The organism is Streptomyces sudanensis (genome assembly GCF_023614315.1).
In the GTDB taxonomy this organism is placed as follows: Bacteria; Actinomycetota; Actinomycetes; order Streptomycetales; family Streptomycetaceae; genus Streptomyces; species Streptomyces sudanensis.
Genome location: NZ_CP095474.1, coordinates 1199419 through 1256075, shown reverse-complemented (window position 1 = coordinate 1256075; position 56657 = coordinate 1199419). Strand labels below are relative to the sequence as shown.

Annotated in this window: 50 protein-coding genes and 3 pseudogenes (1 of these 53 running past the window's edge); 38 read left to right on the top strand and 15 right to left on the bottom strand. The window is 72.7% G+C overall.

Annotated features, from left to right (window positions below; genetic code table 11):
* The 4 genes in view from MW084_RS05730 to ccsB are tightly spaced (at most 7 nt apart) and all read left to right on the top strand, a layout consistent with a single transcriptional unit that may run on beyond the window.
* On the top strand, nt 1–104 hold the final stretch of the coding sequence (locus tag MW084_RS05730; RefSeq protein ID WP_010472695.1) for a TlpA family protein disulfide reductase. 511 nt of this gene lie to the left of the window's left edge; 104 of the gene's 615 nt are visible here — the last part of the coding sequence; its start codon lies off the left edge, out of view; it ends in the stop codon at nt 102–104.
* A gap of 3 nt (nt 105–107) precedes the next feature.
* Nucleotides 108–845 carry a cytochrome c biogenesis CcdA family protein gene (locus tag MW084_RS05725; RefSeq protein WP_010472697.1) on the top strand — a complete coding sequence of 246 codons (738 nt, stop codon included), beginning with the start codon at nt 108–110 and terminating at the stop codon, nt 843–845.
* 7 nt (nt 846–852) lie between these two features.
* Nucleotides 853–2622, top strand: coding sequence for a cytochrome c biogenesis protein ResB (resB, locus tag MW084_RS05720; RefSeq protein WP_010472699.1), 1770 nt, complete (start codon nt 853–855; stop codon nt 2620–2622).
* The gene (ccsB, locus tag MW084_RS05715) at nt 2619–3701 is read left to right on the top strand and encodes a c-type cytochrome biogenesis protein CcsB (protein ID WP_010472700.1); all 1083 of its coding nucleotides are present in this window, start codon (nt 2619–2621) and stop codon (nt 3699–3701) included. Before resB ends, ccsB begins: the two co-directional genes overlap by 4 nt.
* Nucleotides 3702–3786: 85 nt before the next feature.
* On the opposite strand, the gene MW084_RS24305 is transcribed toward ccsB, so the two are convergent.
* Nucleotides 3787–7494 carry an ABC transporter substrate-binding protein gene (locus MW084_RS24305; protein ID WP_338057683.1) on the bottom strand — a complete coding sequence of 1236 codons (3708 nt, stop codon included), beginning with the start codon at nt 7492–7494 and terminating at the stop codon, nt 3787–3789.
* Nucleotides 7495–7630: 136 nt separating this feature from the next.
* A complete protein-coding gene (locus MW084_RS05705; RefSeq protein ID WP_010472703.1) occupies nt 7631–8023 on the bottom strand; it encodes a PLDc N-terminal domain-containing protein in 393 nt (130 codons plus the stop codon).
* Between the two features lie 233 nt (nt 8024–8256).
* On the opposite strand from MW084_RS05705, the gene MW084_RS05700 reads away from it, so the two are divergent.
* From MW084_RS05700 to MW084_RS05685, 4 genes are all read left to right on the top strand, one after another.
* Complete coding sequence (locus MW084_RS05700) at nt 8257–9708, top strand: menaquinone biosynthesis decarboxylase (protein ID WP_275563498.1); 1452 nt, start codon at nt 8257–8259, stop codon at nt 9706–9708.
* Nucleotides 9705–10199, top strand: a complete 495-nt coding sequence (locus tag MW084_RS05695; protein WP_010470827.1) for a hypothetical protein — start codon at nt 9705–9707, stop codon at nt 10197–10199. Before MW084_RS05700 ends, MW084_RS05695 begins: the two co-directional genes overlap by 4 nt.
* Nucleotides 10196–11116, top strand: a complete 921-nt coding sequence (mqnP, locus tag MW084_RS05690) for a menaquinone biosynthesis prenyltransferase MqnP (protein WP_010470828.1) — start codon at nt 10196–10198, stop codon at nt 11114–11116. Before MW084_RS05695 ends, mqnP begins: the two co-directional genes overlap by 4 nt.
* An 83-nt stretch (nt 11117–11199) precedes the next feature.
* Nucleotides 11200–11880: a UbiX family flavin prenyltransferase gene (locus MW084_RS05685; RefSeq protein WP_010470830.1), complete on the top strand. Its 681-nt coding sequence runs from the start codon at nt 11200–11202 to the stop codon at nt 11878–11880.
* 28 nt (nt 11881–11908) lie between these two features.
* Here MW084_RS05685 and MW084_RS05680 read toward each other — a convergent pair whose 3' ends face one another.
* Complete coding sequence (locus MW084_RS05680; RefSeq protein WP_169331694.1) at nt 11909–12067, bottom strand: hypothetical protein; 159 nt, start codon at nt 12065–12067, stop codon at nt 11909–11911.
* Nucleotides 12068–12181: 114 nt separating this feature from the next.
* Between MW084_RS05680 and MW084_RS05675 the strand changes: the two genes are divergently transcribed.
* The 5 genes from MW084_RS05675 to MW084_RS05655 all read left to right on the top strand — a co-directional run bounded on the left by MW084_RS05675 (nt 12182) and on the right by MW084_RS05655 (nt 16591).
* Complete coding sequence (locus tag MW084_RS05675; RefSeq protein ID WP_010470832.1) at nt 12182–12637, top strand: Lrp/AsnC family transcriptional regulator; 456 nt, start codon at nt 12182–12184, stop codon at nt 12635–12637.
* Between the two features lie 106 nt (nt 12638–12743).
* Nucleotides 12744–13907, top strand: a complete 1164-nt coding sequence (gene mqnE, locus MW084_RS05670; RefSeq protein ID WP_010470834.1) for an aminofutalosine synthase MqnE — start codon at nt 12744–12746, stop codon at nt 13905–13907.
* A gap of 76 nt (nt 13908–13983) precedes the next feature.
* The gene (locus MW084_RS05665; protein ID WP_010470836.1) at nt 13984–14508 is read left to right on the top strand and encodes a GNAT family N-acetyltransferase; all 525 of its coding nucleotides are present in this window, start codon (nt 13984–13986) and stop codon (nt 14506–14508) included.
* A gap of 116 nt (nt 14509–14624) precedes the next feature.
* Nucleotides 14625–14873, top strand: a complete 249-nt coding sequence (locus MW084_RS05660) for a DUF4229 domain-containing protein (RefSeq protein ID WP_050986772.1) — start codon at nt 14625–14627, stop codon at nt 14871–14873.
* 374 nt (nt 14874–15247) lie between these two features.
* Entirely contained in the window at nt 15248–16591 is a 1344-nt protein-coding gene (locus tag MW084_RS05655) for a dicarboxylate/amino acid:cation symporter (RefSeq protein ID WP_010470839.1), read from the top strand.
* Nucleotides 16592–16688: 97 nt separating this feature from the next.
* On the opposite strand, the gene MW084_RS05650 is transcribed toward MW084_RS05655, so the two are convergent.
* The 3 genes from MW084_RS05650 to MW084_RS05640 form a co-directional block, all read right to left on the bottom strand.
* A complete protein-coding gene (locus MW084_RS05650) occupies nt 16689–17597 on the bottom strand; it encodes an aminoglycoside phosphotransferase family protein (protein ID WP_010470841.1) in 909 nt (302 codons plus the stop codon).
* 325 nt (nt 17598–17922) lie between these two features.
* A complete protein-coding gene (locus MW084_RS05645; RefSeq protein WP_010470842.1) occupies nt 17923–18330 on the bottom strand; it encodes a DnaJ family domain-containing protein in 408 nt (135 codons plus the stop codon).
* Between the two features lie 146 nt (nt 18331–18476).
* A complete protein-coding gene (locus MW084_RS05640) occupies nt 18477–18680 on the bottom strand; it encodes a cold-shock protein (RefSeq protein WP_003967102.1) in 204 nt (67 codons plus the stop codon).
* 284 nt (nt 18681–18964) lie between these two features.
* Between MW084_RS05640 and MW084_RS05635 the strand changes: the two genes are divergently transcribed.
* The 4 genes from MW084_RS05635 to MW084_RS05620 all read left to right on the top strand — a co-directional run bounded on the left by MW084_RS05635 (nt 18965) and on the right by MW084_RS05620 (nt 23973).
* On the top strand, nt 18965–19825 hold the full coding sequence (locus MW084_RS05635) for a menaquinone biosynthetic enzyme MqnA/MqnD family protein (RefSeq protein ID WP_010470854.1): 861 nt from the start codon (nt 18965–18967) through the stop codon (nt 19823–19825).
* Between the two features lie 1417 nt (nt 19826–21242).
* Entirely contained in the window at nt 21243–22442 is a 1200-nt protein-coding gene (gene mqnC / locus MW084_RS05630) for a cyclic dehypoxanthinyl futalosine synthase (RefSeq protein WP_010470856.1), read from the top strand.
* A gap of 10 nt (nt 22443–22452) precedes the next feature.
* Nucleotides 22453–23058 (top strand): imidazolonepropionase-like domain-containing protein, encoded by a 606-nt coding sequence (locus MW084_RS05625; protein ID WP_010470858.1) that lies wholly within the window; start codon nt 22453–22455, stop codon nt 23056–23058.
* Nucleotides 23059–23262: 204 nt separating this feature from the next.
* The gene (locus MW084_RS05620; RefSeq protein WP_029553520.1) at nt 23263–23973 is read left to right on the top strand and encodes a demethylmenaquinone methyltransferase; all 711 of its coding nucleotides are present in this window, start codon (nt 23263–23265) and stop codon (nt 23971–23973) included.
* A 172-nt stretch (nt 23974–24145) separates the two neighbouring features.
* Here MW084_RS05620 and MW084_RS05615 read toward each other — a convergent pair whose 3' ends face one another.
* On the bottom strand, nt 24146–24697 hold the full coding sequence (locus MW084_RS05615) for a GNAT family N-acetyltransferase (protein WP_010470862.1): 552 nt from the start codon (nt 24695–24697) through the stop codon (nt 24146–24148).
* A gap of 93 nt (nt 24698–24790) precedes the next feature.
* On the opposite strand from MW084_RS05615, the gene MW084_RS05610 reads away from it, so the two are divergent.
* Nucleotides 24791–26077 carry a geranylgeranyl reductase family protein gene (locus MW084_RS05610; RefSeq protein ID WP_010470864.1) on the top strand — a complete coding sequence of 429 codons (1287 nt, stop codon included), beginning with the start codon at nt 24791–24793 and terminating at the stop codon, nt 26075–26077.
* A gap of 303 nt (nt 26078–26380) precedes the next feature.
* Here MW084_RS05610 and MW084_RS05605 read toward each other — a convergent pair whose 3' ends face one another.
* Entirely contained in the window at nt 26381–26695 is a 315-nt protein-coding gene (locus MW084_RS05605; RefSeq protein ID WP_010470865.1) for a MazG-like family protein, read from the bottom strand.
* Nucleotides 26696–26940: 245 nt separating this feature from the next.
* On the opposite strand from MW084_RS05605, the gene MW084_RS05600 reads away from it, so the two are divergent.
* Both MW084_RS05600 and MW084_RS05595 read left to right on the top strand, forming a co-directional pair.
* Nucleotides 26941–27606: an MSMEG_1061 family FMN-dependent PPOX-type flavoprotein gene (locus tag MW084_RS05600; RefSeq protein ID WP_010470867.1), complete on the top strand. Its 666-nt coding sequence runs from the start codon at nt 26941–26943 to the stop codon at nt 27604–27606.
* 217 nt (nt 27607–27823) lie between these two features.
* Nucleotides 27824–27991, top strand: a complete 168-nt coding sequence (locus tag MW084_RS05595) for a hypothetical protein (protein WP_158684325.1) — start codon at nt 27824–27826, stop codon at nt 27989–27991.
* Between the two features lie 186 nt (nt 27992–28177).
* Here the strand turns inward: MW084_RS05595 and MW084_RS05590 are convergent, their stop codons facing one another.
* The 3 genes from MW084_RS05590 to MW084_RS05580 form a co-directional block, all read right to left on the bottom strand.
* On the bottom strand, nt 28178–29011 hold the full coding sequence (locus MW084_RS05590) for an NAD(P)H-binding protein (protein ID WP_010470868.1): 834 nt from the start codon (nt 29009–29011) through the stop codon (nt 28178–28180).
* A 443-nt stretch (nt 29012–29454) separates the two neighbouring features.
* A complete protein-coding gene (locus MW084_RS05585; RefSeq protein WP_010470872.1) occupies nt 29455–29649 on the bottom strand; it encodes a DUF397 domain-containing protein in 195 nt (64 codons plus the stop codon).
* 13 nt (nt 29650–29662) lie between these two features.
* Nucleotides 29663–30514, bottom strand: coding sequence for a Scr1 family TA system antitoxin-like transcriptional regulator (locus MW084_RS05580; RefSeq protein ID WP_010470874.1), 852 nt, complete (start codon nt 30512–30514; stop codon nt 29663–29665).
* Between the two features lie 245 nt (nt 30515–30759).
* On the opposite strand from MW084_RS05580, the gene MW084_RS05575 reads away from it, so the two are divergent.
* The gene (locus MW084_RS05575; protein WP_010470877.1) at nt 30760–31197 is read left to right on the top strand and encodes an ATP-binding protein; all 438 of its coding nucleotides are present in this window, start codon (nt 30760–30762) and stop codon (nt 31195–31197) included.
* 225 nt (nt 31198–31422) lie between these two features.
* Here MW084_RS05575 and MW084_RS05570 read toward each other — a convergent pair whose 3' ends face one another.
* Entirely contained in the window at nt 31423–32277 is an 855-nt protein-coding gene (locus MW084_RS05570) for a C40 family peptidase (protein ID WP_010470879.1), read from the bottom strand.
* 717 nt (nt 32278–32994) lie between these two features.
* On the opposite strand from MW084_RS05570, the gene MW084_RS05565 reads away from it, so the two are divergent.
* The 15 genes and pseudogenes from MW084_RS05565 (at nt 32995) to nuoN (ending at nt 49072) form a co-directional block, all read left to right on the top strand.
* On the top strand, nt 32995–33354 hold the full coding sequence (locus MW084_RS05565) for an NADH-quinone oxidoreductase subunit A (protein ID WP_010470881.1): 360 nt from the start codon (nt 32995–32997) through the stop codon (nt 33352–33354).
* A 19-nt stretch (nt 33355–33373) separates the two neighbouring features.
* Nucleotides 33374–33928 (top strand): NuoB/complex I 20 kDa subunit family protein, encoded by a 555-nt coding sequence (locus MW084_RS05560; RefSeq protein ID WP_010470882.1) that lies wholly within the window; start codon nt 33374–33376, stop codon nt 33926–33928.
* Nucleotides 33925–34662: an NADH-quinone oxidoreductase subunit C gene (locus tag MW084_RS05555; RefSeq protein WP_010470883.1), complete on the top strand. Its 738-nt coding sequence runs from the start codon at nt 33925–33927 to the stop codon at nt 34660–34662. Before MW084_RS05560 ends, MW084_RS05555 begins: the two co-directional genes overlap by 4 nt.
* Nucleotides 34659–35999: an NADH-quinone oxidoreductase subunit D gene (locus MW084_RS05550; RefSeq protein ID WP_010470884.1), complete on the top strand. Its 1341-nt coding sequence runs from the start codon at nt 34659–34661 to the stop codon at nt 35997–35999. Before MW084_RS05555 ends, MW084_RS05550 begins: the two co-directional genes overlap by 4 nt.
* Nucleotides 36000–36025: 26 nt before the next feature.
* The gene (nuoE, locus tag MW084_RS05545; protein ID WP_276552045.1) at nt 36026–36856 is read left to right on the top strand and encodes an NADH-quinone oxidoreductase subunit NuoE; all 831 of its coding nucleotides are present in this window, start codon (nt 36026–36028) and stop codon (nt 36854–36856) included.
* A complete protein-coding gene (gene nuoF, locus MW084_RS05540) occupies nt 36853–38202 on the top strand; it encodes an NADH-quinone oxidoreductase subunit NuoF (protein WP_010470886.1) in 1350 nt (449 codons plus the stop codon). The genes nuoE and nuoF overlap by 4 nt, the downstream gene beginning before the upstream one ends.
* Nucleotides 38199–39744: pseudogene (locus tag MW084_RS05535) on the top strand (NADH-quinone oxidoreductase subunit G); the annotation flags it as partial. The gene nuoF and the pseudogene MW084_RS05535, both read left to right, overlap by 4 nt.
* A gap of 1 nt (nt 39745) precedes the next feature.
* Nucleotides 39746–40728 (top strand): annotated as a pseudogene (locus tag MW084_RS05530) (molybdopterin-dependent oxidoreductase); the annotation flags it as partial.
* On the top strand, nt 40725–42092 hold the full coding sequence (nuoH, locus tag MW084_RS05525) for an NADH-quinone oxidoreductase subunit NuoH (protein WP_010470888.1): 1368 nt from the start codon (nt 40725–40727) through the stop codon (nt 42090–42092). The pseudogene MW084_RS05530 and the gene nuoH, both read left to right, overlap by 4 nt.
* Complete coding sequence (gene nuoI, locus MW084_RS05520) at nt 42082–42735, top strand: NADH-quinone oxidoreductase subunit NuoI (RefSeq protein WP_010470889.1); 654 nt, start codon at nt 42082–42084, stop codon at nt 42733–42735. Before nuoH ends, nuoI begins: the two co-directional genes overlap by 11 nt.
* Entirely contained in the window at nt 42732–43559 is an 828-nt protein-coding gene (locus MW084_RS05515; RefSeq protein ID WP_010470891.1) for an NADH-quinone oxidoreductase subunit J, read from the top strand. Before nuoI ends, MW084_RS05515 begins: the two co-directional genes overlap by 4 nt.
* Complete coding sequence (gene nuoK / locus MW084_RS05510; protein ID WP_010470892.1) at nt 43556–43855, top strand: NADH-quinone oxidoreductase subunit NuoK; 300 nt, start codon at nt 43556–43558, stop codon at nt 43853–43855. The genes MW084_RS05515 and nuoK overlap by 4 nt, the downstream gene beginning before the upstream one ends.
* Nucleotides 43856–43869: 14 nt before the next feature.
* Nucleotides 43870–45810 (top strand): NADH-quinone oxidoreductase subunit L, encoded by a 1941-nt coding sequence (gene nuoL / locus MW084_RS05505; RefSeq protein ID WP_010470893.1) that lies wholly within the window; start codon nt 43870–43872, stop codon nt 45808–45810.
* Between the two features lie 5 nt (nt 45811–45815).
* On the top strand, nt 45816–47426 hold the full coding sequence (locus MW084_RS05500) for an NADH-quinone oxidoreductase subunit M (RefSeq protein ID WP_010470894.1): 1611 nt from the start codon (nt 45816–45818) through the stop codon (nt 47424–47426).
* A complete protein-coding gene (gene nuoN, locus MW084_RS05495; RefSeq protein ID WP_010470895.1) occupies nt 47423–49072 on the top strand; it encodes an NADH-quinone oxidoreductase subunit NuoN in 1650 nt (549 codons plus the stop codon). Before MW084_RS05500 ends, nuoN begins: the two co-directional genes overlap by 4 nt.
* A gap of 419 nt (nt 49073–49491) precedes the next feature.
* Here the strand turns inward: nuoN and MW084_RS05490 are convergent, their stop codons facing one another.
* Entirely contained in the window at nt 49492–50043 is a 552-nt protein-coding gene (locus MW084_RS05490; protein WP_029553522.1) for a hypothetical protein, read from the bottom strand.
* 309 nt (nt 50044–50352) lie between these two features.
* Entirely contained in the window at nt 50353–51588 is a 1236-nt protein-coding gene (gene fahA / locus MW084_RS05485) for a fumarylacetoacetase (RefSeq protein WP_010476451.1), read from the bottom strand.
* Nucleotides 51589–52197: 609 nt separating this feature from the next.
* On the opposite strand from fahA, the gene MW084_RS05480 reads away from it, so the two are divergent.
* Both MW084_RS05480 and MW084_RS05475 read left to right on the top strand, forming a co-directional pair.
* Nucleotides 52198–53208: a polyprenyl synthetase family protein gene (locus tag MW084_RS05480; RefSeq protein ID WP_010476449.1), complete on the top strand. Its 1011-nt coding sequence runs from the start codon at nt 52198–52200 to the stop codon at nt 53206–53208.
* 302 nt (nt 53209–53510) lie between these two features.
* The gene (locus MW084_RS05475; protein WP_010476447.1) at nt 53511–54752 is read left to right on the top strand and encodes a LolA family protein; all 1242 of its coding nucleotides are present in this window, start codon (nt 53511–53513) and stop codon (nt 54750–54752) included.
* A 95-nt stretch (nt 54753–54847) separates the two neighbouring features.
* On the opposite strand, the pseudogene MW084_RS05470 reads toward MW084_RS05475, so the two are convergent.
* A pseudogene (locus MW084_RS05470) lies at nt 54848–56094 on the bottom strand (M28 family metallopeptidase); the annotation flags it as partial.
* Between the last annotated feature and the right edge of the window lie 563 nt (nt 56095–56657).

The window sequence follows — 56657 nt, the reverse complement described above, 5'->3', positions numbered from 1 at the left end:
ACCGCGACGGGCGGATCGCCGCGCGCTCCCTGAAGGCGCTCTCCGAGAAGGAACTGCGCTCGATGATCGACCCGGTGCTCGCCGAGAAGGCCGGCGGGCGGTAGCCCATGAACGAGACGGTCTTCAGCGGGGCCCTCCTGCTGGCCCTGCCCGTCGCCGTCCTCGGCGGCCTGGTGTCCTTCTTCTCGCCCTGCGTGCTGCCGCTCGTCCCCGGCTACCTCTCGTACGTGACCGGGGTCGCCGGCACCGACCTGGCCGAGGCGCGGCGCGGCCGGATGGTGCTCGGCGCCGGCCTGTTCGTCCTCGGCTTCTCCGCCGTCTTCGTCTCCGGCGGCGCCCTGTTCGGCTACTCGGGGCAGACGCTCCTGGAGTACCGCGAGGTGCTGGGCAAGGTCCTCGGCGTGGTCATGATCCTGATGGGCGCCTTCTTCATGGGGCTCATGCCGTGGCTCACCCAGCGCGAGTTCCGGTTCCACAGGCGGCCGGCGGCCGGCCTCGTCGGCGCGCCGGTCATCGGCGTACTCTTCGGGATCGGCTGGACGCCGTGCGTCGGCCCGACGCTCACCGCCGTCAACGCGCTCGCGCTCAGCGAGGCGAGCGCCGGGCGCGGCGCGCTGCTCACGTTCGCCTACTGCCTGGGCCTCGGCGTACCGTTCATCGTCGCCGCCGTGGCCTTCCGCCGGACGCTCGGCGCGTTCGGCCGGGTCAAGCGGCACTACGCCTGGGTGATGCGGATCGGCGGCGGCCTGATGATCGCGACCGGTCTGCTCCTGCTGACCGGCGTGTGGGACGCCTTGGTGCAGGAGACGCAGAGCTGGTCCAGCAGCTTCCAGGTGGGAATCTGAGGTCACCATGAGCAACACCGAACAGACCGGGCGCACCGGACCCGACACGGCCGGCGAGCAGCCCCTCGGCGCCGCCGCCGAGCGGCTGTCCACCGCCCCCGACCAGGACCCGGAGCCCGCCGGCCTGCCCGCCCTCGGCCCCGTCGGCTGGATCCGCTGGTTCTGGCGGCAGCTGACCTCCATGCGGGTCGCGCTGATCCTGCTGTTCCTGCTCTCCCTGGGCGCGATCCCCGGTTCCCTCATCCCGCAGAACGGCGTGGACGAGACGAAGGTCGAGGCGTTCAAGAAGGCCCACGGGACGCTCGCGCCGATCTACGAGAAGCTCCAGCTCTTCGACGTCTACAGCTCGGTGTGGTTCTCCGCGATCTACATCCTGCTGTTCGTCTCCCTCATCGGCTGCATCGTCCCGCGCAGCCTGCAGTTCGCCGGCCAGCTCCGCAGCCGCCCGCCGGGCGCGCCCAGGCGACTCACCCGCCTCCCCGCGTACACGACCTGGCGGACCGGGGCCACGCCCGAGGAGGCCCGCGGGGCGGCGCTGCGGCTGCTGCGGAAGAACCGCTTCCGCGCCCACGCCGCGGGGGACGCGGTCGCCGCGGAGAAGGGCTACCTCCGCGAGGCCGGCAACCTCGTCTTCCACGTCGCGCTGATCGTGATGCTCCTCGCCTTCGCCGCGGGGCAGCTCTTCCGGTCCGAGGGCGGCAAGCTGATCGTCGAGGGCGACGGCTTCGCCAACACGCTCAGCCAGTACGACGACTTCCGGTCCGGTCCGATGTTCTCCCTGGACGACCTGAGCCACTTCAGCTTCGAACTGAAGCGGTTCACCGGGACGTACGAGGCGACCGGCCCGCAGCGCGGCACCCCCCGCACCTTCGAGGCCGACGTCACCTACGCCGAGAACGGCGGCCCCGACAAGAAGGCCGTGATCCGGGTCAACGAGCCGCTGAAGGTCGGCGACACCAAGGTCTATCTGATCGAGCACGGGTACGCCCCCGTCGTCACCGTCCGCGACGGCAAGGGCGAGATCGTCAGCCGGGGCCCCGTGCCGCTGCTGCCGCTCGACGCCAACGTCACCTCGCAGGGCGTCGTCAAGGTCGCGGACGGCTACCGCGACCGGAACGGCAGGAGGGACCAGCTCGGCATCCCGATGTTCTTCGTGCCGACCTTCGCCGGCGAGGGCCAGGGCGAGATGTTCTCCGTGTTTCCCGCGCTGGTCGACCCGCGGCTGAGCGTCTCCGCCTACCACGGCGACCTGCGCGCCGACTCGGGCGTGCCGCAGAACGTGTACCAGCTGGACACCAGCAAGATGACCCCGTTCAAGGACGCGAACGGCGAGATCCTGAAGAAGCAGCTCAAGCCGGGGGAGACCTTCACCCTGCCGGACGGGGCCGGCTCGGTGACCTTCGAGCGCGAGGTCAAGGAGTGGGCCAGCTTCCAGATCAGCCAGCAGCCCGGCAACGGCTGGGCCCTGGCCGGTGCCGTCGCCGCGATCCTGGGCCTCGTCGGCTCGCTGTTCGTCCAGCGGCGCCGCGTCTGGGTCCGGGCCGTCGAAGGCCCGGACGGCGTGACCGTCATCGAGATGGCGGGGCTGGGGCGCGGCGAGTCCGCGAAGCTCCCCGAGGAGCTGGCCGAGCTGGCGGCCGGACTCCACTCCGTCGCGCCGACCGCGCCCGCCGCGGCGGACGGCGCCGAGAACCGTGACGCCGACGGCCGCGCCCCCGCGGCCGGCGGCGCCGAACCCGCCGAAGAGGCTGTTCCCGCCGAAGGGGCATCGCAGTGACCATCGCCGCCGCCAACCACGACCTGGCGCACATCAGCAACGTCCTCGTCTACTCGGCCATGGCCGTGTACACCCTGGCGTTCCTCGCGCACATCGCCGAGTGGGTGCTCGGCAGCCGCAGCAAGGTCGGCCGCACGGCCGCCGCCCTCACCGCGCCCGCGCCCGCCGCCGCGCCCGCCGTCCGGGTGCGCGGCAAGCAGGCCGGCGGCACCGCCGTGCTCGACCGGCCCGAGGTCGTCACGCGCGGCGCCGCCGGCGCGCGGGACGTCCCCGACGGCCCCGGCGCGGCAGCCGGCGACGCCAAGGGCGACCTGTACGGGCGCATCGCGGTGTCCCTCACCACGCTGGCGTTCCTGCTGGAGGCCGGCGGCGTCGTCTCCCGCGCCCTGTCCGTGCAGCGGGCGCCGTGGGGCAACATGTACGAGTTCTCGCTGACGTTCTCCACCGTCGCGGCCGGCGCGTACCTCGCCTTCCTCCTCGCCGGGAGGAACATCCGCTGGCTCGGACTGCCGCTGGTCACCACCGTCCTGCTCGACCTGGGCCTCGCCACCACCTGGCTCTACACCGAGAGCGACCAGCTCGTCCCCGCCCTCGACTCGTACTGGCTGTGGATCCACGTCTCCACCGCGATCTTCTGCGGCGCGGTCTTCTACATCGGCGCCGTGACCACGGTGCTGTACCTGCTGCGCGACGGGTACGAGGCCAAGGTGGCGCGCGGCGACAAGCCGGGCGCGTTCGCCCGCTCGGTCATGGAGCGGCTGCCCGCCGCCGCGACGTTCGACAAGTTCGCCTACCGCGTCAACGCCGCGGTCTTCCCGCTGTGGACGTTCACGATCATCGCGGGCGCCATCTGGGCCGGCGACGCCTGGGGCCGCTACTGGGGCTGGGACGCCAAGGAGGTCTGGTCCTTCATCACCTGGGTCGCCTACGCCGCGTACCTGCACGCCCGCGCGACGGTCGGCTGGAAGGGCCGCAAGGCGTCGTACATCGCCCTGGCCGCCTTCGCCTGCTGGCTGTTCAACTACTACGGCGTGAACCTCTTCGTGAACAGCCTGCACTCGTACGCGGGCGTCGAGTGACCCTCCCGCCGCGGTGACGGCGACCGCCCCCGCCGCGCGACGGCGGCGGGGGCGGGGTGTCCCTCCGGCCGGGACGCCCCTCCGGTCAGGGGCGCCGCGGCGGCATGCACTCCTTCGCGGGCGGCTTGCCCTCGGGCCAGGCCACGGCCACGAACCGGGGGACGCCCCGGGTCAGCTCCACCACCGGGACCGCCTTGTTGTGCGGGTTGCCGTAGTTGTCCAGGCAGATCCAGCCGCTCGCTCCGGAAACCTTCAGCGTGCCCTTCACCTGCGGCCACTGCCGGGCCACGTCCTTGAGACGCGGCCGGTGGGAGCCCTCCGGCGTGGCATCCCGCAGGGCCCGCACGAGCAGCGCCATCGCGTCGTACGCGATGATCGTCTGACCGTCCGCGAGGGCGGCCTTCCGGGCCTCGGAGCCGGCCTCGCCGGGCAGGCCGATCGGCCCCGGCCCCGTGGTGTTCACCGTGTCCAGCATCCGGGTGAACTCCTGGTACGCCGCCGCGGAGCCGCCCGTGGCCGGGGGACGGGTCGTCCAGGCGTCCGGGTGCGCCAGCGACGCGTAGCGGACGGTCAGCCCGTTGTCCAGCGCCTTCTTGTCCAGCTTCCCGTCCGACCCGAGGTACGAGCCCTCGTCGCCGGTCAGCACCGTGTAGGAGCGGTCCTGGCAACTCCGTGCGCCCAGCGCGTTGACGAACTGCCGCAACTGGACGTGCCGCCCGGCGAAGAACACCGTGTCCGCCTGTGTGGTGCACAGATGGATGGCGATCCGCTGGAACGTGTTGGGGGTGGTCCCCTCCTTGGTGATGTCCGGCTCGGAGGTGTAGAGCATCTGCTGGTAGGGGGAGCGGGCCAGCAGGTCGGAGAACGCGTCCTTCAACGTGGTGATGTAGTGGTCGTCGGTCCGGGTGTCCTGGACCAGCAGAGCCTTGCGGGCGTCCACCTCGGCGAAGTTCGCGAGGGCGCTCGCGATGTCGCCGTTGGTGGGGACGACCCGCGCCAGGCCGGGGAAGCGTTCGTCGTCGCTGCTGTTGGCGAGGTTGTCGGCGGTGATCGTGGTGCCCACCACCGGGATGCCCGCCGCGGTCAGTTCCCGTACGGCGCTCCGCACCGGGATGCTGCTCGTCGCGATGCCCGACACGCCGCGCAGGTGGTGGGGGGCTCCCGTCATGGTCTTCAGCTGGTCGACTGCCGTCTTCCAGTGGGCGTTGCCGTTGCCCGTGTTGGCGAGGACGAGGCGGATCCTCGGTGTCTGGCCGTTCTGTCCGAGGTTGGCCGCGTATTGCTGCGCGAACGCGCCCTGGAGTTCGCGCAGGACCTTCTCGGGGAATCCGCCGCTCGTGGACGTCAGCGGGAGCAGCAGGGCGACGGTCACGTACTCGTCGGCCGCCAGCTCGGCGTTCTGCCTGCCGATCGCCTCGACCACATTCTTCAGGTGCGCCTGGCCGAAGTGGTAGCCGTCCCCGGCGGTGGCGACGCCGACGCACTCGTCGGAGCCCGGCGGCCGGGCGACACCGGGAGTGCCGCACGACCGGTTCTCCGGCGTGGTGACCTGCCGTACCACCACGACCGTGCCCACGGCGAGCAGGGCGAGCACCACCACGCTGGTGACGATCTTCTGGCGGACGGTGTAGAAAACGCGGTACCGTAACGGATTTTCCATGGTCGTCAGGCTCCGTCCTCGTGGCCCGGCGACGACGGTGAACGCCAGGCGCGTATGTCCTTCGGCCATCGGGTGGCCGCCTCCCACAGCGGGAGGCTGCCGGTGAGGTGGCGGCCGGAGAGCTGGCGCAGCTCGTACGCCATCCGCTCGGCCACGTCGTCGTCGGGGAGCGCCAGCGGGTCGGTGAGCAGCCACACCGCGTGCAGCAGCCGCCGCACCGACTGGTGCAGGGCGGTCGTGGCGTCGTCGAGCCCGGCCAGTTCCCCGACCGCGCCCGGGTCCTGCCCGAGCGCCACCGCGCGGCGCGGGTCGGGGCCGGGGCGGTGCGGTTCGCACGGGTACGGCGCGGACGCGACGAACAGCAGCCGGTCCAGCCAGCCGCCCGTGTCCGGGTCCCCGAAGGCCTCCCGCAGCGCGGTCACCGCGCCGTCCGTGCGCCCCAGCGCCAGCTCCTGCCGCAGCCGGTAGGGGGTGGGGCGCGGCCCGTAGTGGGTGAGCAGCGTCTCGTGGACGGCCCGCCACGCGGCGTACGCGGGGGCGTCGCCGTCGTGGAAGCGGAGGCGGTGCAGGAGGAGGACGCGCAGCAGCGGATCGGCGACGAAGTACGGCGGCGCGCCGCCCCCCGCGTTCCCCGGCGCCCGCGTCGCCCCCGGTGGCGCGGGTCGCCCCCGTCGGCCAGCCGTCCGCCCGCAGGGCGTCCCGCAGCCGCAGTACCACGTCGCCCTCCACGGAGACCGCCCGCAGCCGGGTGCGGGCCAGGGCCCGCGCCGACTCCTCGTCGTGCGCCGCCGCCAGCACGGTCAGCGCGGCCACGTCCTCGGCGCGCATCCCCGGCAGCAGCTCCTCCAGCAGCGTCCCGGCGACCGGTACGGCGGGGGAGTCCTCCCGCACCTCGACCGTCAGGTCCAGCAGGGCGCCCGGTGTCAGCGCGTCCCGCGTCCCCGCCGGGGCCCCGCCCGCGGCCCGGGCCAGCAGCGCCACGCCCACCGGCCGCCCGCCGGTCAGCCGGTGGACGCCTCCGGGCAGCTCCGGGGGCGTGCGGCCCTGCGGGTCGTACCGGTCGAACAGGCTCCGCGTCTGCGCGGCGCCCAGCGGCGTCAGCTCCACGGCGAGGACGCCCGACGTGATGTCCGTGCCGCGCGGGCAGGGCGCCCGGTGCGCGACCTCCGGGAGCCTCAGCCGGGTCGCGTGGCGCAGTTCCCCGTGGCCGCGGTCGCGGGACGCCGCGATGACGACGACCTGGTCGCGGAGGCCGTCCGCGCGGTTCCGGAGGATCGGTTCGACGAGGCGGCGGCCCAGCGGCAGGTGGGCGTTGTCCAGCAGGACGACCGGGCGTCCGCGCCGCGTGCCGAGCCGGGTCAGGCCGGTGTACGCCCGGTGCAGGTCCTCGACGAGGGTGCCGACGAGGAAGCCCTCCGCGTCCGCGCGGCGGGCGCCGCCCTGCGAGATGTCCGCGGCGAGCCGGCGCAGGCCGAGCCTGCCGTTGCCCCCGGCGCCGCGGTAGGTGCCGTACCAGGCTTCCGAACGGCGCTGGGAGCGGCCGAACACCTCCTCCAGGAGAGTCTCCGCCGTCGCCTCCGCGAGGAGCCCGGCCAGCGGCGCGGCGCCGTCCGCGGCCGTCGCGGCGAGCTTCGCGAGGACCTTGCCGACCCAGGCGGCGGCGGTGCCGCGCGACTCGTCGACGGTCGACAGGACCGGTCCGAGCCGCTGGAGGTCGCGGCGGGCGCGCTCGTCGTCGTCCTGCGACCAGCCGATGCTGGCGGCGGCGGCGAGACCCAGCGCGAGGCGCGGGAACCGCACGGGCTTCGCCGACAGTACGCGCGGCGACAGCTGCACGGCCAGTTCGGCGAGGGCGCCGGTGACCGGGCTCCAGCCGGGGCCGTGTTCGGCGGGCTCCTCCACGTGGGCGCAGTCGAGGAGGGCGAGGGGGGTGCCGCGGCGGTAGGCGTTGCGGATCTGCTTGAGCAGCGCGGTCTTGCCCATGCCGCGGCCGCCGGTGAGGACGGTGACGGGCGGGTCGTCGCCGTGCTCGCAGCGGACGGCGGCGAAGTCGTACGGGGTGAGGCCGGTCAGCCGCGCGGCGAGGCCGGACGGGGCCAGGACCGCCTCGCGACCGTATAACTCCCTGTCCACCCGCCACCCCCCGGGGCGTCAGCCCACAAGACACGTCCTGCCACGGCTTCACGCGCAGGATAGCCCTCGGCGGCCGGGGTTTCGCCGGGTGTTTCCGAACCGATGCCCCACCGCCGTGGGGCGGTGACCCGGGGTCTCAGGGCCGGCCCGGGTCCTCGTCGCCCCTGCCGGTGCCGCCGTCGTTCTGCTCGCGGCGCCTCAGCTCCTCCTCGCGGCGGCGGAGGTCGGCCTCCCAGTCCTGGAGGAGGGACTCGTCCCGGGCCTTCTCCTCGCGCAGGGACCTCAGGAACTCCGGGTTGTCGTCGGGCGCCACCCACCCGCCGCGGCGGCGCGGCCCGCCGGCCGGGGCGCGGCGCGTCCTGCCCGCGACGAGCCAGACGACGGGGCCGACGACCCAGAACAGCAGGACGACGAAGACCCACATCCCCTTCGGCAGGTGCCGCACCTCGTCCTCGGGGGTGTTCAGGCAGTCGATGAACGCGTAGATCGTCAGTGCGATCGGCAGGATGAACATCAGCGCCCTGATCATGTGGGACAGCCCCCTGATTCCGCTGGCGGGCCGCAGACGGCGGGCCCCGGTGACCCGCCCAGGGTATCGGGTGCCCCCGGCTCCCCTCCGGTACGCGCCCTCCCCGCCCCGGGCCGCTCCCGTGCCGCCCGCGTACCGCCCGCGGACCGCCCGCGGGCCGCCCGCGGGCCGGGCGGGCCGGGGAATGAGGGCCGGGCGCGGGGCGCGGGGAGGGCTCCGGGATACTGGGGGCCATGGCTTACGACGATCTCCGCTCACTGCTCCGGGCACTGGAGCGAGAAGGCGACCTCAGGCGCGTCAAGGCCGAGGTCGATCCGCACCTGGAGGTCGGGGAGATCGTCGACCGGGTCCAGAAGGCCGGCGGGCCCGCGCTGCTGTTCGAGAACGTCAGGGGCTCCTCGATGCCCCTGGCGATGAACGTCTACGGCACCGACCGCCGCCTCCTCAAGGCCCTCGGCCTGACCTCGTACGACGAGATCAGCGACAAGATCGGCGGTCTGCTCAGGCCCGAGCTGCCGAGCGGGTTCGTCGGCGTCCGGGAGGCGTTCGGGAAGCTCGGCGCCATGACCCACGTCCCGCCGCGCAAGGTCAGGGACGCCCCCGTCCAGGAGGTCGTCCTGCGGGGCGACGAGGTGGACCTCGACAGCCTGCCCGCGCTGTTCACCTGGCCGAAGGACGGCGGCTCCTTCTTCAACCTGGGCCTCACCCACACCAGGCACCCCGAGACCGGCATCCGCAACCTCGGCCTCTACCGCCTCCAGCGCCACGACCGCCGCACCATCGGCATGCACTGGCAGATCCACAAGGACAGCCGCAACCACTACCAGGTCGCCGCCCGGCGCGGCGAGCGGCTGCCCGTCGCCATCGCGTTCGGCACCCCGCCCGCCGTGACGTACGCCTCGACCGCGCCGCTGCCCGAGGACATCGACGAGTACCTGTTCGCCGGCTTCCTCCAGGGCAAGCGGATCGAGATGGTCGACTGCAAGACGGTCCCGCTCCAGGTCCCCGCGCACGCGGAGGTCGTCCTGGAGGGCTGGCTGGAGCCCGGCAGGACGCTGCCGGAGGGCCCGTTCGGCGACCACACGGGCTTCTACACGCCGCAGGAGGAGTTCCCGGCGCTCACCGTCGACTGCGTGACGATGCGCCGCCGCCCCCTGCTCCAGTCGATCGTCGTCGGCCGCCCGCCGACGGAGGACGGGCCGCTGGGCCGTGCGACGGAGCGTTTCTTCCTGCCCCTCCTCAAGATCATCGTCCCGGACATCGTCGACTACCACCTGCCGGAGTCCGGCGGCTTCCACAACTGCGCGATCGTCTCGATCGACAAGAAGTACCCGAAGCACGCCCAGAAGGTCATGCACGCCGTCTGGGGCGCGCACATGATGTCGCTGACCAAGCTGATCGTGGTCGTCGACGCCGACTGCGACGTGCACGACCTGCACGAGGTCTCCTGGCGCGCGCTGGGCAACGTCGACTACTCCCGCGACCTCACCGTCGTCGAGGGCCCCGTCGACCACCTCGACCACGCCTCGTACCAGAAGTTCTGGGGCGGCAAGGCCGGCATCGACGCCACCCGCAAGTGGCCCGAGGAGGGCTACGTCCGGGACGACGGCTGGCCGGAGATGGTCGAGTCGGACCCGGCGGTCGCCGCGAAGGTGACGCGGCGCTGGAAGGAGTACGGCCTGTGAGCCCGGCACCTACGGGCGGCCCGGCCCTCTTCCTCGGGACCGGCACCGCGTACGTGGCGCTCCTGCGCCCGGAGCTCGACCCGGCCGACCCGGACGTCCGGCTCGCCGCCGGGCGCGCCGGGGTGGACCCGGCCGAGTTCGCGGGCGCCGGGGACACCTGGGCCGTCATGGTGGAGGACGGCGGCGAGGGCGACGGCTTCGAGCTGCCCGGCGTGCGGGACGCCGAACCGGCCGGCTTCGCCGAGCGGCTGCGCGCCGAACTCGCCGCCGCGTCCGCGCCGGGCGCCGTGCCCGGGCCGTTCGCGGTGGACGGCGGCGCCGTGCTGAGTCTGCGCGCCCGCCCGGCCGGCGGAGCGGCGTACGCCTTCTCGATCCACGTCACCCCGCCCGACGACGGCGTCTCGCGGCCGTGGACGGTGGAGACCGGGCCGGTGCCCACCGCCGGGCTGCTGGACGACCTCGACGCGTTCCTCGGGAGCCTCGCGCCATGACGACCACCGACGGCGTCGCGGGCCCGGTCCCCGCCCGGGGGCCGGCCGGCCGGGTGCGGGTCTTCCTGCGCCTGGTGATGATCGAGCACTCGGTCTTCGCGCTGCCCTTCGCCTACATCGCCTCCCTCACGGCGATGTCCCTGCACGGCGGGAGGGTCGACTGGGGGACGCTGCTCCTGGTCACCGTCGCCATGGTCGGGCTGCGCACCTTCGCCATGGCGTGCAACCGGATCATCGACCGGGAGATCGACGCCCGGAACCCGCGCACCGCCGGCCGGGAGCTGGTCACCGGCGCGATGTCCGTGCGGTCCGCGTGGGGCGGCGCGCTCGTCGCCCTCGCCGTCTTCCTGGGCGCGGCGGCGCTGCTGAACCCGCTGTGCCTGGCGCTCGCGCCCGTCGCGGTCGTCCCGATGGTCGTCTACCCGTACGGCAAGCGGTTCACGGACTTCCCGCACGCGATCCTCGGCCTGGCGCAGGCCATCGGCCCGGTCGGCGCGTGGCTCGCGGTCACCGGGGCGTGGTCGTGGGACGCCGTGGTGCTGGGCCTGGCCGTCGGGGTGTGGATCGGCGGCTTCGACCTGATCTTCGCCTGTCAGGACGTGGACGCCGACCGGGCGCACGGCGTCCGGTCCGTGCCGGCCCGCTTCGGCGTCCCGGCCGCGCTGCACGGGGCGCGCGGCTCGCACGCCGTGACGACGGCCCTGCTGGTCTGGTACGGGCTGCTGACCGGCGCGGGGGCGTGGTTCTGGGTCGGGCTGGCGATCGTCGCCGGCGCGTTCGTCTACGAGCACTCGATCGTCAGGCCGGGCGACCTGTCCCGCGTGAACCGGGCGTTCTTCACGGTCAACGGCTTCATCGGCATCGCCCTCTTCGGGTGCGCCCTGATCGACCTCGTGGTGCGCGGCCTGACCGTCTGAGGGGCGCCCGGCGGGCCCGGCCGCCTCCCGGGCCGGGGGCCGCGGGCGGCCGCCGGCGGGGGCGGGCGGATAGGCTCGTCGGCGTGGAGCCGGTAGAACAGCAGCGTCGTCGTCCGTGGATCGTCGGAGTCTCCGGGGCGTCGGGGACGCCCTACGCGGCGGCCGTCCTGCGCGGCCTGCTCGCCGCGGGCGAGGGCGTCGACCTGGTGGTGTCCCGGGCGTCGCGGCTGACGCTGCTCGACGAGACGGGGATCCCCTTCCGGGACGCGCACTGGCGCGAGGACCTGGGGGAGTGGCTGTCGCGCGGCGCGGACGGCAAGCCGCGGACGTTCGACGTGGACGTGGCGGGGGCGGACATACGCCACTGGGCGGCGGGCGACCTCGCCGCGGGGCCGTCGTCGGGGTCGTACCCGGCGAAGGGCATGCTGATCGTGCCGGCGTCCACCGCCTGCGTGGCCGGGGTGGCGCTGGGCCTGTCGAAGGACCTGCTGCAGAGGTCGGCGAGCGTGGTGCTGAAGGAGCGCCGGCCGCTGGTGGTGGCCGTGCGGGAGGCCCCGCTCAACGGGCAGACGCTCAGGCACCTGGTGACGCTGGACGAGGCGGGCGCCGTGGTGCTGCCCGCCTCTCCGGCGTTCTACGCGGGGGCGACGCACATCCAGGACCTGGTGGACTTCGTCGCCGGGCGGGTGCTGGACGCGGCGGGGGTGCCGCACCGGCTGTACCGCCGCTGGGAGGGAGAGCTCGGTGGCTCCCGCGGGGACTGACGGCCCGGCGTCGGCGCCGGGCCCGGCGTCAGCGCTTCTTCGTGCGGAACTTGGCGGTGCGCCGCTCACTGGCCGCCTCGCGGCGGGCGGCGGCGACCACACGGGGGACACGCGAGCCGTGGGCCTGCTCCTGCAGGTAGCGCATCTGGGCGTAGGCCATCTCGATCGTGTACACGGTGGGTGTCATCTCCTGAGTGATCATCGCTGATCGGTTGACTCAATCGCAGGGAACGGCCCCTGCATGCCTTAGATTCTACACCTGTACTCGCTGTATTGCTGATTAATGGAAGGCATCAGGCATATGGACGCCGTCGATAGGCAGCTCATCCAGGCTCTGCGGGAGAACGGCAGGGCCTCGTACGCCGAGCTCGGCCGCCTCGTGGGCCTCTCCGGGCCCTCCGTCACCGACCGCATCAACCGCCTGGAGGCGGCCGGCGTCATCACCGGCTACCGCGCCACCGTCAACGCCGCCTCCCTGGGCCTGGGGGTGACGGCGCTCATCGGCATCTCCCTGTCCGACGCCGCCGACCACGAGGACGTGGCGCGCCGGCTCAGGGACCTGCCGGAGATCGAGGACTGCTGGTTCATCGCGGGCGACGACTCGTACATGCTCAAGATCCGCGCCGGCGACGTGGACGGCCTGGAGAAGATCATCCGCCGGCTGTCCGGCACCAGGGGCGTCTCCCGCACCCGTACCACGATCGTGCTCTCCACCAAGTGGGAGAACCGCGTCGGGGACCTCCCGGGGGAGGACTGAGCCGCAGGCGGCGCCGGGTGCCCCCGCCTCCGGGCGGGGGAGTACGGTGGGTGGGCCCCTCGGGGCGCAGGTGACGTTGGGTCGAGGCAGTGGGAGGCGGAGCCGTATGGACGCGGGGCTCAAGCGCGAGCTGGAGGAGAAGGTCCGGTCCGGGGAGCGGCTGACCCGCGAGGACGGCGTCGCCCTGTACGAGTCGGACGACCTCGCCTGGCTCGGCGGCCTGGCCCACGAGGTGCGCACCCGCAAGAACGGCGACGTGGTCCACTTCAACGTCAACCGGCACCTCAACATGACCAACGTGTGCACGGCGTCGTGCGCGTACTGCTCGTTCCAGCGCAAGCCCGGCGAGAAGGACGCGTACACCATGCGCATCGAGGAGGCCGTCCGCCTCGCCAGGACGATGGAGTCGGAGAACCTGACGGAGCTCCACATCGTCAACGGCCTCCACCCCAACCTGCCGTGGCGCTACTACCCGCGGTCGCTGAGCGAGCTGAAGAAGGCCCTGCCGAACGTCTCGCTGAAGGCGTTCACCGCGACCGAGATCCACCACTTCGAGAAGATCTCCGGCCTGCCCGCCTCCGAGATCCTCGACGAGCTGATCGACGCCGGGCTGGAGTCGCTGACCGGCGGCGGCGCGGAGATCTTCGACTGGGAGGTCCGGCAGCACATCGTCGACCACGACACCCACTGGGAGGACTGGTCGCGCATCCACCGCCTCGCGCACTCCAAGGGCCTGAAGACCCCGTGCACCATGCTGTACGGGCACATCGAGGAGCCCCGCCACCGCGTCGACCACGTGCTGCGCCTGCGCGAGCTCCAGGACGAGACCGGCGGCTTCCAGGTCTTCATCCCGCTGCGGTACCAGCACGACTTCGTCGACATGAAGGACGGCAAGATCCGCAACCGCCTCCAGGCCCGCACGACGATGGCCACCGGGGCGGAGGCGCTGAAGACCTTCGCGGTCTCGCGGCTGCTGTTCGACAACGTGCCGCACGTGAAGGTCTTCTGGGTCATGCACGGCCTCCAGACCGCCCAGCTCGCCCTCCAGCACGGCGCGGACGACATGGACGGCTCGGTCGTCGAGTACAAGATCACGCACGACGCGGACAACTACGGCACGCCGAACAAGCTCACCCGGGAGGACCTGCTGGAGCTGATCCGCGACGCCGGCTTCCGCCCGGTGGAGCGCAACACCCGCTACGAAATCATCCGCGAGTACCCCGGCCCGGACGCCTCCCGCCGCGAGTCGCCCCAGCCCATGCGCCTGTGACCCCCTCCGCGACCCGCCCCGGCGCACGGGAGCGCCCGGCCGGTGCCGGATCCGGCGCGCCGCCTATCGTCGGGGCATGAGGATCGACTTCGTACTGGACCCCCCCGTCGACCGGCACCTCGGCGAGGGCGTCCTCGCCCTGTGGGCGGACGTCACCAACGCCGGCGGCGCCGTCGGCTTCGTGCCGCCGGTCACCCCCGAGGACGTCCGCCCGCAGTGGCTCCGGCACCTGACCGCGATGGGCCAGGGCCACATGCGGCTGCTCGTCGGGTACGACGAGGACGGCTCCGTCGCCGCTACCGCGTTCATCGCCCTCAACACCCACCCCCTCATGGCCCACTGGGTGTGGCTCTACACGGTCATGGTCCACCCCCGCCACCAGGGCGGGGGCCACGGCCGCGCCCTCCTCGCCGCGTGCGAGGACGCCGTGCGCGGCATGGACGGGATCGAGGCGGTGCGGCTCGCCTGCCGCGGCGGCATGGGCCTGGAGCGGTTCTACGCCTCCTGCGGCTACAAGGAGGTCGGCCGCGTCCCGGACGCCATCCGGGTCGCCGACGGCGACTACCGGGACGACGTCATCATGCTCCTCCCCCTGAAATGATCCGTTCCGCCCGTGTTTCACTGGACGGACGGAACCGCGGTACGGAGTACGGAGAAGGAAGAAGGCCCATCGTGACCGCCACCACCAGGTCGAGCGCCGCCCTCAAGTACACGCTCATGCGTCTCGGCGTCTTCGCCGCCTGCTTCGTCGTCCTCTACGCGCTGGTGTACTTCGGCGTCGTCCCGCGCGGCCTCGGCGACTCCAACGTGCTGTGGGTGCTGCTGCTCTCCATCGTCGTGTCGGCGCCGCTCAGCTTCGTCCTGCTGCGCCGGCAGCGCGACGCGATGTCCGAGCAGATCGTGGAGAAGGTCGGCAGCGCCAAGGCGCGGCTGGAGGCGAACCGCACGCGGGAGGACGGCGTATAACGTTCGTCACAGGAAGCGGCCTCCGCCCCACCGCCCCGGACCGGAACAGTGGTTCCCGTCCGGGGTGTTGTCATTCCCAGGCCCCGCCCGTAGCCTCGCCTGTAAAAGAATGGCTTTGGGGTCCTCAAAGTTCAAGTGTTAACGTTTCTCGCATGGAGACCGCAGTGCGCCACCGCCACACGACCGCGAGCGTCCCGCTCGTGGCGCGCCTGCACGTCGATCTGTGCCTCTGCGCGTCCGCGGCCTGTCGCCGCGAAGTCTGAGCCCCGCTCGCTCCACCCGCAGGCCCCCGGCCGCGCCGCCCCGTGCGCGGGCGCCGCGCCCTGCCGCAACCCCCGAATCCGTACCCCTTCACGCCCTCCTGGAGTGTGTCCGTGTCCGCGCCCGCCCCCGCGCCCGCGTCCCCGCGCCGGCTGCCCAAGGTGCCCTTCTGGGCCCAGATCGTCGCCGGCCTCGTCCTCGGCGTGGTCCTCGGCTGGATCACCCGCAGCCACGACGTCCAGTGGCTCCACACCACCCTCGACCAGGTGGGCCACATCTTCGTGCAGCTGCTGAAGCTGGCCGTGGCCCCGCTGGTCTTCTTCGCGATCCTGGTGTCCATCACCAACCTGAGGAAGGTCGACAACGCCGCCCGGCTGGCCTCCCGCACCCTCCTCTGGTTCATGATCACGTCGCTGATAGCGGTCGTCATCGGCATCGTCATCGGCCTGCTCACCGACCCCGGCGCGGGCACCGGCCTGACCCCCAAGGACGGCGAGAAGCCGGAGAAGGCCGGGTCCTGGCTCGACTTCCTCACCGGCATCATCCCCAGCGACGTGATCACGCCCTTCACCGAGCTGAACGTCCTCCAGATCGTCTTCATGGCCGCCGTCGCCGGCGTCGCCGCCCTCAAGCTCGGCGAGAAGGCCCAGCCGGTCCTCACGTTCGCCGAGGCCGTCCTGGAACTGCTCCAGAAGGCCCTGTGGTGGGTCATCCGCCTCGCCCCGATCGGCACCGTCGGCCTCATCGGCTACGCGATCGCCGAGTACGGCTGGCACCTGATCGGCAAGTACGCCACCTTCACCGCCGACGTCTACATCGGCTGCGCGCTCGTCGTCTTCGGCGTGTACCCGCTGCTGCTGGCGACGGTCGCCAAGGTCAACCCGCTGCAGTTCTTCAAGGGCGCCTGGCCCGCGATCCAGCTGGCCTTCGTCTCCCGCTCCTCCGTCGGCACCATGCCCGTCACGGTCAAGGTCACCGAGCGCCTCGGCGTGCCGAAGGAGTACACGTCCTTCGCCGTCCCGTTCGGCGCCACCACCAAGATGGACGGCTGCGCCGCGATCTACCCGGCCCTCGCCGCGATCTTCATCGCGCAGATCTTCGGCATCCAGCTCGGCATCAAGGAGTACCTGCTCATCGCGTTCGTGTCGGTGATCGGCTCGGCCGCCACGGCAGGCCTGACCGGCGCCACGGTCATGCTGACGCTGACCCTCTCCACCCTGGGCCTGCCGCTGGAGGGCGTCGGCCTGCTCATGGCGATCGACCCGGTCCTCGACATGATGCGCACGGCCACCAACGTCGCCGGCCAGGCGCTCGTCCCGGTGATCGTCGCCGCGCGGGAGAAGATCCTCGACCTCGACGCGTACAACTCGGCGTCGGCCTCCCCGGTCGACGGGCACGAGGAGCGCGAGGTGCGTGAAGTGCGTGAGGTGCGCGAGGCGTCGCCGGCCACGGCCTGACGCGCCCCCTCGCGGCGCCCCCGCCCCCTGCCGGACCCCGGCGGGCGGCGGGGGCGCCCGCGTACGGCCGCGCNCGTCCTCCCCGGCCGGGGCCCGTTCAGCGCGCGTCGGCGTCGGCGAGGACCGCCCGGAGACGGGCCCGGCACTCGGCGGCGAAGGCGGGGAGGGTGTCCCGGTAGTACGGGATCCCGCTGACGCCCACCGCGATCGCCCACGCCCGGGCGCGCGCCCAGGTCTCCTCGTCGAGGTCCAGCGCGTCCCGGTAGGCGCTCCGCGCCCGCGGCGGCAGGTCCCAGACGGGGGCGTGCTCGGCGTCGGGGAAGCCGACCGAGAGCCCGCCGAAGTCGATGACCGCGCACAGCCGGCCCTCCCGCACCAGGAGGTTGCCCGGCCTCAGATCGCCGTGGAGCCATCCCCGGGGCCCCGGGGGCCCGGGCAGGGCGAGCGCGTCCCGCCACAACCGCTCCAGGGCGTCGACGTCGAGCTCGTCGCCCACGAGGGCGCGGCACTCGTCGAAGCTCTCGCCGACCCACCGGTCGCAGGGCGCCAACGGCCCCCCGCGGTACCAGTCGAGGCCGCCCGACCGGGTCGCCCCCATGAGGTCGGCGCCGTGCAGCTCCCGCACGAACGCCGCCAGGTCGGCCCCGAAGGCGGCCCAGTCCCGGACGGTGTCCGGGCCGGGCTCCTCACCGTCGATCCAGCGGAGGACCGACCAGACCACGGGGAAGTCGCCGGTGGGCGTCCCGGCGTGCACGGGCTCAGGCACCGGGCACGGCAGCAGGGGCGCCAGACGGGGGAGCCACTCCTGCTCCTTCCGCAGCGACCGGCCGCCGCCGGGGGTGCGGGGAAGGCGTACGAGCAGGTCCTCGCCGAGCCGGTACATGGTGTTGTCGGTGCCCGCGCCCGCACGGGACAGCGGCAGGTCGGCCCACTGGGGGCACTGCGCCCTCAGCAGCGACCGGACCAGCGTCTCGTCGACGGGTATCTCGTCCTCGTGAAGCGTCATCCCGGAAGTCTCACCGCCGGGCGGGAGAGCAGGCCAGCGGGTTTCTCCGGCGGGCCGCGTCCGGGCGCGGGGTGCCGGGGCNNGGGTCGGGGGCGTGTCCCGGCGCGGGGCGCCGCCCCCACGGGGAGCCGGCCGGTGGCCGGGAGTCCCCGCGCGGTCCGGTCGCCCTCGTCCACGGGGCCTTGGAGGCCCGGGGCCTTCGGGGGCGGCTTCCGGAGGCGCCGACAGAGCGCCGGACGGTCCGGGAAGGGCGCCGGGCGGGAGCCTCACGGTGCCGGACGGTCCGGGAGGGGGGCCGGGCGGGAGCCGGAAGGGCACGGTGGCGTCAGCGGTTCCCGCCGCGCCCGGCCCGCCACTCCCGCAGCAGTTCCTCCACGTCGAAGGGGGTGAGGTTCAGGGGCGGACCCGGAGGCGGGCGGCGGACCGCGGCGGCGATCTTCTCGTTGACCTCGGCCACGATGCGGCGTACCTGGGGCTCGGACGCCGCGCGTCCCACCGCCTCCAGGGCGTCCTCGGCCTCCTTGCGCAGGGCGAGGGCCGGGGGCAGGACCGACAGGCCCTCCCGGTTCATCTTGCCCTTCACCCACCACAGCTCGTCGTACGGCGCCGCGTCGTCGGGCAGGGGCCTGCCCAGACCGGGGAGGCGCGCGAAGTCACCGCGCTCGGTCGCCTCGCGGATCTGCCGGTCGACCCATGACTCGAAGGCGACCCCGGGGGGTTTGCGGTCGGTCATGGAACCAGGGTAGGACTCCCGGGTGAATCCACCGGGAACAAGCGAATTCCCGGAGGCAAAGGCAGAGGCCCGCCTTCCGCACCGAGATGCGGAAGGCGGGCCTCTTGGGTACTGCTAAGTCGTGCGCGATCGCCGACCCTGCCCAATCAGGCCGGGGTGACGTTCTCCGCCTGCGGACCCTTCGGGCCCTGCGTGACGTCGAAGTTCACGACCTGGTTCTCCTCGAGGGAGCGGAAGCCAGACGCGTTGATCGCGGAGTAGTGGACGAAGACATCCGGGCCGCCGCCGTCCTGGGCGATGAAGCCAAAGCCCTTTTCAGCGTTGAACCACTTGACGGTTCCGGTAGCCATAAGCCCTCCTTGGGCCAAAGGGTTGCCCTGCTCCAGAACCTGCAAACAAGTCTGAAAACTACAAAAGCCTGCGGGTCACATGCTCCGCAGGCTCTGTACTGCAAGGGAAACCAAACTGCAACTTGCGTCGAGCGTAGCACGCTGTCTCCGCGTATGGGTAGAGGCGGAGATCACTCCGGCATGTCGCCGCCGGGACGTTTGAACGCGCGGAGAACCGGATCGGACGCGATACCCGGCTCCACCCGGTGGGACGCCCCCGGCGGGGCGGGGTCTAGCCTCGCGATGTGGACACATCTCGGCGGACCCGGCCGCGTGTCGGGCACATCCAGTTCCTGAACTGCCTGCCCCTCTACTGGGGGCTCGCCCGCACCGGCACGCTGCTCGACCTGGAACTGACCAAGGACACCCCCGAACGGCTCAGCGAGCAGCTCGTCGAGGGCGACCTCGACATCGGGCCGATCACCCTCGTGGAGTACCTGCGCCACGCCGACCGGCTGGTCGCCTTCCCCGACCTGGCGGTGGGCTGCGACGGGCCCGTCATGTCCTGCGTGATCGTCTCCCAGCGGCCCCTGGACCAGCTGGACGGGGCCCGGGTCGCGCTGGGCTCCACCTCCCGCACCTCGGTGCGCCTCGCGCAGCTGCTGCTCGCCGAGCGGTACGGCGTCACCCCCGACTACTACACCTGCCCCCCCGACCTGGGCCTGATGATGCAGGAGGCGGAGGCGGCCGTCCTCATCGGCGACGCCGCGCTGCGCGCCTCCCTGCACGACGCGCCGCGCCTCGGCCTCCAGGTCCACGACCTGGGACTGATGTGGAAGGAGTGGACCGGGCTGCCGTTCGTCTTCGCGGTGTGGGCCGTGCGGCGCGACTACCTGGAACGCGAGCCCGGCGTCGTACGGGAGGTGCACGAGGCGTTCCTCGCGTCGCGGGACCTGTCGCTGGAGGAGGTCGCCAAGGTCGCCGAGCAGGCCGCGCGCTGGGAGGCGTTCGACGCGGAGCTGCTGGAACGGTACTTCACCACGCTCGACTTCCGCTTCGGCGCCGACCAGCTCGCCGGCGTCCGGGAATTCGCCCGCCGGACCGGCCCGACCAGCGGCTTCCCCTCCGACGTACGGGTCGACCTGCTCGGCGGCGGCGAGGACTGAACCACCGGGGAGGGGGACGGGGATNNNNTANNCACCNGNAGGGGGACGGGCGGGTGCCCGCCGGTCCCNGGGNCCGCCGGGGCGGGCCCCGCTGCCGGGCGGGAGCGCCGGGCATGCGGCCCGGTTCGGTGCGGAGGGCGGCGTGAGCGAAGGGATTCGGCCGGTTCTCCCGGGATTCGGCGGCTTTTCCGCCACGTCCTTCTCCGCCTGCGGCGCATCCGGCGCGGCGTCCGGCTCGACACGAGCACGGGCCGGATGTGGACGCGGGCCGGATGTGGACGCGGATCGGGCGTGGACACGGATCGGGCGTGGACATGGGCCGGGCGTGGACATGGGCCGGACTTGAGCATGGGCCGGGCTTGAGCGCGGGCCGGACGCGCCGAGGCGCTCGGAGGCCGAGTGGTTCCGGGGCCGGGTCATTCCGGGGCGGTTCCAGGCCGGCTGACGCGCCCGGCGACGACTTCGCGAAACCCCTGCGAAGGTCTCCGCAAGACCCCGTCGACGCCTCGCAAAGACCGTCGCCGTACGCGAGGTGAACGTGTGGAAATTCGACCTGACGAAACAGGGAACATCTTCCGTCTTCCGGATATTCGCCCCCGGTGTCCGGTGTGCCGCCGCCTTCGCGGCAGTGGCGTCCGTCCGGATCGTGTGCCGCATCACAGCGGGAAAGGCGGCCTTTTCCTCCTCCGGCATCCGCCGAGGTTCCCCTGGGACATCCGCCGACGCCGTTCCGGGGTTTCGAGCCGGCACCCGTCCGGCAATTCCCCGGCAATCGCCACCGCCCGGGGGCGCTCGGTACCGGGAAGCAGCGTCCGCGTACCGGGACCGGAATACCGCCGGGGCGTTCGGCGCACCTCGCTCCCGGGACCGCGCTTCCGGCCGCCGGGGTGGTGAGGCCGGTCCCCGCTCCGGCGGCGACGGCGTTCCCGGTCGTGAATCCGCTCCGGTGCCGACCGGTATCGGCACCGGCGTCCCCGGGGCGGGGAGGACGAGGACGGAGAGGACGAGGGCGGAGGCGGGGGCGAGGACCACGGGCGGCCCGCACCGGCCCCCGGTCCCGCACCGGCCTCCGGCCCCCGGTTCCGCACCGGCCCCCGGTCCCGCACCGGCCTCCGGCCCCCGGTCCCGCACCGGCCTCCGGCCCCCGGTCCCGCACCGGCCTCCGGTCCCGGACCCCGGAAGCGTCAGGTCCCACCACGCCGTCCCCCCACATCCGCCCAGGCNCCCCCCCCCGGCGAAGCCGCGAAGCTCCATCCTGACGAAGCCGCGAAGCCCCCACCCCGGCGAAGCCGCGAAACCCCACTTCCGGCGAAGCCCCCGGCGCCCGCGGGGCCGTCCCGGACCGCTCGGAGCGGCTCCGGGGTGCTGGCGTACGCTGGTCCGGTCCGTTCCCAAGCCGGCGAAAGGTACGCAACCGGTGACCGAGAAGGCCGACCTCCAGTCCGTTCTCGACCGTGCCGCCGCCGGTGGGCGGATCACCCCGGAGGAGGCGCTCGACCTCTACCGCTCCGCGCCCCTGCACGCGCTCGGCGCCGCCGCCGACGCCGCCCGCCGACGCCGCTACGCCGGTACGGAGCACATCGCGACGTACATCATCGAACGCAACGTCAACTACACCAACGTCTGCGTCACGGCCTGCCGGTTCTGCGCCTTCTACGCCGCGCCGAAGGACACCGCCAAGGGCTGGACCCGCGACCTCGACGACATCCTGCGCCGCTGCGCCGAGACCGTCGAGCTGGGCGGCACGCAGATCATGTTCCAGGGCGGCCACCACCCGGACTACGGCGTGGAGTACTACGAGGAGCACTTCGCCGCCATCAAGCGGGCGTTCCCGCAGCTCGTCATCCACTCCCTCGGCGCCTCCGAGGTCGAGCACATGGCGCGGATCTCCGGCGTGAGCGCCGAGGAGGCCATCCGCCGCATCCACGCCGCTGGGCTCGACTCGTTCGCCGGGGCGGGCGCCGAACTGCTGCCGGAGCGGCCGCGCAAGGCGATCGCCCCGCTCAAGGAGTCCGGCGAGCGCTGGCTGGAGATCATGGAGATCGCCCACAACCTGGGCGTCGAGTCGACGTCCACCATGCTGATGGGCACCGGCGAGACCAACGCCGAGCGGATCGAGCACCTGCGGATGATCCGCGACGTCCAGGACCGGACGGGCGGCTTCCGCGCGTTCATCCCGTACACCTACCAGCCGGAGAACAACCACCTGAGGGGCCGGACGCAGGCCACGCTCTTCGAGTACCTGCGCATGATCGCCGTCGCGCGGCTGTTCCTCGACAACGTCGCCCACATCCAGGGCTCCTGGCTCACCACGGGCAAGGAGGTCGGCCAGCTGTCGCTGCACTACGGCGCCGACGACCTCGGCTCGATCATGCTGGAGGAGAACGTCGTCTCCTCCGCCGGCGCCCGGCACCGCTCCAACCGGCTGGAGATCATCGACCTGATCCGCAAGGCGGGCCGCGTCCCGGCGCAGCGCACCACGACGTACGAGCACATCGTCGTCCACGACGACCCGGCGGACGACCCGGTCGACGACCGCGTCGCCTCGCACATCTCCTCCACGGCCATCGAGGGCGGCACCGCGCACCCCGAGCTCAAGCTGCTGGCCGTCGACTGAGCGGGCCGCCGTGCTGACCCTCCACACGGCCGCCGCCGGCGGCGATGCCGTACTGGTCGAGGGGGCGTCGATCGCCGCCCTCGGTCCGTACGGGGAGCTGGCCGCCGCCCACCCGGCCGCCCGCGTGCGGCGCTGGCCCGGAGTCCTCACGCCCGGCCTGGTCAACGCGTACGGGCCCGAGCTGCTGGAGGAGGCGTACCACCCCGACCCGCGCGAGGCCGACGAGCTGGGCACCGAACCGATCACCAGCCCCGCGCTCGCCGTGCTCGACCCGACCGGCACGCGCCTCGGCGGCAGCGCCCGGCGCGGGGTGCAGCGGCTGCTCGCCCACGGCGCGGTCGCCGTGTCCGGTGAGCCGCGCACCCGCGCCGCGCTGGACGCGGTGCGGCGCGTCGGGCTGGGTGTCGTCCCGCGCACCGGGCGGCCGGGCGGGACGCCTTCCCCCGACCCGTTCGCGTCGGGCGGGCCGGTCGTGTGGGCCGAGGCCCTGCGGGTGGGCGGCCCGGCACGGTTCGCCGTCTTCGACGTGCCGGACCTCGCCGCGCTGCCCGGCCGGGGCGCCGCCCGCTGCGTGGCCACGGTCCTGGGCGGGCGGCTCGTCCACCGGGCGGCCTGACCGCATCCGGCGGGTCGCCGGGGGCGCGACCGCGTACGGGCGGGGGTTCGGCGCGACCACGGACGTGTACGGGCGGCCGGTCCGCCGGGCTGTGACCGCGTACGGGCGGTGGGTCCGCCGGGGCCGTGGCCACGTACGGGCGGTGGGTTCGTCGCGGCGCGACCGCGTACGGGCGGGGGCGGGCCCGCCTGCTTGAATGGGCGGGTGACCCGAGCAACGCTGGACAAGCAGCCGCACGAAGTGGCCTCGATGTTCGACCACGTCGCGGCGAACTACGACCTCACCAACGACGTGCTCTCCCTCTTCCAGGACCGGCGCTGGCGCCGGGAGGTGGCGCGGGCCGTCGGCGCCCGGCCCGGGGAGCGGGTCCTCGACCTCGCGGCGGGCACCGGCACGTCCTCGATGCCGTTCGTGGAGGACGGCGCGTACGTCGTGCCGTGCGACTTCTCCCTCGGGATGCTGCGCGAGGGCAAGAAGCGCCACCCCTGGCTCCCGCTGACCGCCGGCGACGCCGTGCGGCTGCCGTTCCGCGACGGCGCCTTCGACGCGGTGACCATCTCCTTCGGCCTGCGCAACGTCCACGACACGGACGCGGCGCTGCGCGAGCTGCACCGGGTGACCAGACCGGGCGGACGCGTGGTGATCTGCGAGTTCTCGCACGCGACGTGGGCGCCGTTCCGCAAGGCGTACGAGGAGTACCTGATGCGGGCCCTCCCGCCGGTCGCCCGCGCCGTGTCGTCCAACCCGGACGCGTACGTGTACCTCGCCGAGTCCATCCGGACCTGGCCCGGGCAGCGGGAACTGGCGGGCGCGCTGCAGAAGGCCGGCTGGTCGAAGGTGGCCTGGCGGAACCTGTCGGGCGGGATCGTGGCCCTGCACCGGGGCGCCAAGCCACTGGACGAGCAAGGGAACTGACGAACCGTCACCGTCCGGGAGGTGAGCCTCCGGCCCCCGGTCCCGTCCCCGGCAGCCCGTCCGGGGTCCGTCCGGGGCCCGTCCGGTGGAGTCCGTCCCCGGCTCCAGGCGCCCGTCCCCGTCCNCGGNNNCGGCCNGCCCCCGAGACCGTCCCGCTCCCCGCGCGGCTCCTCTACGACGCGGACTGGAGCCGCAGGTCGAAGCGGTGCCCCGCCTCGCCCTCCCGGCCGGGGATCGGGACGGTCTCCCGCAGCGTCATGCCCAGGCGGCGGACCACCGCGATGGAACGCTCGTTGCGGGTGTGCACCATGGCGACGACGTGCTCGACCCCGGCCGCCCGCAGGCGCTCCAGCGTCTGGCGGGCGGCGGCCGTCGCGTACCCCAGGCCCCAGGCCGGGCGGGCCAGGCGCCAGCCCAGCTCGATCTCGCCGACCGGGCCCCACGGGTGCGGCCACGGCTGGGCGCCCGTGAAGCCGACGACCTCGCCCGCCTCGTCCAGCAGCGTCCACAGGCAGAAGCCCCGCTCGGCGTCGTGACGCCGCTGCCGGGCGGTGAGCTCGTGGTAGAAGGACAGTTCGGCGGACCGGCCGCCGTGGAACTCCATCACCTCGGGGTCGTCGAAGACGCGGTGCCAGGCGTAGGCGTCCTCCTCGACGGGTACCCGCAAGCGGAAGGCCGGCCCGCCGACGGGCCGGGCGGCGGCGGAGCGGAGCAACTCGGTCATCGAAGGTGCCCTTCATCGGTGGACGGCAGGTCCCCATAGACTGCCCACGTCCAGTGCTTTCGGCACGCCCTTTCGAGCCCGGGAGAACTCGCCGTGACCGAGACCCTCTCCGAACACACCGCGGACGTGATCGTCGTCGGGGCGGGCCCGGCGGGCTCCACCACCGCGTACCACCTGGCGAAGGCCGGCCTCGACGTCCTGCTGCTGGAGAAGACCGCCTTCCCCCGCGAGAAGGTGTGCGGCGACGGGCTCACCCCCCGCGCCACCAAGCAGCTCGTCGCCATGGGGATCGACGTCTCCGAGGAGGCCGGCTGGTCGCGCAACAAGGGCCTGCGCATCATCGGCGGCGGCGTCCGACTCCAGCTCGACTGGCCCGAGTTGGCCACGTACCCGGACTACGGGCTGGTCCGCAAGCGCGACGACTTCGACGAACTGCTCGCCCGGCAGGCGCAGAAGGCCGGGGCGCGGCTGTACGAGCGGTGCAACGTCGGGGAACCGGTCACCGACCCCCGCACCGGCCGGATCACCGGCGTCCGCGCCAAGCTGGGCGAGGAGAGGACGCCGGTCACGTTCCGTGCCCCGCTCGTCGTCGCCGCCGACGGCAACTCCAGCCGCCTGTCCCTCGCGATGGGGCTGCACCGGCGCGAGGACCGGCCGATGGGCGTCGCCGTCCGCACGTACTTCACGACGCCCCGCCACGACGACGACTACCTGGAGTCCTGGCTGGAGCTGTGGGACCGCCGCGGCCCCGGCCCGGACCGCCTGTTGCCCGGCTACGGCTGGATCTTCGGCATGGGCGACGGCACGTCCAACGTCGGCCTGGGCATCCTCAACTCGTCCTCCGCCTTCCGCGAGCTGGACTGGCGCGAGGTCCTCAAGGCGTGGTGCGCGTCCGTGCCGGAGGACTGGGGCTTCACGCCGGAGAACATGACGACGCCGATCCGCGGCGCCGCCCTGCCGATGGCGTTCAACCGCAAGCCGCACTACACGCGCGGGCTGCTGCTCGTCGGCGACGCGGGCGGCATGGTCAACCCGTTCAACGGCGAGGGCATCGCGTACGCCATGGAGTCCGGGCAGCTCGCCGCCGACGTGATCGTCCAGGCGCACGCCCGCTCCACGGACGCCCGGCGGGAACAGGCCCTCCACGCCTATCCGCAGGCCCTCAAGGACGCCTACGGCGGCTACTACACGCTGGGCCGCGCCTTCGTGAAGCTGATCGGCAACCCGAAGGTCATGCAGCTCGCGACGCAGCGCGGCCTGACGCACCCGGTGCTGATGCGCTTCACGCTGAAGATGCTCGCCAACCTCACCGACCCGACCGGCGGCGACGCCATGGACCGGATCATCAACGGCCTGTCGAAGATCGCCCCGCGCTCCTGACCGCCCGGGTTCCCGACCGCCCGGGTTCCCGACCGTTCCGGGTTCCTGACCGCCCGCGGGTACGGCGGTGAACCGGCCGCCACACGCCCGCGGCACCCGCCGCACCCACGGCGCGAACCCCTTCGCGCCGGGGCGGCGGATTTCCGGGCCGCGGGCACGAGCCGCCCACCGGAGCCCGTCGGCCCGGCAGCCGGATTCACGCAGCGGTGGATCCGTGCCGCGGTGAATCCATACCGCGGTGGATCCGTGCCATGGTGGATCCGTGCCACGGTGAATTCGTCCCGTGGTGAATTCTTGTCGCGGTCAGGCGCCGAGCGAGCGGTCGGCGACCCGACCGACATGCTCGGCGAACTCCTTGCCGGCGTCGGGCGTGAGAGTCCTCAGGGCGACCATGCCCGTGAGGATGACGTCGCACAGTTCGGCCCGTACGTCGTCCCAGGTGTGGCTGTCGCCCTTACGGGGGTTGGTCCCGTACACGCCGTGGACGGCCTCGGCGACCTCTCCGGCCTCCTCGACGATCTTCAGCACGCGCAGGAGCGGAGCGGTGCCGGCGGGTGCGGCGCCCTTCTCGTCGAGCCATGCGACGAGCCGTTCGACGGTGTCCCAGGTGTCCCGCACGAGTGGTGCTCCGTGTTCTCTTCGGGGGCCGATGACTACGAAGTCCGCGTGCATGGCACGAGGACTGGTACGACCGTCGACGCTACCGGGAACGGTCATGGCCCCGTCGGCGATTCGGCCCCGGTACGGCCCGGCATCGCACCGTCGCGTTCTTCCGCGTGCGCCGGGGGAGAGTGACCGGTCAGCGCAGGCGAGGCCGCACAACGACCCGTACCCCGACCTGGCCGTCTTCTAGGGTCGGCCGTATGACGATCGACACCGGGGCCACCGACCTGCTCTTCGAGTCCCTTCGGGCGGATGCCCTCACCAGCCCGAACCAACTGCGCGAGCTCTACCCGCAGCCGAACCCGAACTCGCTCCGCAAGGAGATCGACCGCCTGACCGGGGAGGCCCGGGCGCTGATCGGCTGTTCCTCGCTGGTGTTCATCGGCAGTGCGGACGCCGGGGGCCGGGCTGACGTGACACCGCGTGGCGGCCCGGCCGGGTTCGTCTCGGTGTTGGACGAGCGGACCTTGGCGATCCCCGACGCGACCGGCAACAAGCGGCTCGACACCCTCCACAACGTACTGCAGACCGGACACGTCGGACTGCTCTTCCTCATCCCCGGCCGCCCTACCACGCTGCGCGTCAACGGCCGCGCCTGCGTTTCGGCGCGTCCGGAGCTGCTCGCCCGACTCACTTCCGTCGGAAAACCGCCGGTCACGGCGATCGTGGTGCAGGTCGAACAGGTCTATCCGCACTGTCCGAAGTCACTGATGCGCGCCAACGCCTGGCAACCGGAGCGGTGGGTTCCCGCCGACGCCCAGCCGACCAGCGCCGAGGTGACACTGGCTCAACTGAACCTGCCGGGCCTGACCGTCGACCAGATCGAGGAAGCCGAACGGGAGTCGCTGAGCTTGCGTTACGAGTGAACCGGGGTCGGCTCCCTCCTCGGTAACCGTTCCTGGGGAGCACATGGCGTTGCCGACCACTCGATCGGCCACCCCGATGGCGAATCCGGGCGCCACGACGTCGCTTTGACGTGTCCGGAAACCGGCACGAAGCCCCGGCGGCTACTTGAGAGGCCCCCATCTCCTTCCTAGGGTCGCTTCCGACCGCAGCGGTGAACGCCCACAGCAGGGAACGCACATGAACGACGACAGTCGAACAGCCGGATCCGCCCTGGGAATCGCAGGCTTCAACGCGGTCCTGACCACTGCCGCGTCCGTGGTCGCCTGGGACGACGGCCCCACCGCCTGGACGGCCGCCGCCGCGGTTTCCATCCTCGTCTTCCTCGTACTGCTTCGCCGACGCTGACGGCCTGGATCGGTCACGGTCCGAAACGCTCGGCAACCGCCGGTGACATCGACGACAAGCCGTTCGTCCAGCGGACTCCACGGGAGAGGGGCCGTACCGGCATGCATGCCCAGCGCGGAAACCGGTGTCGGCGTACTGCCGAAAGACGCACCCGAGTACGGCTGAACGGGCCCGACCCCGGACGCCTCAGCGGAAGGCGTCGGCGTTCTCCGCGGCCCACTGCCGGAACGGGCGGGCGGGTGTGCCGGTGACCCGGTGGACCGTGTCGCGCACCGTCAGCAGCTCGTGGTTCACGTCTCCACCGGTGACATCGAGCACCGCGTCCGCGACCTCCGGCCCGAGGGCCGCGGCCAGGGGTGCGCGGGCCTGTTGCCGGCTGACCTCGGCGAAGGGAACCTCCCGGCCCAGCGCCGCCGCGATGGCCTCGACCTGCTGCCGGGCGCTCACCGGCTCCGGGCCGGTCAGGGCGTACGTACGTCCGCGGTGGCCGGGCTCGGTCAGCGCCACACGCGCCACCGCCGCGATGTCCGCAGGGTGGATGGTCGGCAGCGCGGTGTCCGCGTACGGCGCGTAAACGGTCTCCCCGGCGCGGATGGCGTCCGCCCACATCAGGGCGTTCGACGCGAACTGTGTCGGCCGCAGGATCGTCCAGGCCATGCCGGTCGCCTTGAGCAGCTGCTCCACCGCCAGGTTCTCAGCGGCGGGGCCGAGGTGTGGGTGGGTCTGAACGGTGATGGAGGACACCAGCACGACGTGTTCCACGCCCGCCTGCCGGGCGGCTTCGAGGACGTCGGTGTCCGGGCCCAGACGCGACACGAGGAACAGCGAGCGCACCCCTTCCAGGGTCGGCTTCAACGACGCGGGTTCCGTGAAGTCGCCCTCCACGGCCTCGACCCCCTCGGGGAAGACGGCCCGTGCGGTATCGCGGGTGAGTCCTCTCAGCGGCCCGGCACCGCATGCGTGCAACTCCTCCAGCAGGGCGCTGCCCGTGTTTCCGGTGGCCCCGGTCACGAGGATCATGAGCGTGCTTCCCATCGTCAGGCGGTCGGGTGGGCGAAACGCTAGGACCTCGATCACGCTTCAGGTCAAGAAGCCTTGTCACGCTCGTGGTTGAGCACGTTCGTACTCGGCCGGGCATGCGTACGGCGCGTGCCGACCCCTGGAAAGGGAGGGCACCGCCCCCTGCGACGAGACGGGCAGCAGGTGGTGATCGGGTACGGGGAAGCGGGGGAGCGGCCGGATCGGCCACTCCGCCCGGAGCGGGGCGGCGCCGAGCGGGAAGCCGCACGGTTCGTGGCGGTGCGGTGCGGCGACCGCGTGCGGGCGACCGCCGCTGTTGGCCCACTCGAACGCGCGGTTCCGTTCTTCCGGGGGAGGGTCGCGGCGAGGGCGCGCACTCCGGCCCGCACCCGGCGGATCGTCCTGGCCGCCGGGGTCGGGGGCATCAGTACTACGGAGCGGGGCTAGTTCACGAGGTGGTCGAACTCGCCCTTCTTGGCGCCCAGGAGGAAGGCGAGCAGCTTCTCGCGGCTCGTGCGCACCACCACGTCAGGGTTGTCGCTTTCACGCATAAGTATCTCGCCGCCGTGCTCGGCGAGTTCCAGACAGTTGCCTTCGGAGTCCGTCGAGTAGGAGGACTTCTGCCAGTTTATTTCCACTGCTCCCACGCCTTCATGTCTGTTGGGTGATTTCACGGATAAAGTCGCGCGTCCGTTCAGGGCCGAGTGATTTCTCCTCGGTCCGGTCGAGGACGGCACGGTAGTTGGCGAGACGCGTCTCCGCGTCCAGGAACGCGGGGCCGTGCGGTGTGTCCGTCTGCACGGTGTCGAGTTGGGGCACCGCCCCGTACGCGTAGAGCGTCGAGCTTCCGGCGTTCGGGAAACCCCCGACGTGGAACGGGATGACGCGTACGGTCACGTTGTCCCGTTCGGACTGCTCCAGCAGGTAGTCGAGCTGGGACCGGGTGGTCTCGGGGCCGCCGAAGGTCATGCGCAGTGCGGCTTCGTGGACCAGGAAGATGCAGTTCGGCGGGTTCGGGCGGTCGAGTACGTCGCGGCGTTTCAGGCGGTGCGAGAGTCGTCGCCGAAGGGCCATCGGGCTGAGCGGCGGAACGGCTTCCTCGAAAACGGCCCGGGCGTAGTCCTCGGTCTGGAGCAGGCCGGGTATGTGCATGATCTGTACGGCGCGGAGCGCACGGGCGTGGTGCTCCAGTTCGGCCAGGTCGAGCGCACCGGCGGAAAGGTCGTCCCGGTAATCCTCCCACCATCCCTTTCCGCGTTCTTCGGCCATGTTCGCGAGCGCCTCGACGTATTTCTCGTCCGGGCATCCGTACAGGCTCGCCCAGGTGCGCACGCGGTCGGCGCTCACACCGAAACGGCCCGACTCGGTGTTGCTGATGCTGGTTCGGTCGGTGCTGAGCAGCGCTCCCGCCTCGACGAGCGACAGACCGGCGTGCTCCCTGAGCTTGCGCAGCTCCGAACCGAGGCGACGCTGCCGCGCGGTCGGGGCCTTCCTGGGTGGCATGGGTTCCCCTCCTGTCGGGTTTCAGTGTGGCCCGTGTCCCCACAGGGATCCACTTCGTTACACCATTTATCCAACTAGGTATCACTAGTGGTACGGGCAAGCTACTGTCTTCTCGGCACCGCGCAGTACGCCCGTAATCCCGCAGTGCAGTCGCCGGCGTGCGCCCTTCGGGGCGTCGTGCGCCGGGCGACCGAGCCACGGTGGGGCGGCGGCGCGAACACGAAATCACGTTGGGAGACGACGACATGAGGACCGCAGCCTTACTGCTCTCCGAGCCGCCGCCGGGGGGTGCGCGCTACCGGCTCACGGCCCCGAACCTGCCGACCACGCCGGGGATCGCCCGGGACTGGGTGGTCCTGGTCCTGCGGACCGCGAACCTTCCCCGGCTCGTCGAGCCGGCCCGGCTCTGCACGTCCGAGGTGGTCACCAACGCCCACCGGTACGGCCGCACCCCGTCGATCACCGTCGAGGTGGCGCTCGCGGACCGGCGGACGACCGTGCTCGTGCACGACGACAGGCCCGGCGAGTTGCCGCGGCCCGCCACCTCCGACCGGTACACGGGCGAGGAGCACGGACGGGGCCTGCTGCTGGTCGACTCCCTCGCCGAGGACTGGGGCGTCCGGGTCCTGGACGGCCGTACGAAAGCGGTCTGCTTCACGCTCGTCGACCACGAGGGGTCATGAGGGGAGCCCCGAGGGGAGCGTCGTCGCGTGATGTCCGACGACCGTGCGTCCCGGGGGTGTCGGCCCTTGTCGTGAGTGCCTTGCTGTTCGTCCTGTCGATCACACGGGCCCTGTCGCCGGACTCGTGCCGGGGGAGGGGCAAACGGTCCCCCCCACGAACGGCGAGGGCCGCCGCTCCCACCCGGGCGGGGGGAGCGGCGGCCCTTCGGGCGCGGTGCGGGCGCGTCAGAGGATGCGGACGGCGCCGGAGGGCCGGTCCCAGTCCAGGGAGCGCTCGACGACGCCGGTGCTGGGGTTCTGCGCGCCGACGTACATGCCGCCGCCGACGTACACGGCGACGTGGTACGAGCCGCTGCGGCTGCCCCAGTAGAGGATGTCGCCCGGCTGGAGGTCGCCCAGGGAGACGGAGGTGCCCATGCTCGACTGGGAGCCGGAGACGCGCGGCAGGTCGATGCCCGCCTGGCGGTAGGCGGCCTGGACGAGGCCGGAGCAGTCCCAGGCGTTGGGGCCGGTGGCGCCCATGACGTACGCGTCGCCGACCTGCGCGCGGGCGAAGGCGACGATGGCGGCGGCCGAACCGCTCGCCGGGGCGCTCACCGACGGGGTGTCGGCCTGCGAGCCGCCGCCGTCGTTGTCGTCGCCGTGGGACTGCGTGGACAGCGAGGTGCGCTCGGCGGCGTCGCGGGAGGCGCGCTCCCGGGCCTCGGCGCGGGCCTTCTCCTCGGCCTCCTTCGCCTTGCGCTCGGCCTCGGCCTTGCGCTCCGCCTCGGCCTTGGCCCGCTTGGCGTCCTTCGCGGCCTTGGTGGCCGCCGCGTCCTCCTGCGCCCGCAGGTCCTGGGCGAGGGCGTCCTGCTCGGTCGCCTCGGCGGAGGCGGCGACGGCGGTGGACAGCGCGCCCGAGAGGTCCATGTCGGTGAGCGCGGGCATTTCGAGGGTCTCGGTCACCGGCTCGGCCTGGGCCGGCGACGCGGCCACCGCGATGGTGCTGAGGACGCCGCCGGCGACTCCGGCACGCAGCGCGAGCTTCGAGGAGCTGCGGCGCGGCTTCCGGTGGCTGGGTATGTGAGCGGTGTGGGACATGAGGACAACCGCTATCAGGCCGGACCCTTGTCCTTCAAGGGGCGTGTGTTGCGCCACAGTTGCCCCGACGGGGCGCCGAATCCGGTTCCCAGGGTTCTTTACTGACGCCGTAACGGACATTTCGGGCCTCCGTGATCATGCCCGTGATCATGGGTTTTCCGCGAAACGCCCGAATTGCCCTTGACCTACCACCGGTTGATGCCGTTGGCCAATCCCTCTTTTCCGGCGGCCTGCGGCGAGTGGCGCAGGTCACGTCCGGGAGGTCGCCGCTCGCGGTCGGCACCCCCGTGTGGGCGGGGTGGCCGCCTGCGCCCCCGGGCCCCGCGCAAGTGAGGCAAGTTCCTTTATCACTTAACTTTCTCGCAGTCGAATTTGCCTGTAGTGGCCAGAATTTGATAGTGCAAGCCCGCTCCGACCAGCGGAAACCGATGGGGTTGTCACATATCGTGGCTAGTTCGTCACCCGTGGTGTGAAGATCGACGTTCATCCGGCTTGATGATCGTTCGACAGGTGGCGTAGATCACAAAGTCGTTGCCGTACCCCGTGTCGCAGATCACAGAACGACGGGCATAGGATGCGTTGCAGTCGGGCTTGTGAACTGCCTCACATAGAAGCGATCTTCCGGGGGGTCCCCAGACCCCCCGGAACCCCTCCGAGGCGGGGAGCGGACGCCCGTCGCGGTCCAACGGTCAAGGACGACTGGAAGGAGCGAGGAGCGTGAATGCGTACACGCCCATCCTCGTGCTCGGCGCCCTCGGGGCAGCGTTTGCGATCTTCTCCGTGGTGATGGCCACGCTCATCGGCCCGAGGAAGTACAACCGGGCGAAGCTCGAGGCGTACGAGTGCGGCATCGAGCCGACCCCGACGCCGGCCGGAGGCGGCCGCTTCCCGATCAAGTACTACCTGACGGCGATGCTCTTCATCGTCTTCGACATCGAGATCGTCTTCCTCTACCCCTGGGCCGTCACCTTCGACGCCCTGGGGCTTTTCGGGCTCGTGGAGATGCTCCTCTTCGTGCTCACGGTCTTCGTCGCCTACGCCTACGTGTGGCGGCGCGGCGGTCTGGAATGGGACTGAGGGGCTGAAGGGCACAGTCATGGGACTCGAAGAGAAGCTGCCGAGCGGATTCCTGCTGACGACGGTCGAGCAGGCCGTGGGATGGGTGCGCAAGTCGTCCCTCTTCCCCGCGACCTTCGGCCTCGCCTGCTGCGCCATCGAGATGATGACCACCGGCGCCGGGCGGTACGACCTGGCCCGGTTCGGGATGGAGGTCTTCCGCGGCTCCCCGCGCCAGGCCGACCTGATGATCGTGGCCGGCCGGGTCAGCCAGAAGATGGCCCCGGTCCTGCGCCAGGTCTACGACCAGATGCCCGACCCGAAGTGGGTGATCTCCATGGGCGTCTGCGCCTCCTCCGGAGGCATGTTCAACAACTACGCGATCGTGCAGGGCGTCGACCACGTCGTACCGGTCGACATCTACCTGCCCGGCTGCCCGCCCCGCCCCGAGATGCTGCTGGACGCGATCCTCAAGCTCCACGACAAGATCCGGACGTCCAAGCTCGGCGTCAACGCGCGCGAAGCGGCCCGCGAGGCGGAGGAGGCGGCGCTCAAGGCCCTCCCGACGATCGAGATGAAGGGGCTGCTCCGATGACCGACCAGCCGAGCGGGCCGAACCCCGACAGGGAGATCGGCGCGCAGAACCTCCCCGGCCGGCGCGGCGACCACGGCGAGGAGATCCGCGTCCAGCGCGGCATGTTCGGGGCCGCCGACGGCCAGGACACCTCCGGCTACGGCGGCCTCGTCCGCCCGATCCGCCTCCCCGGCCCGGCCACCCGGCCCTACGGCGGCTACTTCGACGAGGTCGCCGACGAACTGGAGGGCGCCCTGGAGGAGCAGGGGATCGTCCCGGAGAACGCCATCGAGAAGACGGTGGTCGACCGGGGCGAGCTGACCTTCCACATCGCGCGCGAGCACCTGGTCCGCGTCGCCCGCACCCTGCGCGACGACCCCGCCCTCCGCTTCGAGATGTGCCTCGGCGTCAGCGGCGTCCACTACCCGGGCGACAAGGGCCGCGAACTGCACGCGGTGTACCACCTGCGCTCGCTCACCCACGGGCGGCGCCTGCGCCTGGAGGTCGGCGTGCCCGACGGCGACCCGCACGTCCCGTCGCTCGTCTCCGTGTACCCGACCAACGACTGGCACGAACGCGAGACGTACGACTTCTTCGGGCTGGTCTTCGACGGCCACCCCGCCCTCACCCGGATCATGATGCCGGACGACTGGCAGGGCTTCCCCCAACGCAAGGACTACCCCCTCGGCGGCATCCCCGTCGAGTACAAGGGCGCCCGGATCCCGGCTCCGGACCAGCGGAGGTCGTACTCGTGACCAGTCCACACGCCCCCCTCTCCGACGCGGCCGAGCCCCGCGAGACGACCGAGGGCACCGTCTACACCGTCACCGGCGGCGACTGGGACGAGGTCGCCCGGTCCGCGGCCGCGGCCGACGACGAGCGGATCGTCGTCAACATGGGCCCCCAGCACCCCTCCACCCACGGCGTGCTGCGGCTCATCCTGGAGATCGACGGCGAGACCGTCACCGAGGCCCGCTGCGGCATCGGCTACCTCCACACCGGCATCGAGAAGAACCTCGAGTACCGGAACTGGACGCAGGGCACCACCTTCGTCACGCGCATGGACTACCTGACGCCGTTCTTCAACGAGACGGCGTACTGCCTCGGCGTGGAGAGGCTCCTCGGCATCGAGGACCAGATCCCCGACCGCGCCACCGTCATCCGGGTCCTGCTCATGGAGCTGAACCGGCTCTCCTCCCACCTGGTGTGCATCGCCACCGGCGGCATGGAGCTGGGCGCCACCACGATCATGATCTACGGGTTCCGGGACCGCGAGATGATCCTGGACCTCTACGAGCTGATCACCGGCCTGCGCATGAACCACGCGTACATCCGCCCCGGCGGCCTCGCCCAGGACCTGCCGCCCGGCGCCGTCGAGCAGATCCGCGAGTTCGTCAGGACCATGCGCAAGAACCTGCCGGAGTACGACAAGCTCGCCACCGGCAACCCCATCTTCAAGGCCCGCATGCAGGACATCGGCTACCTGGACCTCGCCGGCTGCACGGCCCTCGGCGTCACCGGGCCGATCCTGCGCTCCACCGGCCTCCCGCACGACCTGCGCCGCGCGGAGCCGTACTGCGGCTACGAGACGTACGACTTCGACGTGCCGACCGCCGACACCTGCGACGCCTACGGCCGGTTCCTGATCCGGCTGGAGGAGATGCGGCAGTCGCTGCGCATCGTCGAGCAGTGCCTCGACCGGCTCGCCCCCGGCCCGGTCATGGTCGCCGACAAGAAGATCGCCTGGCCCGCCCAGCTCGCCCTCGGACCGGACGGCCTCGGCAACTCCCTCGACCACATCAAGAAGATCATGGGCACCTCCATGGAGGCCCTGATCCACCACTTCAAGCTGGTCACCGAGGGCTTCCGGGTCCCCCCGGGGCAGGCGTACGCCGCCGTGGAGTCCCCCAAGGGCGAGCTCGGCGCGCACGTCGTCTCCGACGGCGGCACCCGCCCGTACCGGGTCCACTTCCGCGACCCGTCCTTCACCAACCTCCAGGCCGTGGCGGCGATGTGCGAAGGCGGCCAGGTCGCCGACGTCATCGTCGCCGTCGCGTCCATCGACCCCGTGATGGGAGGCGTCGACCGGTGACCGACGCGACCGCGACGAGTCTCGGCATGCCCGAGCTCCCCGCCCCCGACTACCCCGCCGACGTGCGCGCCCGGCTCGAAGCGGACGCCCGGGAGGTGATCGCCCGCTACCCCGACTCCCGCTCCGCGCTGCTGCCGCTGCTGCACCTCGTGCAGGCCGAGGAGGGCCACGTCACCCGCACCGGGATGCGCTTCTGCGCCGAGGTGCTGGGACTGACCACCGCCGAGGTCACCGCCGTCGCCACCTTCTACTCGATGTACCGGCGCCGGCCGGGCGGCGACTACCAGGTCGGCGTCTGCACCAACACGCTGTGCGCCGTCATGGGCGGCGACGCGATCTTCGAGGAGCTCCAGGCGCACCTCGGCGTCGGGAACCAGGAGACCACCGACGACGGCAAGGTCACCCTCGAACACATCGAGTGCAACGCGGCCTGCGACTTCGCGCCCGTCGTGATGGTCAACTGGGAGTTCTTCGACGACCAGACGCCCGAGAGCGCCAAGCGCCTCGTCGACGACCTGCGCGCCGGCCGGCCCGTCACCCCGACCCGCGGCGCGCCCCTGTGCACGTTCCGGGAGACCGCCCGCATCCTCGCCGGCTTCCCCGACCCGCGCCCCGGCGCGGTCGAGGCCGGCGGCGGCGCCGGACCGGCCTCCCTGGTCGGCCTGAAGCTCGCCAAGGGCGAGACCGCCCCGCCCCGCGTCGTCCACCCGCGCGGCGGGACGGCCGAGGAGGGCCGCCGCGGCCGGGGCCCCGCACCGGGAGCCGGCCACCCCAGTTCGCACGACGCACCGCAACAGACCTCCGCGTCCGACCCGGACCACCCGGCGGGCCCGGTCGGTGAGGAGGGGGAGGGATGACCGTGGCACCCGCCATCGGGGAGACCAGTCCGGAGAAGCTCCTCTCACCGGTCCTGTCGGCCTTCTGGGACGAACCCCGCTCCTGGACCCTGGACACCTACCGGCGCCACGACGGGTACGAGGGGCTGCGCAAGGCCCTCGCCATGGCCCCCGACGACGTCATCGCGTACGTCAAGGACTCCGGCCTGCGCGGCCGGGGCGGCGCGGGCTTCCCCACCGGGATGAAGTGGCAGTTCATCCCGCAGGGCGACGGCAAGCCGCACTACCTCGTCGTGAACGCGGACGAGTCGGAGCCCGGCACCTGCAAGGACATCCCCCTCCTCTTCGCCAACCCGCACTCCCTCATCGAGGGCATCGTGATCGCCTGCCACGCGATCAGGTCCTCGCACGCCTTCGTCTACCTGCGCGGCGAGGTCGTCCCCGTCCTGCGCCGCCTCCACGAGGCCGTCCGCGAGGCGTACGAGGCGGGCTACCTCGGCCGGGACGTCCTCGGCAGCGGGCTGGACGTGGACGTCACCGTGCACGCCGGTGCCGGCGCGTACATCTGCGGCGAGGAGACCGCCCTGCTCGACTCGCTGGAGGGCCGCCGCGGCCAGCCCCGGCTGCGCCCGCCCTTCCCCGCCGTCGCCGGCCTGTACGCCTGCCCCACCGTCGTCAACAACGTCGAGTCCATCGCGTCGGTCCCCGCCATCCTCCACCGGGGCAAGGAGTGGTTCCGGTCGATGGGCAGCGAGAAGTCCCCCGGCTTCACGCTGTACTCGCTGAGCGGGCACGTCGCCTCCCCCGGCCAGTACGAGGCCCCGCTCGGCATCACCCTGCGCCAGCTCCTCGACATGAGCGGCGGCATGCGGCCCGGCCACCGGCTCAAGTTCTGGACGCCGGGCGGCTCGTCCACGCCGATGTTCACCGACGAGCACCTCGACGTGCCCCTCGACTACGAGGGCGTCGGCGCCGCCGGGTCCATGCTCGGCACCAAGGCGCTCCAGTGCTTCGACGAGACGACCTGCGTCGTGCGGGCCGTGACCCGCTGGACCGAGTTCTACGCGCACGAGTCCTGCGGCAAGTGCACCCCCTGCCGCGAGGGCACGTACTGGCTGGTGCAGCTCATGCGCGACATCGAGGCCGGCCGGGGCAAGCCGTCCGACCTCGACAAGCTCGCCGACATCGCCGACAACATCAACGGCAAGTCGTTCTGCGCCCTCGGCGACGGCGCCGCCTCGCCGATCTTCTCCTCCCTGAAGTACTTCCGCGAGGAGTACGAGGAGCACATCAACGGCTCGGGCTGCCCCTTCGACCCGGCCCGGTCGACCGCCTGGGCGGACAACCACGTGGAGGTGACGGCATGACCGTCGTGGCATCGAACCCCGCCGGCGGCGGGGCGGCCCCGGTGCCCCCGGAGGACCTGGTCACCCTGACCATCGACGGCATCGAGGTGTCCGTCCCCAAGGGGACGCTGGTCATCCGGGCCGCCGAACAGGTCGGCATCGAGATCCCCCGGTTCTGCGACCACCCCCTCCTCGACCCGGCCGGCGCCTGCCGCCAGTGCATCGTCGAGGTCGAGGGGCAGCGCAAGCCCATGGCCTCCTGCACGATCACCTGCACCGACGGGATGGTGGTGAAGACCCACCTCACCTCGAAGGTCGCGGAGAAGGCCCAGGTCGGGGTGATGGAGCTGCTGCTCATCAACCACCCCCTGGACTGCCCCGTCTGCGACAAGGGCGGCGAGTGCCCGCTGCAGAACCAGGCGATGTCGCACGGGCAGGCCGACTCCCGCTTCGAGGGGCGCAAGCGCACCTACGCCAAGCCCGTCCCCCTCTCGACGCAGGTCCTCCTCGACCGCGAGCGGTGCGTGCTGTGCGCCCGCTGCACCCGCTTCTCCACCCAGATCGCGGGCGACCCGATGATCGAGCTGGTCGAGCGGGGCGCCCTCCAGCAGGTCGGCACCGGCGAGGGCGACCCGTTCGAGTCGTACTTCTCCGGCAACACCATCCAGATCTGCCCCGTCGGCGCGCTCACCTCCGCCGCGTACCGGTTCCGCTCCCGCCCCTTCGACCTGGTCTCCAGCCCCTCCGTGTGCGAGCACTGCGCCAGCGGCTGCGCCACCCGCACCGACCACCGGCGCGGCAAGGTCATGCGGCGGCTCGCCGCGAACGACCCGGAGGTCAACGAGGAGTGGCTGTGCGACAAGGGGCGCTTCGCGTTCCGGTACGCGCAGGCACGCGACCGCCTCACCACCCCCCTGGTGCGCGACGGCGACGGGGCGCTGCACCCCGCGTCCTGGCCCGAGGCGCTCCAGGCGGCGGCGCGCGGCCTGGCCCAGGGCCGCACCGGCGTCCTGGCCGGCGGGCGGCTCACCGTGGAGGACGCCTACGCGTACGCCAAGTTCGCGCGGGTGGTGCTCGGCACGAACGACGTCGACTTCCGGGCGCGTGCGCACAGCGCCGAGGAGGCCGACTTCCTGGCCGCCCGGGTCGCCGGCCGCGGCCGGGACCTCGACGGGCGGGGCGTCACCTACGGGTCGCTGGAGAAGGCGCCCGCCGTGCTCCTCGCCGGCCTGGAGGCCGAGGAGGAGGCGCCCGGCGTCTTCCTGCGGCTGCGCAAGGCGTGGCGCCGGCACGGGCAGCGCACGTACGCCGTCGCCCCGTACGCCACCCGCGGCCTGGAGAAGGCGGGCGGCACGCTGCTGGCCGCCGCGCCCGGCACGGAGACCGAGTGGCTGGACGCCCTCGCGGCCGGCACCGGCCTCGACGAGCCGGGCGCCGCGGCGGCGCGGGCCCTGCGCGAGGAGGGCGCCGTCCTCCTCGTCGGCGAGCGCCTCGCCGCCGTCCCGGGCGCGCTGACCGCCGCCGCCCGCGCCGCCACCGCCACCGGCGCCCGCCTCGCGTGGGNGTCGAGGCCGGGCCGGCGAGCCGGGCGCGGTCTGGGCGGGCGCCCTCCCGGCGCTGCTGCCCGGCGGGCGCCCCGCCACCGACCCGCGCGCCCGCGAGGAGGTCGCGGCGGCGTGGGGCGTACGGGACCTGCCGCACCGCCCCGGCCGCGACACCGGCCGGATGCTGGAGGCCGCCGCGACCGGCGAACTGGCCGCGCTGCTCGTCGGCGGCGTCGACGTGGCGGACCTGCCGGACCCGCACCGCGCCCGCGAGGCGCTGGACGCGGCGTTCGTCGTGTCGCTGGAACTGCGGCCCGGCGAGGTCACCGAACGGGCCGACGTGGTCCTCCCGGTCGCGGCGGTCGCCGAGAAGGCCGGCACCTTCCTCAACTGGGAGGGACGGGTCCGGATGTTCGAGGCGGCGCTGAAGCCCCAGCACGCGACGGGCGCGCTGCCGCCGGGCGACGCGCGCGTCCTGGACATGCTCGCGGACGCGGTGGCCGACGCCGGGGACGCCCCCGGGCACCACCGCCTCGGCCTGCCGGGCCTGCGGGCCGTGCGGCGCGAGATGGACCGGCTCGGCGCCTGGGACGGCGAACGCGCCGACGACCCCGCCGAGTCCCGGCTGCCGCTGCCCCGCGCCGGGGAGGGCGAGGCCGTCCTGGCCGGCCACCGGATGCTGCTCGACCTGGGCCTCCTCCAGGAGGGCGACGAGGCGCTCGCCGGCACCCGGCACGCCGCGCCCGCCCGCCTGTCGCCCGCGACGGCCGCGGAGACCGGCGTCGAGGACGGCGGCCTGCTCCGGGTGACCGGCCCGGCCGGGTCCGTGACGCTGCCGCTGCGGGTGACGCCGATGCCCGACCGGGTGGTGTGGCTGCCGCTCCGCTCGACGGGCGGCGGCGTCCTGTCCGACCTGGGCACCGCCCCCGGCCGCCTGGTCCGCATCGCCCCGGCGGCCCCCTCCTCACCGGACTCGACGCAGCCGTCGGAGGTGCGCGCATGAACCCGGCCCTCCTCGCGGCCGAGGACCTCTCGATGTTCGGCCGCGACCCCTGGTGGCTCGTGGTGGTCAAGGCGGTCTTCTGCTTCGCCTTCCTCATGCTCACCGTGCTGATCTCCATCGTGATGGAGCGCAAGGTCGTCGCGTGGATGCAGCTGCGCGTCGGCCCCAACCGGCACGGCCCCTGGGGCCTCCTGCAGTCCCTCGCGGACGGCGTCAAGCTGATGCTGAAGGAGGACGTCGTCGTCAAACGGGCGGACCGGGTCGTCTACGTCCTCGCCCCGATCGTCGCCGCCGCCCCCGCGTTCATGGCGATCGCGGTGATCCCCTTCGGCCCGGCGGGCAACGAGGTCTCGATCCTCGGCCACCGCACCACGATGCAGCTCACCGACCTGCCGATCGCGATGCTGTACATCCTCGCGGTCGCCTCCGTCGGCATCTACGGCATCGTCCTCGCCGGCTGGTCGTCCGGCTCGACGTACCCGCTGCTCGGCGGGCTCCGCGCGTGCGCGCAGATGATCTCGTACGAGATCGCGATGGGCGCGGCCTTCGCCTCGGTCTTCCTCTACTCCGGGTCCATGTCGACCTCGGCGATCGTGGAGGCGCAGGCGGACCGCTGGTTCGTGGTGCTGCTGCCGGTGTCGTTCCTGATCTACCTGGTGACGATGGTCGGCGAGACCAACCGGGCGCCGTTCGACATGCCGGAGTCCGAGGGCGACCTGGTCGGCGGCTTCAACACCGAGTACAGCTCCATCAAGTTCGCGATGTTCATGCTGGCCGAGTACATCAACATGGTCACCGTCTCGGTCGTCTCGGTCACGCTCTTCCTCGGCGGCTGGCGCGCCCCGTACCCGGTCTCGACGTTCTGGGAGGGCGCCAACCACGGCTGGTGGCCGATGCTCTGGTTCGTCGCCAAGGTCGTGGCCCTGCTGTTCCTCTTCGTCTGGCTGCGCGGCACGCTGCCCCGCGTCCGCTACGACCAGTTGATGAAGCTCGGCTGGAAGGTCCTCATCCCCGTCTCGGTCGTGTGGCTGATGCTCGTCGCCACCGTGCGCGCCCTGCGCAACGCGAACGTCGAGTTCCAGTCGATCGTGCTGTACGTCGCCGCCGCGGTGCTGGGCGTGCTGCTGGTGTCCTTCGTCGCCGACATGTTCCGCGACCGGAGGGCGAAGGCCGGCGAGGAGCCCGGGAAGGGCGCCGCGGCCGGCGAGTTCGATCCGATGGCCGGCGGGTTCCCGGTGCCGCCGCTGCCCGGGCAGACCCTGCCGCCGGTACCGAGGCGACGGCCGCGCGGCGAGCGCGAGCTCGTTGTCAGTGGCCCGGCGGATACTGCGAGTGACGGAAAGGAGACGGACGGTGCCCACTGAGTCGCCCCGGGGGGACACCCCGAGGACCCCCTTCCAGAACCCGGCGGCCGGCTTCGGCGTGACCTTCAAGGCCATGTTCAAGAAGCGGCTGACCGAGCAGTACCCGGAGCAGCCCAAGACGACGGCGCCCCGCTTCCACGGCAGGCACCAGCTCAACCGCCATCCGGACGGGCTGGAGAAGTGCGTCGGCTGCGAACTGTGCGCCTGGGCGTGCCCCGCCGACGCCATCTACGTGGAGGGCGCGGACAACACCGACGAGGAGCGGTACTCGCCCGGCGAACGGTACGGCCGCGTCTACCAGATCAACTACGCCCGCTGCATCCTGTGCGGGCTGTGCATCGAGGCGTGCCCGACGCGGGCGCTGACGATGACCAACGAGTTCGAACTCGCCGACGGCTCCCGCGAGAACCTCATCTACACCAAGGAGCAGCTCCTCGCGGGCCTGCGGGAGGGCATGGTCGACACGCCCCACGCCATCCACCCCGGGATGGACGAGCAGGACTACTACCGGGGCCTGGTCCACGAGGCGGCGCCGGGCACGGTCCGCCAGGTGGCGCGGAGCAGGGGCGAGCAGCCCCCGCAGGAGGCCGCCTCCGACTTCGGCGGGAACGAGCCCGCGTCCGAGGAGGTGGCCGGGGCATGACCGCGAACACGCTGGCCGCCGCGTACACCACCTCGACCGGTGAGGCCGTGCAGTTCTGGGTGCTCGGCACGGTCGCGGTGATCGGCGCGCTGTGCACCGTACTGATGCGCAAGGCCGTCCACAGCGCGCTGTGCCTGGCCGGGACGATGGTCGTGCTGGCCGTCTTCTACCTCGCCAACGGCGCGTACTTCCTGGGCGTGGTGCAGGTCGTCGTCTACACGGGCGCGATCATGATGCTCTTCCTCTTCGTGGTGATGCTCGTCGGCGTGACCGCCGCCGACTCCCTGAAGGAGACCATCAAGGGGCAGCGGTGGCTGGCCCTGCTGTGCGCGCTGGGCTTCGGCACCCTGATGACCGCCGGCATCGGCCGGGCCTCGCTGGACACCTTCGAGGGCCTGGGCGCGGCGAACGCCGGCGGGAACGTCGAGGGCCTGGCGACGCTGCTGTTCACCCGGTACGTCTTCGCCTTCGAGATCACGGGCGCGCTGCTCATCACGGCCACCGTCGGCGCGATGGTGCTGACGCACCGGGAGCGCACCGAGCGGGCCCGTACGCAGCGGGAGCTGTCGGAGCGGCGGGTCCGCGAGGGCACGCAGCTCCCGCCGCTGCCGGCACCCGGCGTGTACGCCCGGCACAACGCCGTGGACATCGCCGGCCTGCTGCCGGACGGCACCCCGTCCGAGCTGACCGTGAACCGCACGCTGCGGGCGCGCGGCCAGGTCCGCGACGTCTCGGCGCGGGCCCTGGAGGACCTGCGGGCGCTGGAGCAGCGCGCCGAGGAGCGGCTGGGCCGCCGGCGGGACGGAGAGGAGGCGGCCAAGTGAATCCCGTCAACTACCTGTATCTCGCCGCCCTGTTGTTCACCATCGGCGCGGCCGGGGTGCTCGTCAGGCGCAACGCGATCATCCTGTTCATGTGCGTGGAGCTGATGCTCAACGCCTGCAACCTGGCCCTGGTCGCGTTCTCCCGGATGCACGGCAACCTCGACGGCCAGGTCATCGCCTTCTTCACGATGGTCGTCGCCGCCGCGGAGGTCGTGGTCGGGCTGGCGATCATCGTGTCCCTGTTCCGGGCCCGCCACTCGGCCTCGGTCGACGACGCCAGCCTGATGAAGCTGTGAAGGGTCGCTGAATCGTGGAGAACCTGATCGCGCCGCTCGTCGCGGCGCCCCTGCTCGGAGCGGCCGTCCTGCTGTGCGGCGGCCGGCGCCTGGACCGGTACGGGCACTGGATCGGCACGCTGCTGGCCGCCGCCTCCTTCGTGGTCGGCGCGGTGCTCTTCGCCGACATGCTGGGCAGGGACGCCGGCGACCGGGCCCTGCACCAGCGGCTGTTCGCCTGGGTGCCGGTCGAGGGCTTCCAGGCGGACGTCGCCTTCCACCTGGACCAGCTGTCGATGACCTTCGTCCTGCTCATCACCGGCGTCGGCACGCTGATCCACGTCTACTCCATCGGGTACATGGAGCACGACGAGCGCCGCCGCCGCTTCTTCGGGTACCTCAACCTCTTCCTCGCGGCGATGCTGCTGCTCGTCCTCGCCGACAACTACCTGCTGCTGTACTTCGGCTGGGAGGGCGTGGGCCTCGCCTCGTACCTGCTGATCGGCTTCTGGCAGCACAAGCCGAGCGCGGCGACGGCCGCGAAAAAGGCGTTCCTGGTCAACCGCGTCGGCGACATCGGCCTGTCCGTGGCGATCATGCTGATGTTCACCACCTTCGGGACGTTCGCCTTCGAGCCGGTGCTCGGCGCGGCCGACGGGGCCTCCGAGGGCGTGCTGACGGCCATCGGGCTGATGCTGCTGCTTGCCGCGTGCGGCAAGTCCGCCCAGGTGCCGCTGCAGTCCTGGCTCGGCGACGCGATGGAGGGCCCGACCCCGGTGTCGGCGCTCATCCACGCGGCGACGATGGTGACGGCGGGCGTGTACCTGATCACCCGATCCGGCGCGATCTTCAACGCGGCGCCGGACGCGCAGCTCGCCGTGGTGGTGGTCGGCGCGGTCACGCTGCTGTTCGGTGCGATCGTCGGTTGCGCGAAGGACGACATCAAGAAGGCCCTCGCCGGCTCCACGATGTCCCAGATCGGCTACATGATCCTCGCCGCGGGCCTCGGCCCGGTCGGCTACGCCTTCGCGATCATGCACCTGGTGACGCACGGCTTCTTCAAGGCCGGGCTGTTCCTCGGCGCCGGCTCGGTCATGCACGGCATGAACGACGAGGTCGACATGCGCAGGTACGGCGGCCTGCGGACGTACATGCCCGTCACGTTCGCGACGTTCGGCCTGGGCTACCTGGCGATCATCGGCTTCCCCGGCCTGTCGGGCTTCTGGTCCAAGGACCGGATCATCGAGGCGGCGTTCGCCAAGGGCGGTACCGAGGGCTGGATCCTCGGCGCGGTCACCCTGCTCGGCGCCGGCCTCACCGCGTACTACATGACCCGCGTGATGATCATGACGTTCTTCGGGGAGAAGCGCTGGCGGCCCGCCCCCGACCCGGAGCGGACGGCGGACGTGGAGCCCGGCGCCGAGGCGGCGCCCGGTGAGATGCCGCACCCGCACGAGTCCCCGAAGTCCATGACCGTTCCGATGGTCCTGCTGGCCTTCGGATCGGTCTTCGCGGGCGGCCTGTTCTCGCTGAACGGCGCGTTCGTCGACTGGCTCACGCCGGTCACGGACTTCGAGCACGGCCACCCGCCGATCGGCGCCGGCGTCATCACGGCGGCGACGGTCGCCGTCCTACTGATCGGCGCCGGCACCGCGTACGCGCAGTACGGCCGCAGGCCGGTGCCCGCGGTCGCGCCGCGCGGCTCGCTGCTCACCCGGGCGGCCCGCCGCGACCTCCTTCAGGACGACGTCAACCACGTGGTCCTGGTGCGCGGCGGCGAACACCTCACCCGCTCGCTCGTCTACCTCGACCACTCCCTCGTCGACGGCGTCGTCAACGGCACGGCGGCGGCGATGGGCGGCCTCTCCGCCCGGATGCGCAAGCTGCAGAACGGCTTTGCCCGCTCCTATGCGGTCTCGATGTTCGGAGGTGCTGCGGTGCTGATCGCCGCGACCCTGCTGATGAGGGCGGTGTGACCGCGATGTCCTTTCCCCTCCTGACCGCCACGGCGGCGCTCCCGGCGATCGGCGCCATCGCCACCGCCGCCGTGCCCGCCGCCCGGCGCACCGCGGCCAAGTGGCTGGCGCTGCTGTTCTCGCTCGGCACGCTCGCCCTCGCCGCGGCCGTCCTGGTCCGCTTCGACCCGGCCGGCGACCGGTACCAGCTCACCGAGTCGCACGCCTGGATCGAGGACTTCGGCGTGCGGTACGAACTCGGCGTGGACGGCATCGGCGTGGCCCTGGTCGCGCTCACCGCCCTGCTGGTGCCGTTCGTCGTCCTCGCCGGGTGGCACGACGCCGACCCCTCCCCGAGCTCTCCGCCCCACCCGGGCGGGGAAGGCCCCGAGGGGGCCCCGTCGAAGCGGTGGCGGCCCACCCAGGGCTTCTTCGCGCTGATCCTCATGGTCGAGGCGATGGTGATCCTCTCCTTCGAGGCCACCGACGTCTTCCTCTTCTACATCCTCTTCGAGGCCATGCTCATCCCGATGTACTTCCTCATCGGCGGCTTCGGGGACCGCGCCCACGCGGGCGACGACGGGAAGGCGGCCGCCCAGCGGTCGTACGCCGCGGTGAAGTTCCTCCTCTACAACCTCGCCGGCGGGCTGATCATGCTCGCCGCCGTGATCGGCCTGTACGTCGCCGCGGGGAACTTCTCGCTCCCCGAGATCGCCGCCGCCCGCGCGAGCGGCGAACTCGACATGGCGACCGGCACGGAGCGGCTGCTGTTCCTCGGCTTCTTCCTCGCGTTCGCGGTGAAGGCCCCGCTGTGGCCGCTGCACACCTGGCTGCCCAACGCGATGGGGGAGGCCACGGCGCCCGTCGCGGTGCTCCTCACGGCCGTCGTCGACAAGGTCGGCACGTTCGCGATGCTCCGCTTCTGCCTCGGCCTGTTCCCCGAGGCGTCGAAGTGGGCCACCCCCGCGATCGTCATCCTGGCCCTGGTCAGCATCGTCTACGGGGCGCTGCTCGCGGTCGGCCAGCGGGACATCAAGCGCCTGATCGCGTACGCGTCGATCTCCCACTTCGGCTTCATCATCCTGGGGATCTTCGCGATGACCAGCCAGGGCCAGAGCGGCGCCACGCTCTACATGGTCAACCACGGCATCTCGACGGCCGCGCTGATGCTGGTCGCCGGGTTCCTGATCTCCCGGCGCGGCTCGCGCCTGATCGCGGACTACGGCGGCGTGCAGAAGGTCGCCCCGGTCCTGGCGGGCACCTTCCTCGTCGGCGGCCTGGCCACCCTCTCGCTGCCCGGCCTCGCGCCGTTCGTCAGCGAGTTCCTGGTCCTGGTCGGCACGTTCGCCCGGTACCCGGTCGCGGGCGTCGTCGCCACCACCGGCATCGTGCTCGCCGCGCTCTACACGCTGGTGCTGTACCAGCGGACGATGACCGGTCCGGTGAAGGAGGAGGTCCGGTCCATGCCCGATCTGAGGCCGCGCGAGCTGGCCGTGATCACGCCGCTGATCGCGCTGCTGCTCCTCCTCGGCGTCTACCCGAAGCCGCTCACCGAGATCGTCGACCCGGCGGTGCGGCACACCATGTCCGACGTCCAGCAGAAGGACCCCCGGCCCGATGTGGAGGCGGCCAAGTGAGCACCATGCACGTCCACGGCCTGTGGACGACGGCCGCCGAACCGCTCGGCGCGATCCCCGCCCCGAAGATCGAGTACGCCCAGCTCGCCCCGGTCCTCGTCGTGGTCGGCGCGGCGGTCCTCGGCGTCCTGGTGGAGGCCGTCGTCCCGCGCCGCGCCCGGTACCACGCGCAACTGCTCCTCAGCGCCGCGGCGCTCGCCGGCGCGTTCGCCGCGGTCGTCGGCCTCGCTCTGACCGGGCACGCCACGACGAGGGCGGGGATCTCCGCGATGGGCGCCGTCGCGGTGGACGGCCCCGCGCTGTTCCTCCAGGGCACGATCCTGCTGACCGCGCTCGTCGCGGTGTTCACCTTCGCCGAGCGGCGCCTCGACCCGGCCCGCCACGGCCACCGCGTCGACTCGTTCGCCGCCGAGGCCGCCGCCGTGCCGGGCGGCGACCACGAGAAGGCCGCGGTCAGGGCCGGGTTCACCACCACCGAGGTGTTCCCGCTGATGCTGTTCGCCGTCACGGGCATGCTCGTCTTCCCCGCCGCCAACGACCTGCTGACGCTCTTCATCGCGCTGGAGGTCCTCTCGCTGCCGCTGTACCTGCTGTGCGCCGTCGCCCGCCGCAAGCGGATGATGTCGCAGGAGGCCGCGGTCAAGTACTTCCTGCTCGGGGCGTTCGCCTCCGCGTTCCTGCTGTTCGGCGTCGCCCTGCTGTACGGCTACGCGGGCTCCGTCTCGTACGCCCGGATCGCGGACGTCGTGGAGGGCTCGGCCGGCACGGTCTCCCCGGCGCTCGCGGCGACCATGGGCGACGACGTGCTGCTGCTCCTCGGCTTCGCGCTGGTGATGGCGGGACTGCTGTTCAAGGTGGGCGCCGTGCCGTTCCACATGTGGACGCCGGACGTCTACCAGGGCGCCCCGACCCCGGTCACGGGCTTCATGGCGGCGGCCACCAAGGTCGCGGCGTTCGGTGCGATGCTGCGCCTGCTGTACGTGGTCCTGCCGGGGCTGCGCTGGGACTGGCGGCCCGTCATGTGGGGCGTCGCCATCGTCACGATGCTGGCCGGCGCGATCGTCGCGATCACGCAGACCGACATCAAGCGGCTCCTCGCCTACTCGTCGATCGCCCACGCGGGCTTCATCCTCGCCGGTGTCATCGCCGCGACGCCGTCCGGGGTGTCGTCCACCCTCTTCTACCTGGCGGCGTACTCCTTCGTGACCGTCGGCGCGTTCGCCGTGGTCACGCTGGTGCGGGACGCGGGCGGCGAGGCGACGCACCTGTCCAGGTGGGCGGGCCTGGGGCGGCGCTCGCCCCTGGTGGCGGCGGTGTTCGCGGTGTTCCTGCTGGCCCTCGCCGGGATTCCGCTGACGTCGGGCTTCTCCGGCAAGTTCGCCGTGTTCAAGGCGGCGGCCGAGGGCGGCGCGGGCGTGCTGGTGGTGGTGGGCGTCGTCGCGTCGGCGATCGCCGCGTTCTTCTACATCAGGGTCATCGTGCTGATGTTCTTCAGCGAGCCGCACCCGGAGGGCCCGACCGTGGCCGTGCCGTCGGCGCTGACGACGACGGCGATCGGCGTGGGCGTCGCGGCGACGCTGGTGCTGGGCGTCGCCCCCCAGTACTTCCTGGACCTCGCGGGCCAGGCGGGGGTGTTCGTCCGGTAGCCGCCCGCCCCGCAGGCGTACGGGGCGGGCACGGCACGGCCGGGCGGGTCGGGGTGGCGACCCGCCCGGCCGCGCCATGGGCGGGTCACCCCTTCGGGTGGTACCGAAGTGGTACCGGGGTGGTCCCGGGCGGTCCGCACCGGGGCCGTACCGGGGCCGTACCGGGGCTGCGCCGGGGCCGTACCGGCGTCGTACCGGGCGGCCGGCCGGGCACGGACCGGACCGCCGACCGGACCGCCGGCCGGGTCGAGCCGCCGGACGTGCGGGGCGCGGTGGACGCCGCGACCGGGGCGGCGGCGCCGGCCGTGCCGGGTGCCCGGCGCGGAGACGGCGACCGGGGACCCGGCACGTCCGCGCGGGCGGCCCGGCCCCCGGGGGTGCTCCCCGCAGGGGCGCGGCACCGCGGGACGGGCCGCGGATCAGCCCTCCGGGGCGCAGCGCACATCGGGGTTCCACTCGTGGAACATCCCCTTCGGGTTGGGCTTGTGGAGCCAGACGTGCAGGTCGTAGTGGACCTTCACGCCGTCCTCCACCCCGGCCGACGGCCCGAGGAAGGGCTGGCCGAACATCGTCGGCCGGTCGTCGTCGGTCGCCGGGTCCTGATCGGCGTCCTCGACGAACCACTCCACACCGACCAGCCGCAGCGTCCCGTCCTCGGCCTTCTCGTACATCAGGGCGGCGGGCTTCGCCGGATCGGTGGTGTTGTTGTACGCCTTGTTGACGTAGTGGTAGCCCATGCCGCCCTCGCCGGCGCGGGCGACGCAGCCCCGCAGCGGCAGGTAGCCGTCCTCGACGGCCCGTTCGACCCGGTGGTACTTCTGCGTCGCGCCGTACGCCGTCATCAGGTCGGCGAGCACGGCGGCGGGGGTGTCGCCGCCGGGGGCGGCCGCCGCGGGTGCCGGGCCCGTCAGGAGCGCCAGGGGGACCAGGGCGGCGACGGCGACGGCGGACAGGGGACCTCTCGGGTTCATGCGGTACTCCTCCTGGGACGGGACGCGGGTGCTTCCGGGCACCCGCCGGATCCGGGCGGGCCCCCCGCCCCGCCCCCAGCAGCATGTGCCGCGCCGCCGCCGCCCGCACCCGGGGTCGGCCACCGGGTGCGGGCGGCGGCGGCCCCCGGCGGCGACACCCCCGCCCGCACCCGGAAGGACGACCGTCCGCCGGCCCCGCCCGGGCGGGGAAGCCCNGNCGNNGANGGCGGGCCGCCGCGGCGTCCCCGCGGGGAGACGAGGGGCCCGGCACCCCGAACCGGGTGCCGGGCCCCTCGGGCGTGCGGCGGGTCAGACGGCGGGCGTGATCCGGCCGGTGACCTCGCCCAGGCCGACCTTCGCCCCGTCCGGGCCGGGCGCCCACGCGGTGAGCGTGACCTCGTCGCCGTCCTCCAGGAACGTCCGCTTCCCGGTGGACAGGTCGAGCGCGTCCCGCCCGTTCCAGGTCAGCTCCAGCAGGGAGCCGCGCTGGTGGGCCTCGGGCCCGCTGACCGTGCCGGAGCCGTACAGGTCGCCGGTGCGCAGCGACGCGCCGTTGACCGTCATGTGCGCCAGCTGCTGCGCGGCCGTCCAGTACATGGTGGAGAACGGCGGCTCGGCGACGACCTCGCCGTTGATCTTCACGGTGATGTGCAGCTCGTAGCCGCCCGGCTCGTCCTCGCCCGAGTCGTCGAGGTACGGCAGCAGCGGGAAGTCGCGGGCCGGGGGCTCCACGCGGGCCGCGTCCAGGGCCTCCAGCGGCGTCACCCACGCCGACACCGACGTGGCGAACGACTTGCCGAGGAACGGGCCCAGCGGCACGTACTCCCACGCCTGGATGTCGCGCGCCGACCAGTCGTTGAGGAGCGTCAGGCCGAAGACGTGCTCGCGGTAGTCGCCGAGCGCGACCGGGCGGCCGTGCTCCGACGGCGTGCCGACGACGAAGCCGACCTCCGCCTCGATGTCCAGCTTCGTGGACGGCCCGAAGACCGGCGCCGGGTCGGCCGGGGCCTTGCGCTGCCCGGAGGGGCGCACCACGTCGGTGCCGGAGACCACGACGGTGCCGGAGCGGCCGTGGTAACCGATCGGCAGGTGCTTCCAGTTGGGCGTGAGCGGCTCGCCGTCCGGGCGGAAGATGCGGCCCACGTTCGACGCGTGGTGCTCGCTCGCGTAGAAGTCGACGTAGTCGGCCACCTCGTACGGCAGGTGCAGCGTCACCGCGTCCAGCGGGTGCAGCAGCGGCTCGACGTCCGAGCGGTGCGCGGGCGACGTCAGCCACGCCGTCAGCGCCCGGCGCACGTCGCGCCACACCCTGCGCCCCGCGGCCATCAGCGGGTTGAGGGAGGGCTGGGCGAGCAGGCCGGCGTACGGCGAGCCGAGCGCGTGCGCCGCGGCCCCGGCGTCCAGGACGTGGTCGCCGATCCGCACGCCGACCCTGCGGCGGTCGGGCTCGGCGGCGGTCGAGAACACCCCGTACGGGAGGTTGTGCGGGCCGAAGGGGTCGCCTTCGGCCAGATCGAGCGGGCTCGGGGAGGGCTGCTCGGACATCGGTGCTTGCCTCGCTTTCCACGTGTGTAGGGGACACGTTACGGCCGGGGCGCGCGCTTCTCCCAGGCGCGGTGCGGAGAGGTTCCCGTCACCCCCTCCGTACGCCGGTCCCGCCGGGCCGGGAGCGCGCCGCCGCGGGTCCCGGGCGCCCGCCCGGTCCCGGGCCGCGCCGGGCGCCGCCGCCCGGCCCGCCCGCGGGTCCTCCGGAGCGGGTGGCGGGGAGGGGAGCCCGTATGGGTCCCCCCGTCGTGCTCTCGCGGTCCGGCAAAGGGGCTGGCGCCCCCACGGGCCCGGCACGACCGGCGCCCCACGGGACCTCCGGGTCCGGAGGCACCGCCCCCGCGACCCGGGAGGCGGTGCCTCCGGACCCGGAGGGAGCCGGCGCCGACGGCGGCGGGAGCCCCCCCCCACCCCTGCCGGGCGGGCCCGGGGTGCCTGCGGCGACCCCCTTCCACAGGCGGGTTTCGGCCATGTCCGGAGACCGCGGACATGACAGGGGTGGCGGGAAGGCGCCCACGGCGATCCAAACCGGACCGGATACGCTGACGTGAGTGAATCCAGCGACACACCGGCAATCCGTGTGATCGTCCGCAGACAGGAGACCCCCTCGTGACCGCAGTCGGGCCGTTCGGGCTGAGCGTGCGGGACCAGGCCCTCGAAGCCGATGTCCAGACCGGGCTGGCGGCCGTCGAGGCCGGGCTGCTCGACGCCACCAAGAGCGACGTGCCGTTCATCACGGAGGCGGCGCAGCACCTGGTGCGGGCGGGCGGCAAGCGGTTCCGGCCACTCCTGGTGATGCTCGCCGCGCAGTTCGGCGACCCGCACGCGCCCGGCGTCGTCCCCGCGGCCGTGGTGGTCGAGCTCACCCACCTGGCCACGCTGTACCACGACGACGTGATGGACGAGGCGCTCGTGCGGCGCGGGGTGGACAGCGCCAACACGCGCTGGGGCAACTCGGTCGCCGTCCTCACGGGCGACTTCCTCTTCTCGCGCGCCTCGCACGTCCTGGCGGACCTCGGCCCCGAGGCGGTGCGCGTCCAGGCGGAGGCGTTCGAGCGGCTGGTCACGGGGCAGATCCTGGAGACCGCGGGGCCCCGGGACGGGAGCGACCCGGTCGAGCACTACCTGGACGTCATCGCCGGCAAGACCGGCTCGCTGGTCGCCGTCTCCGGCCGGTTCGGCGCGATGATGGCGGGTGCCGGGGACCGGTTCACGGAGGTCCTGACGCAGTACGGCGAGCGGCTGGGCGTGGCGTTCCAGCTGGCCGACGACGTCCTGGACATCGCCTCGGACTCCCACGAGTCCGGCAAGACGCCGGGCACCGACCTGCGCGAGGGCATCGCCACCCTGCCGGTCCTCCACCTGCGCGCGCTGGCGGAGCGGAACGGCCGGGCCGAGGACGTGGAGCTGGTCCGGCTCCTCGAAGGCGACCTGACGGACGACGCGAGGCACGCCGAGGTGCTGCGCCGGCTGCGCGTCCACCCCGCGCTGGAGATGGCCCGCCGCGACACGGTCCGGTACGCGCACGAGGCGCGGGCGATGCTGGCCCCGCTGCCGGACGGGTACGCGAAGGCCGCGCTCGCCGAGCTGTGCGACCTCGTGGTGCACCGGGCGCGCTGAACCGGGTGCGCCCGCCCGCGCGGTACGGGGACGGGGCGCGGATGCGGGTCCCCCGGCGCGTACGGGAAGGCCCCGGGCGCGCGGGACCTTCCCGCGGACGTGCCGGCCCGTCCGTGCGCGCACCGGACGAACCTCCGGGCGTACGGGGCCCCTTGCGGGTGCGGGGCGTGCGGGACCTCCTGGGGGAGGACCCTGAGACGGGGTCATCCCGGAGAGGTACGCCGGGTTGATCCCGTGGTCTGACGCTTTCGCGCCGCCGGTTCGGTGGAATGGGAACACCAGACCACGGAGGTAGCGCAGACATGGCACCGAACGACAGCGACGCACAGACCCCGCGACCCGCGCGCCGGACAGTGGCGCGGTACGCGGTCCCGGTCGCGGTGGCGGGAGTGGCGGCGGCGACCATCGGGCTCGTCCCGGCGCTCGCCGCCTCCGGCGACCCGGACCTGCCGGAGATCACCGCGCAGGAACTCGTCGAGAGGATCGCCGCTTCGGACACCCAGCGGCTGTCCGGCACGCTGAAGGCCACCACGGACCTGGGCCTGCCGTCCCTCGCCGGGCTCGGCGACCTGATGGGCGGGGACCCCGCCGAGGCGAAGTCCGCCGAGGAGCAGCTGATGCGGCTCGCGTCCGGCACGCACACGCTGGAGGTCGCGGCGGACGGCCCGGACCGGCAGCGGCTGACCGTCCGGGACGGCGGCGGCGAGTACACCCTCGTGCGCAACGGCGGCCAGGCGTGGGCGTACGACAGCCGGTCCGGCGAGGTCCGCCACGAGAAGGGCCTGGACGAGGGCCGCGGCGCGGACGGCCGGGACGCCGGCGGCGCCGACCGGCCCCCGGTCACGCCGAAGGAGCTCGCGGCCCGGATGCTGGCGGCGGCCGAGGGGACGACCTCGGTCACCGTCGAGGGCACGGCGCGGGTCGCCGGGCGCGACGCCTACCAGCTGGTCGTGAAGCCCGAGCAGAGCGGTTCCACCATCGGTTCGGTGAAGGTCGCGGTCGACGCGGAGAAGGGCGTGCCGCTGAAGTTCACGCTCACGCCGAGCGGCGGCGGCGCCGCGGCGGTCGACGTCGGCTTCACCCGGGTCGACTTCGGCAAGCCGGACGCGTCGGCGTTCACGTTCACGCCCCCGAAGGGCGCCGAGGTCGTCGAGGGGGACGGGCCGGCCGCCGGACCGGAGGCGAAGGACCGCGAGGCGCTGGAGAAGAAGCTCGAGGGCCTGGAGGGCGGGGGCGGCGAGCCGGCCCGCAACGTCCTGGGCGAGGGCTGGACCACGGTCGTCGAGCTGGCCGGGCCGGGCGGCGGCGTCCCGGCGGACGCGTCCCGGGGGACCGGGGCCGGCGAGGCCGGGGCCGAGGAGATGCCCGCCCAGGCGCAGCAGTTCCTGGACGGTCTGGGCAAGCGGGTCACCGGCGAGTTCGGGTCCGGCATGGTCTTCAAGACCCGCCTGGTCAACGCCCTGATGACGGACGACGGCACGGTGTACGTCGGTGCCGTCACCGAGAAGGTCCTGGTGGCGGCGGCCGAGAAGGCCGCGGGGTAGCCCGTACGGCAGGAAGCGGGCCGGGGCCCGTCGCATGGACGCGACGGACCCCGGCCCGGAGCCGCCTTCGGCCCGGGGGGCCGGGGCCGGACGGCTCAGAAGGTCAGCGAGAAGCTGTTGATGTAGCCGGTGTCGTACCGCGACACGTCCTGGACGCGCAGCTTCCAGACGCCGTTCGCGGTCTCGCTCGACGCGTCGACGGTGTAGGTCTCCTTGACGTTGTCGGCCGAGTCGCCGCTGCTGGCGTTCTTCAGCCGGTACGCGGTGCCGTCCGGGGCGACCAGGTCGACGACCAGGTCGCCGCGCCAGGTGTGGACGATGTCCACGCCCACCTTCAGCGCGGAGGACGCGTTGCCGGTGCGGTCGCCGACGGTGACGGAGGAGGTGACGGCGGTGCCGCCGTCCGGGATCGCCACGTCGGTGGTGTTCTGGTACGTGCCGCCGGTCGGCGGCTCGCCCGTCCCGGCGGACAGGGTCCACACGGCGTGCGCGAGGGCGTCGCTGTTGCGGTCCAGCGCCGTTTCGTTGAGGTTGGCCATCGTGTCGCAGGACGAGTGGTAGCAGCGGTCGAAGGGCTGCCCCGCCGTGCCGCCCCACCTCTGTGCCTGCGTGGTGGTCTTCGTCCGGCTGGCGCCGGTGAACACGCCGCCGACGGGGATGCCGACGTTCTTGAACGGAGCGTGGTCGGAACGCCCGTCGCCCTCGGTGTCGGCCTCCGTGATGATGCCGATGCCGGCGTAGTAGTCCTTGAAGGTCTTCTCGATGACCGGGTCGTCGTCGTAGACGAAGTAGCCCGCGTTGGACGAGGCGATCATGTCGAAGTTGATGTAGCCGCTGACCTTGGAGCGCTCGGTGGTCGGCAGGTTCGCCACGTAGTGCTTCGAGCCGACGAGGCCCAGCTCCTCGGCACCCCACCAGGCGAACCGCAGGTGCTTGGTGGGCTTGAGCCCGGCGCGGGACACGGCGAGCGCGGTCTCCAGGACCGCGGCGGAACCGGAGCCGTTGTCGTTGATGCCGGGCCCGGAGGAGACGGAGTCCAGGTGGGCGCCGGCCATGAGGACCTGGTTGGTGTCGCCGCCCGGCCAGTCGGCGATCAGGTTGTAGCCGGTGGCGCCGTTGTACGTGAACGACTGGACGGTGGTGACGAAGCCGGCGGCGTCGAGCTTGGCCTTCACGTAGTCGATGGACGCCTTGTAGCCGGGGCGGCCGTGGGCGCGGTTGCCGCCGTTGGCGGTGGCGATCGACTGGAGCTGGGTGAGGTGCCCCTTGACGCTGGTCAGCGAGATGTCCGGCGCGGCGGTCGCGCCGACGGACGCCGTGCGGGCCTGGGTGGGGGCGGCGGNNGNNNNGGTGGCGGCGGGAGCGGTCGTGGCGAGCAGGCCCGCGAGGGCGAGGGCGGCGACCGCGGCGGTGCGTCTGGGCATGGGGGACGCGAGGGACGTCATGTGGGGGGCTCCGGATTCCGTGTGGGGATGGGGATGGTGACGGAACGTGCGGGACGCCTTGCGACGGCGGTGTCGCGGCGCGGGGGAGCTGTGGTGCGTGACCGGTGTGCTCGGTGTTCCGAGCCCAGCCGGGCGGCCCCGTCGTGCGGGATTGAATGTACAGCGACAATTCATTCGCGCGTCAAGGGTTTGTTCCGGTCATCGGAGTCCGCATACCGGACGGATCGGGGGCACTGTGCGCAGAACTCCCGCCTTTCCCGTGCCTCGTGACGGGTCGTCGGACGATCGGACCACGCGTTTCATGCGGCACCGGAGCCCCGCCGGTGTCCTGCCGGGCGGCCCTTGCGATCCGGCTCCGGCGGGCCCGCTCGTACGGCGGGGCGGGCAGGACGGGCGGGNCNGCCGGAGNCGNATNNCCGNNNTACNNTNTTGTCNTGATGCTTAAGTTGGATCCGAGATT

Excerpts from the sequence above, each read along its gene's own strand:
- MW084_RS05645 (WP_010470842.1), bottom strand. The coding sequence starts at position 18,330 with ATGACCGACCGCAAACCCCCCGGGGTCGCCTTCGAGTCATGGGTCGAC.
- MW084_RS05555 (WP_010470883.1), top strand. The coding sequence starts at position 33,925 with ATGACCGACCAGCCGAGCGGGCCGAACCCCGACAGGGAGATCGGCGCG.
- MW084_RS05595 (WP_158684325.1), top strand. The coding sequence starts at position 27,824 with ATGAACGACGACAGTCGAACAGCCGGATCCGCCCTGGGAATCGCAGGC.
- MW084_RS05570 (WP_010470879.1), bottom strand. The coding sequence starts at position 32,277 with ATGTCCCACACCGCTCACATACCCAGCCACCGGAAGCCGCGCCGCAGC.
- MW084_RS05705 (WP_010472703.1), bottom strand. The coding sequence starts at position 8,023 with ATGATCAGGGCGCTGATGTTCATCCTGCCGATCGCACTGACGATCTAC.
- MW084_RS05560 (WP_010470882.1), top strand. The coding sequence starts at position 33,374 with ATGGGACTCGAAGAGAAGCTGCCGAGCGGATTCCTGCTGACGACGGTC.
- mqnP (WP_010470828.1), top strand. The coding sequence starts at position 10,196 with ATGACGACCACCGACGGCGTCGCGGGCCCGGTCCCCGCCCGGGGGCCG.
- nuoE (WP_276552045.1), top strand. The coding sequence starts at position 36,026 with ATGCCCGAGCTCCCCGCCCCCGACTACCCCGCCGACGTGCGCGCCCGG.
- MW084_RS05680 (WP_169331694.1), bottom strand. The coding sequence starts at position 12,067 with ATGACACCCACCGTGTACACGATCGAGATGGCCTACGCCCAGATGCGC.
- MW084_RS05500 (WP_010470894.1), top strand. The coding sequence starts at position 45,816 with ATGTCCTTTCCCCTCCTGACCGCCACGGCGGCGCTCCCGGCGATCGGC.
- nuoF (WP_010470886.1), top strand. The coding sequence starts at position 36,853 with ATGACCGTGGCACCCGCCATCGGGGAGACCAGTCCGGAGAAGCTCCTC.
- nuoH (WP_010470888.1), top strand. The coding sequence starts at position 40,725 with ATGAACCCGGCCCTCCTCGCGGCCGAGGACCTCTCGATGTTCGGCCGC.
- MW084_RS05490 (WP_029553522.1), bottom strand. The coding sequence starts at position 50,043 with ATGAACCCGAGAGGTCCCCTGTCCGCCGTCGCCGTCGCCGCCCTGGTC.
- MW084_RS05580 (WP_010470874.1), bottom strand. The coding sequence starts at position 30,514 with ATGCCACCCAGGAAGGCCCCGACCGCGCGGCAGCGTCGCCTCGGTTCG.
- MW084_RS05515 (WP_010470891.1), top strand. The coding sequence starts at position 42,732 with ATGACCGCGAACACGCTGGCCGCCGCGTACACCACCTCGACCGGTGAG.
- fahA (WP_010476451.1), bottom strand. The coding sequence starts at position 51,588 with ATGTCCGAGCAGCCCTCCCCGAGCCCGCTCGATCTGGCCGAAGGCGAC.
- MW084_RS05600 (WP_010470867.1), top strand. The coding sequence starts at position 26,941 with ATGACGATCGACACCGGGGCCACCGACCTGCTCTTCGAGTCCCTTCGG.
- MW084_RS05725 (WP_010472697.1), top strand. The coding sequence starts at position 108 with ATGAACGAGACGGTCTTCAGCGGGGCCCTCCTGCTGGCCCTGCCCGTC.
- MW084_RS05700 (WP_275563498.1), top strand. The coding sequence starts at position 8,257 with ATGGCTTACGACGATCTCCGCTCACTGCTCCGGGCACTGGAGCGAGAA.
- MW084_RS05590 (WP_010470868.1), bottom strand. The coding sequence starts at position 29,011 with ATGATCCTCGTGACCGGGGCCACCGGAAACACGGGCAGCGCCCTGCTG.
- resB (WP_010472699.1), top strand. The coding sequence starts at position 853 with ATGAGCAACACCGAACAGACCGGGCGCACCGGACCCGACACGGCCGGC.
- MW084_RS05660 (WP_050986772.1), top strand. The coding sequence starts at position 14,625 with ATGCGTCTCGGCGTCTTCGCCGCCTGCTTCGTCGTCCTCTACGCGCTG.
- mqnE (WP_010470834.1), top strand. The coding sequence starts at position 12,744 with ATGGACGCGGGGCTCAAGCGCGAGCTGGAGGAGAAGGTCCGGTCCGGG.
- MW084_RS05665 (WP_010470836.1), top strand. The coding sequence starts at position 13,984 with ATGAGGATCGACTTCGTACTGGACCCCCCCGTCGACCGGCACCTCGGC.
- MW084_RS05650 (WP_010470841.1), bottom strand. The coding sequence starts at position 17,597 with ATGACGCTTCACGAGGACGAGATACCCGTCGACGAGACGCTGGTCCGG.
- MW084_RS05475 (WP_010476447.1), top strand. The coding sequence starts at position 53,511 with ATGGCACCGAACGACAGCGACGCACAGACCCCGCGACCCGCGCGCCGG.
- MW084_RS05615 (WP_010470862.1), bottom strand. The coding sequence starts at position 24,697 with ATGACCGAGTTGCTCCGCTCCGCCGCCGCCCGGCCCGTCGGCGGGCCG.
- MW084_RS05675 (WP_010470832.1), top strand. The coding sequence starts at position 12,182 with ATGGACGCCGTCGATAGGCAGCTCATCCAGGCTCTGCGGGAGAACGGC.
- MW084_RS05575 (WP_010470877.1), top strand. The coding sequence starts at position 30,760 with ATGAGGACCGCAGCCTTACTGCTCTCCGAGCCGCCGCCGGGGGGTGCG.
- MW084_RS05640 (WP_003967102.1), bottom strand. The coding sequence starts at position 18,680 with ATGGCTACCGGAACCGTCAAGTGGTTCAACGCTGAAAAGGGCTTTGGC.